The sequence below is a fragment of the Acinetobacter sp. AS5 genome, from assembly GCF_048957595.1.
Taxonomy (GTDB): domain Bacteria; phylum Pseudomonadota; class Gammaproteobacteria; order Pseudomonadales; family Moraxellaceae; genus Acinetobacter.
Genome location: NZ_JARDAL010000023.1, coordinates 1 through 57,671, shown reverse-complemented (window position 1 = coordinate 57,671; position 57,671 = coordinate 1). Strand labels below are relative to the sequence as shown.

Below are 57,671 nucleotides of genomic sequence, written 5' to 3'. Positions count from 1 at the left end.
CATGTCTTTTAGGTATCTTTTACCTAAATAGAACACTTCTCTTTATTTGAATAAGTCATTGATCAAGTTCTCAGTTTTTGAAGAAACAGTTAAATTTTCAAAAATCATGATATGATTTAATTATCGAAAAGTAATCTTATTTTGGAAAAAACTATGGAAAGTTCAGTAATTGAATTACTTAAACCGGTGACTCTACAAAAAGAAAACTGCGATCCTATTATTTTTGAAGCAGGTACTGTTTTGAAAGTAGTCATGCAGACTCCAACCAGTCTTCTGGTTAGTAATGATGATGACTTTAACTTTACCATTCCTTTAAAAGACGAAAATGAAGTGTGGCGAGAAATCTGAGTATTTTTCTCTCATGCAAATAGACGGGTTGTATCTGAGTTTGGTTTTTTAACTTACTTATATGATACGGCCCTTAGCTTCTCTCCACTTTGATTGCTCTTTCATTATTTTTTCAAAAAATTATTTCTTTCCTCTTCTCTCATCATTTACTGCTTTTAAACTGACTCATCCATTTGAGTAGAAAAATTTCTTTTAATTGAAACATCACTTAGTTTTTTGATCTATATGAGATCACTGATGATCTGTTTCTGGTCTTCTGTATCTGCTCTTTTATTACAATCATAGCTTTAAATCTCTCCTCTCTGTTTAGCTCAACTTCATCTAACACATACACTTCGATTCAAAAAAAAGAATATTCAAGTTATTTTCAGAGTTTAGTAATAGAACTGGCGTTCGTCTTTCTTCGATTTTTTATCCTCTGATAAAATTTACCAATAAGAATTAAAAAATTAATCTGAGACGCTAAATTAAGAGGCTGTTTAAATTGTATAGCTCTCCACTTGGTCCCAAGAAAATTTGATGATACGAAATTTTCCTCTAGACAATTTTAGTACTTTTCCTTTTAAGCCAGCTTAGCCAATTATAAAAATCATTAATTTTCATAAACTTAAGTTAAATATTTTAATTACATATGCCTAATTTATAATTTTTTTAGATTTTTATCTTTAAAAGGATCTCAAAATTAAATATCCCCATATATTTAAAAAATAAAATATAAATTAATAATAAATACTATTTCTTAAAAATTAATTACAAAAATACATATTAAAAAAATAAGGCTTAAATAATAAATCTTATTATCTAAAATCCTGAAAAACACTTAATCCAGGAAACCCTTAAAATATAAAATCTTCATAATTTATTTTTAAAATTTATTAACAATACTGGATTTCTACCAAAATATTTCTAAATTTTACAAAGTAACTGTACTTGTTAAAAGTGTTTCGTTTCTGCACTTAAAGCCAGCCTGTTAAATGAAATATGTTATAAATTTAATCAGATCAATGACCATTCAGGTAGTTTTAACTTTTAAATCAATTTAATTTCAGAGGCTTAGGTAGTATTTATGTCGACTCTCAAAGAAGATCAAGACCTAGAAGATTCACTTGCTACATCTTCTTATATATTACCTCAAGTGATTTTAAATCAGCTCAAACCTATTATTTATTCTCACAAAATTGTTTTATTTCTTGATATTGATGGAACCATTTCTGAATTCCACCCAGATCCAGCAAAAAGTATAATTAAGAGCGAAACCTTAAATACCTTAAAAGAGTTACAACAATATATTCAGCTAGTATTAGTGACCGGCCGCTCAATTGCACAAGCCAAAAATCTTATTTATCCATTTGAATGGAATATTGCCGGTTCTCACGGTCTGGAATTAAGCTATCAATCGCGTTTAAGCAAGTTAATTGAGTTAAATCCTGAACCGTTTGAATTATTAAAAAATTATATTACAGATCATAGTAATAATATTCCTCAGACTCGAATAGAAATTAAAGACTATTCAGTCGCCCTGCATTTTCGCGAATATCCCCATTTAGAGCATCAAGTGCATGCATTTGCCTTAGATTGTCTCGCCCATTTTCAGGATTTTGAACTTAAGGCTGGAAAGTTTGTATTTGAACTGGTGCCCAAAGGTGCAAATAAAGGTTCAGCCATCCAACAAATCATTCAGCAATATCACTTAAGTGATCATTACCCCATTTTTATCGGAGATGACCTGACCGACGAAGCCGGTTTTCAAGTCATCAACACATTCAAAGGCTGCTCTATCAAAGTCGGTACAGGCAACACCGTGGCACAACATCGCCTCGAAAACGTGACTCAAGTACAGGCTTTTCTAGCGGAATTCTTAGAAATATTGAAAGCACAACAACAATTATTATTGGAGAAATTACATGTCGAAACTCATAGTGTTATCAAATCGTGTAAATCTACCTAAGTCAGACAATACACAGGCAGGTGGATTAGCGGTGGCATTGCAGGATGCTTTGCAGGATATAGGCGGTATCTGGGTTGGCTGGAATGGATCCCGAGTTGACCAGACGAAAGAGCAGAAGTTTCAAATCCTGAAGCATCAAAATGTTGAATATCACACGAGTCCATTGACTGAATCCCAATATAAAGGCTTTTATTGTGGTTTTGCCAACAATGCATTGTGGCCGCTGATGCACGATCAGCATCAACTTGTAGATTATCAGCCGCAGGATTTTAAGATCTATCAAGATGTCAATTTACGCTTTGCCAAGCACCTGAAACAGGTAGCATCTCCACATGACATTATCTGGATCCATGATTATCATTTTTTAAGCGTGGCGCATTATTGCCGTAAACTGGGCATGCGTAACCGTATTGGCTTTTTCCTGCATATTCCCTTTCCTGAACTAAGGCTATGGCAGACTTTAGCCGCCCATCGCGATCTGGCACATCATTTGGCCAACTACGATGTACTGGGTTTACAGACCTCTCGCGATCAGGAAAATTGTCTAAATTTCCTTGAACAGACCTTAAAAGTGCAGCATCGTCACAATGAAATCCTGAATTATCAATCTCGAAAGATTCATGTGAAATGCTATCCGATTGGTGTGCATCCTGTGCAACTTCAGAATCAGGCCTCAGATAGTCATCTGGAAAAACTTCCCTTTGACCTGGATAAAGTGCAGCCTTATAAAACCATCATTTCAGTTGACCGGATTGATTATAGTAAAGGCTTATTGGAGAAAATCGGATCTTTGCAGAGCTTGTTGGAAGATCAACCAGAGTTTAAAAATCAATTCCAGCAATTACAAATTGCCTGCCCATGCCGACTGGATGTAAAGACCTATAAGAACCTGTATACGCAATTTAAATCTGCCGTGCATGAACTCAATAGCCAGCATGGCACAGCAGACTGGTTACCCTTCGATTGCAGCTATGACACCTTGGGTCATGAGGCCTTGATGCAACTGTATCGTAAGGCAGATATCTGCTGGGTAAATTCGATCCGGGATGGCATGAATCTGGTCGCCAAGGAATATATTGCAGCACAGGATCCTTTAGATCCGGGTGTCTTGATTCTATCTAAATATGCCGGTGCTGCTGAACAAATGAAAGAAGCCTTACTAGTCGATCCTTATGAGCATGACAGTATGGCTAAAGCTTTGAAGAAGGCGCTGCGCATGTCTAAATCAGAACGTTTAGAGCGCTATCGTTATTTAAGCCAAGGCTTGAAAAATTTCGATATTATTCGCTGGCGTGATCAGTTTATTACTGACCTGAAAAACTCACAAAGCTTGCGGATCTATCGTCCGGTGGCTGCAGGAGTTTCAAACCAGTTCAGTATGCATGCCTAAATTTTTAAGTAAAAAAAAACACCAGCATTAAGCTGGTGTTTCATTTTGAAGAGGAGCCACAATCTCTTCGCTTTGTTGTACTTCGCTTGGGTCTGCAGTGAAATGATTCAAAATCACAATACTCAATAGACCAATCGCAATCACGCTAAATACCAGACTCAATCCGATGATTTCACTACCAAAGCCGACCAATGCTGGCCCAATCAACGAACCTGTATAAGCAAATACCGATACATAAGACAATGCCACATGTGAAGCCAAAGTTTTCTGACGTCCTGCACGGGAAAACATCAGCGGTACAATGTTGGCACTACCTAAACCTAAAATCGCATAGCCGACCAACACCACTTGCCAGACTGGGGCAAAAACCACGGTTAATAAACCAGTTGCAGCCAAGAGTGCACTTAACAGAATCGTATTTTTTTCACCAAACTGCTGAATAATCAGGTGACCGCTAAAACGTCCTAGTACCATCAAACCCGCAAAGAAACTATAAGCCAGACCGGTTTGCGCCGCAGGCAGGCTGAACTCAGTAGCAAGATAAATACCACTCCAGTCCATGGCGGCACCTTCCGAAAGAAAAGCCACAAAACAGATCAGACCAATACCTAAAATTGCCCAGGTCGGTGCTGCTTTTTTTACCGGTTGTTCTGGTGATGTTTCTTCTACCGCTGTTTTTGGCTCAGCACCCAAACTTAAAGGAACAGCGAATAAGGCAATAAGCAGCAAAATTACACTGACAATCACCGCACCGGTTAAAGGCGCCAAGCCAAGTCCCATTAACATGGTCATGCCCAGTACGCCTGCCAGACCACCTAAACTACATACGCCATGAAAACCCGACATTAAACTTTTACCGAGTTTTTTCTCAATCTGTGCAGCCTGGATATTGACAGTCACGCCCAAAGCACCGGCACTGGCACCAAAGAAAAACAGGCTGATTGCCATCATTAAATGATTCGGACTATAAGCCAGAGCAGGCAAAATAAATAAAAATGCACTGAGAATTACGGCCAAAACAGCACGGCAACCCAAGGCATTGGCCAGTCGACCGGCCAGCGGCATCGCCAGCATTGAACCGATTCCGGCACACAGCAATAACAGGCCAAAATCAGCATGATTTAATAACAGGCGCTGCTGTGCATATGGAATTAAGGGTGCCCAAGCCGCAGTACTAAAGCCCAAGCTAAAGAAGCATAACGCAGTCGCTATTTTCTGCCATAGATATGGTGATGGAGACTGAATTCGAGAAAGCAGTGTTTGATTGAACATTGTATTACCAAAAAAGAAGGCTCAGGCATCCATTACCGTTCATCCATAGAAAAACCCCACAGACTTATAGCTAGAATGTATAAGTTTGCGGGGCTGAATTTGCGTGAATTATAAACAGAATAAATTTAAATGGAATAGTTTTTAGACACGAATTTTAAGATTTTTTACAAGTATCTGATTGTATAAAATTTATAGTTTTATGCTTTTATTTGCACAGGCTGATCGGTTTTTTCGCGGCCTGCTTAAGCTCAAGTTTTTGCAGAAAATGGGCAAAACCTGCAGCAATTTTTGAGCTAAGACGACTGCTGGTAGTGACTCTCAGCTGATTCGACCAAACAATCTGCGCGTCAGCTTTTTCTAAACGACGGATGAAATCGACATCTTCATGACAGTCCAGTTGCTGAAACCCATTGACCTGTATATAAGCCGAAGCTTTAAAACACAGGTTTGCGCCATGAACATGCCGATGTCCCATGCTGTCCTGATAATGTCGGAGATAAGCCTGACGGGTTTTCCGGCTTAAATGATCCCATTGATCCAGCTCGACCACACCACAAATCGCATCGGTGGGTTGATGCTGTAACATCACCTGAAACCAGTCACACTGTACGAATGAATCGGCATCGGTACAGCAAATCCAGTCACAGCCTTGCTTGATCATTTGCTGAATGCCCAAATGGCGTGCCTTACCGACATTTCGGAAGTCGCAACTGATAGCTGAAATGTTCATTTGCTGAACTTTAGCAGCGGTACTATCAGTACAATGATCCAAGACCACGAGAATATGAATTTCAGGAAGATTTTTTATTGTTTTAAAGTATTGAAAAAAATAAGTTTGTGCTGATTTTAACGCTAATAGGCAGCGTTCAATATAGGCTTCTTCATTACAGGCCGGAATCACCACACCGATTTTCTTCATCTCAAACCCTCCTGCTCTGCCACAGATTGCGCTGAATTCAGCCAGAGATCTACCAAAAAATCGGAGTCCTGCAAGCTTAAACAATGTTCATAGTTTAAATGCGCTTTGAGATACTGATGGACATCTTCACCATTTAAGCCAAATCCCGAGATCGGCGCGCGCCAATGACAACTCAAGATACATCCGCCCGGTTCCAGTGCAGTATGCAGCCATGTCAGCACCTGTTGCAGAGCAATCGGATTTAGATAATATAAAATCTCACTGACGACAATGAGCTGAAATTTTTGTTCGGGCAAATCATCTGGCACGATCCGCTGTAACACCTGTACATGCGGATAAGCTTGTAAACGCTGCTGCGCCAAATGGATCGCAGTATTATTGGCATCCAGACACATTAAGCTATTTGTCCGCCGCGCCAGTTCCTGACTAAAGACGCCATTACTGCAACCAATTTCAATCGCGGAGTCAAGCTGCAAGTGCGGCAAGACCGCCAGACAAATCTGCCGTTTGCGCTGTTCATACCAACGCTGTTCATATTGCCAGGGATCTCCCTGATTCAGGGCATATAAGGCATCGAAATATTCCTGATCATAGGCTGCTTTACTGTTCATACAGATACACCTCCCAGGGCTGTAAAATACGTTGTAATGCCTGCTCTGGCAGAATCGGTGATTGATCTATCGTCGGATCAAGCTCGATCTGGCTCTTGAAACACCGCGCAGCTCGAGACTTATATTGTAATTCTTCCTCAGTTAATTTGAGTTGATGAGCGACGGTCCAGGGAATTCTGGTATCTCCAGGTGTTGCCCAATGCCATGCCCAAATCAAGACCTGAATACAGGGCAAATGAAGTTCAGTGGCCAGCTGCTGTGTGACCTGCCCCGTAATTTCATGATCTGGATGTCCATCATGAACAAATGTGCTAATTAACACATCATTCGGTTGCAGATAAGATTGCAGATGCTGTTGCAACACATTCCGCTGTTCTGCAACTTTACCATCCTCAATGTCTAAAGCGATCCGCAGAATATTCTGTTTTAAAGGTAACGCTTCTAAAGCTGCTCGCGTTTCAGCAGGACGAATCTGGTTCAACTCTTCGGGAGTATACAGACTAGAGCCGGGATGACTGGCTGTCCCATTGGTAACGGCAAAAAGTACGATCTGATAGCCCAATTTGTCCAGACGCTGAATCAGGCCTCCACAGCCCAAAATTTCATCATCAGGATGAGGGGCAATGATGCAGACTCTGGCATCCGGTGGAATAACCTGAGGAATATCGAATTCCGGCATCTGTTGCAAAACTTCACAGGTACGCCATTCTTCCAGCCTTGTGCCTTCACCATGGATGACACGATCACCTACAATCTCATGTCTTATAATATCCATAGTTCTTTCTCCTGGGCGCTTAACTCACCAATTCGCTCCAAGTCAAATGCAGCATGACTTTGACGAATAAATACCGGAAGATCTGCTGCAAGCCGGGCGAAATGTGGCTGCTCGCAATATGGCGCAGCACCAAGAGCCTTACCTACATGAGTCAGTACATTTAAAGCCGTTGCTTCAACCTGAGCACGCAGACTGCGTATCTTTAATTCATGTGAGTATTGTGGCTGCTGATCAATTAATTCAGCAACTTGATGAAATAAAGACTGTGTCGCTAAAAGCTCCCGACTGATTTCACCGAGATACATGGCCTTATAGGCATGCGATTTTAACAATACTGCCTGTTTTAAATATTCAGCCAAACGGACAGTTGCGCCATACCAGCATGCGGCCACACCTGCGGCGCCGTGCCAGAATCCGGGCCGGTCCAGATAGGCATTTGAAGCTGCGACTTTTTCCACCTCAACCTGATCCAGTTCCAGCCGGGCAGTCAAGGTATGCTGCATGCCCACTGCATGCCAGGCATCCTGATGATGCTGAATGCCTTCTTGTGACAAATCTAGAATCAGTAATTGGGATTGTTGCTGCTCATCACGGTAAGTCAGCAGACCGTGTTGCACCCAGACCGATGCAGAACACCAGGGCTTAATTCCGCTTAGCTTTCCTGCTTGCAATGTTAAAGGTTTGGGACCGCCTTCTGCCGCCCATACTGCCCATAAGCCTTTTTGTTCTACCGGAATATTCAGTTCATGCAGAATAGCTAAAGCATCTAAATGCGATTCATACAGTTTGCCCAGGCTCAAATTGCTTGCCGAAACCTGACTAAGCATCTGCCAGCGTTTTAAGGTAGCTCCAGAAGCGGGATAAGGCACTTGAGCGGAAATCTCCACCAGCTCCATTAAAGTGTGGTGAATTTTTTCTTGTAGCTCCAGAGGAGAAGTTTCAAATCTTTGTAATATTGAACCGAGGTTCATGCATGCGGTTCCTCATAAAATTCGGAGAATATTTTTGTGTTTTTTTAAAGTCAGTTATTTCAGTTAGTGAGAAAGCTTACGCATTTGTTTCAAACGTGTAGTTAATCCTAATACCTTACGTCTTGCATTAATCTCCTCTTCATTGAAACAGAGTTGCTGCATGAGTTCAGCTAAAGGCAAATGATTATGCTCAATGAGATAAATGTCCTGTTCTCTGCTCCATTTGGCTTGCTGAACTTGTGCCAACAACTTTTTGACATCCGGTTTCACCATCTCTTCGTCCATATAAAAACCGGGAGGATAGAAGCCGGAGCCTCTACCCTCCAACATAATAGGAGGGGTGGTTTAAGCAGGAATTGCTTCCGCAATCGCTTCACGCGCCCAGACACGATGGTTCAAGATCAAAGTCTTGAAGCTATCTTGTACTGCTGCAAACTGCCCATTTGCCAAGGTTCCTTCATCGCTAACCAAGCGTAAATGTTCAATCAGCTTGCCTTTATCGCCCAAGAACACGATTGGTTTTAAATGTTTGTAGGCTTCCAGTAGATAATGAGTCGCTACACCATCTTTCATTACCACATCGTAATTGTCACCGTCAGCAATCACCACAGCATCATAGGCGATGGATGGCTCTGCTTTTTGCATACCATCGGAAGGAATCACCTCGCCTTGCTGACCCAGTACCGGACCCGGTTTTGGGGTCAGTACATCGACCACAGCACCTTCTGATTCTGCCCAGGCTTGAACAGCTTTGATACTGGCCTCATTGGCCTTGTCGTGCACCAGTAGCGCAATTTTGCGTGCCTTAATATCTTCAGGTTTAAATGCCTCGAAAGATAAGCGTGGTGAAATCTGCACATCTGGCAATATTGCTGCCTTTTTCTCTGCCGGAATTTCAATGCCCAATTGATCAGCAACTTGCTGAGCCAAGTCCAGATCGATATTGCAGAGCACTTCCAGAACTTCACGCTCACGAATATATTTACGTTCCACCTTGCTCAGCTCGAAGACATAGGCATCGACAATATGCTTTTGCTCATGAGGTGCCTGACTGCGATAGAAAAGGCGGGGCTGACTAAAGTGATCACTGAAAGATTCACTGCGCTGACGAATCTTGTGTCCATCAATACGCTCCTGATAGCTTTCAAAACCACCACCTTGTGCTGCGGACGGAGTTTCAGCCGGCCAGTTATTGTCAATCGAATTCGGCTCATAACTGGCTTGACCGGTATGCACAATACGCTGATGTAGACCGTCACGCTGGTTATTGTGGAATGGACAAACTGGCTTGTTGATTGGAATCTGGTGGAAGTTCGGGCCACCTAAACGGCTGAGCTGAGTATCGGTATAGGAGAACAGACGTGCCTGCAATAACGGATCATTGGTAAAATCCAGTCCCGGTACGATATGTCCCGGACAGAATGCCACCTGCTCGGTTTCACCGAAGAAATAATCGACATTACGGTTCAGTACCATTCTGCCAATCGGTGTCACTGGCACCAGTTCTTCCGGAATAATTTTGGTTGGATCCAGCAAGTCGAAGTCGTACTTCATCTCATCTTCTTCTGGAACGACCTGTACACCCAGTTCCCATTCCGGATAGTTACCGGATGCAATCGCTTCATATAAGTCACGACGATGGAAATCCGGATCCTTACCTGCCAGTTTTTGTGCTTCATCCCAGACCAGTTGGGCTAGACCCTGTTTTGGGGTCCAGTGGAATTTCACAAAAACCGCTTTATTCTCGGCATTGATAAAACGGAAAGTATGCACACCAAAGCCTTGAATGGCTCTTAAATTACGCGGAATACCCCGATCCGACATGGCCCACATCACCGCATGTGCAGATTCAGGGACTAAGGAAACAAAGTCCCAGAAAGTATCATGTGCAGATGCACCGGTAGGAATCTCGGTCTGAGGTTCAGGCTTGACTGCATGTACGAAATCCGGGAACTTGATCCCATCCTGAATAAAGAATACCGGCGCATCATTCGCTACCAGATCAAAGTTACCTTCATCAGTATAAAACTTGGTCGCAAAACCGCGAATATCACGTACCGTATCTGCTGAACCACGCGGGCCCTGTACGGTAGAAAAGCGCACAAATACTGGCGTTTGCACACTGGTGTTAGTCAAGAAGCCTGCCTTGGTCAGTTTTTCATTACCCGGATAAGCCTCAAAATAGCCATGTGCGCCGACACCGCGGGCATGCACAATACGTTCAGGAATTCGTTCATGGTCAAAATGGGTAATTTTTTCCCGAAGAATAAAATCTTCGATCAAGGTCGCCCCGCGAACGCCTGCCTTGAGACTGTTCTGGTTATCGGAAATTTTAACCCCTTGATTGGTGGTGAGTGCCTGCTCGGTCGCATCACTGCGATATGCGTCGAGCTGCTCACTTTTTTTATTGGTATTTTGTTTGTCTAAACCGTCTTTACCAGTCGCGGGGCTATTGGCCTTAATTTTCATGATGTATTCCTTGCTGAGCTTGAGTTTAGTTCAGATATTTTTGGTCTATCTCAAAGTCGCTTGAGCTGATATGTTGCATGGCTTGACCAATCAAACTCATCCCGCAAGTCAATCTGCTACAGCCGATCCTGTATCAGCCTCACATTTCTTCTGAATATGCTGACTCGAAGCATTTTTGCTTTTCTGGGATTATTGTTATTGGTTTCGCCTGTGTCCTAACATAACTGCATTTGAGAAAGAGATTTATTATTGTTTGTAGTGCCTTGTTTAATTAAGGCAGCATTGTGTTATTTTTTATAAATTTTGGGTTTATTGATGATTTAAATTTTCATCTAAATAATTAATTTAAAATAAAGTATTAAAATTTCGCAGAGATATTTCGAAATAAAGATTCAGTATGGTGATATGTGATCTTGCTCATAAATAGGCTTCATGACGCAACACGATGTTTCAATCTTGAAATGATTAGGACTTTTTAGAAGTTGAATTTGCCATAAGAAATTAACGTGCTACCGCTGAAGATGGCCAAAACTTGACAGATTTAAATAGTTACAATCCTGTGCCCTGCTTATACATAATGACTAAACTTCCTGCCCTTATATTGATCTAATATCTATAACTTATAACCACTTAAATCCATCAGCCTGTTCAGATCAAATACAAAGTTATAGAGATTATTTCATCTCTTGGCTCGGGCTTCGACTACATCCGACTTTATTTTAATACACAGTATCGCGTTAAGTTTGAAGGAGTAAGAGCATGGCCTCTTCTAAAAAAGAATCTAAAGCAATGAAAATTGATATCGGGATTTCGCATGATGATCGCGCCAAAATTGTCGACGGTTTATCCAGACTTTTAGCAGACAGTTATACCCTGTATTTGATGACCCATAATTTTCACTGGAATGTCACCGGCCCCCAGTTCAACAGTCTGCACAACATGTTTATGACCCAATACACCGAGCAGTGGAATGCGCTGGACATCATTGCTGAACGTATTCGGGCTTTGGGCTTTGCAGCACCCGGTACTTATAAACAGTTTGTAAAACTCACCTCCATTAAAGAGGTCGAAGGTGTGCCTAAAGCCGAAGAAATGATACGTTTACTGGTAGATGCACATGAAACTGTGGCACGTACCGCCAGAAGTATTTTTTCGATCATTGAAGAAGCCAATGATCAGCCGACTGCTGACATTCTCACGCAAAGACTGGAAGTACACGAAAAAACTGCCTGGATGTTGAGAAGTAATCTGGAACAATAAAACCTGATGGATGAAATTTGAGATCAGGCTCATGCAAGGATGAAGCGCAAACTTGTGGTAGTGCCACTAAGTTCGGTTTCATCCTGATGCTTTCAATAGGTATGATTTACCGGCGCTCAATGATTAGATCAAGCTAAAAGACAGAATCATTAGCATTCAACCGTCAAAATTTAAGGATGTAGGCAATCGCGTACATCCTTTTTTCATGCCGCGTTTATTTAAATCTCAGGCATGGAAATAATTTAAGGGCAGTTTTAAATAAGAAATTCCATTTTCTTCCGCTTCAGGAAATTGACCGGCACGCATATTGATCTGAATCGCCGGTAAAATCAGTTTGGGCATGCCCAATTTGGCATCCCGCTGCTGGCGCATTTCAATAAAATCAGCTTTGGCCGTGCCAGTGTGAATATGGACATTATGCTGCTTCTGGGTCTGAATATCAGTTTCACAGACAAAGTAGTCGCGATGTTCCGGTAAATAGTCATGACATAAAAATACCCGGTTGGCGTCTGGCAACTGATACAGCTTTTGAACCGAATCAAATAAAGTCGCGGCACTGCCTTTAGGAAAATCACAGCGCGCTGTGCCGTAATCCGGCATGAACAAGGTATCGCCGACAAAGACCGCATCCCCAATCACATAGCTGAGACAGGCCGGTGTGTGGCCCGGTGTCGGAATGTTATAGGCCTGCAATGAACCAATGCTGAATGCTTCATGATCAGCAAACAGATAATCAAATGGCTGAGCAAGATTAAACTGCTTGATGTCCAGATGATAGATCGCGCCAAAGGTCTCTTGAACCACAGAGATATGATGGCTCATGGCCATTTTGCCGCCCAACTGTGAATGCAGATATTGCGCTGCGGTCAAATGATCAGCATGCACATGAGTTTCAAGAATCCACTCAACTTCAAGTTCATGTTCTCGTACATAGGCGATGATGCGATCCGCGTGCGTGGTCGAGGTGCTGGCTGAGGCAGCATCATAATCCAGTACGCTATCAATTACCGCACATTTTCCAGTGGCCGGATCACTCACGATATAACTAAATGTATTGGTATCTTCATGAAAAAAATCCTGAACCACAGCGCTCTGACCCATGATGATGCTCCTGCCCATTGACGATGTAAGTAAATCCCTGCCAGCATGGCAAGAATAAAATAAACGGCCTGATAGTGACCTAAACCGATCAAGGTCAGACTGGATGCCGGACAAATACCGGCAATTCCCCAGCCGACACCAAATAAAAGACTGCCCGTCACCAGTCTAGAATCAATTTTCTGATTGGTCGGTAACTGGATCGGTTCATCAAATACAGTTTTCGTAGCCAGATTTCGACTGGCTTTTTGAAATGGAATAAAGGCAACCACTATCGCGCCCAACATCACAAAGGCCAGACTCGGATCCCAGTCGCCAAAAATATCCAGGAAATCCAGAACTTTTTCAGGATTGGCCATACCAGAAATCATCAAGCCTACCGAGTAACATTCAAATTTAACCCAGTCCGGAATGGTGACTGAACATGTTCATTCATTCTTCAGCATTCATCTTTCAACTGATCCAGAATGAAATAATTAACAATATTCCGGTCAACACGGTGAATAAATTTAACAAAACAGGATGCTGGGTCTGATAGTCAGAAATAAATTCTGCCGGGGTCAAAGATCTGAGGCCAGCCCGATATTGCAGGATAGAACCGATATTGATCAACATACCGAATAGAATGACTGCAATTCCCAGCCAGTGACTATAAACAATTTTATTCTGATATTTTTCCGGATCGACCAGTTGCGCCAGTAAATTTGATTTTTCAATCACAAAGCCAAAAGCAATCAAGGTCAGCCCACTACGATTCCAGGCTAATGCAGTTCTTTCTAAGGCAAATAAAACTCTTGGATCCTGTAAGTTGGACATTCTGGTTCCTTATAGTTTGGATTAATCTTGATGCGAATTGCTCGAATCGCTTTCAATCCGGCCATCGACCAGATTGATGGTACGGTCACAAGTGGCAGACAAGCGCGGATCATGCGTGACCAAAAGTACGGCGCAGTCGCGTTCACGATGCACTTTACGAAATAGTTCAAACATATCAGCCGCGGTCTGGGTATCCAGATTACCTGTCGGTTCATCGGCCAATAATAATGCTGGCTCAGTAACCAAGGCCCGGGCAATGGCCACCCGCTGCTGCTGCCCTCCAGACAGTTCATTCGGTTTACGTTCAGCAAATTTTTCCAGCCCCACTGCAGCGAGTAAATCACGTGCGCGTTGCATTGCCTGCTGATTGGGTTTGCCATGCACCATCATTAAAGGCATGAGAATATTATCCAGTGCACTAAAGGCCTGAATAAGATGGTGAAACTGAAATACAAACCCAATACTGTTGCCGCGCAGCGCCGTACGACCGGTGTCATCCATCGCACTGGTAGGTTGTCCCAACAAGTACAGCTCGCCGCTCGTTGGTTTATCTAGCAGTCCCAGAATATTCAATAAGGTACTTTTCCCAGAACCGGAAGGACCAATGAGGGCGGCAAAGTCGTTGCGATCAATGCGCAGGTCAATACCATGCAAGACCTCAACCTCATTGGGCTGGCCAATATTATAAGACTTGCGTAGCGCTTCCAGACGCAAGACTTCCTGAGATTGCTCAGACATGACGAATCGCCTCCACCGGATCGAGTGCCGCGGCCCGGCGTGATGGCACCGCTGCAGCCAGTACGCCTGTTAATGTCGCCAATAATAGCGCCAAAATCACCAGCTCAATCGAAATTGGAATATAGAATAATCCTGGCCCAAAATTATTAAATACCCACACCAGACCATAACTGACTATGCTGCCCAGCACCGAACCGAGCAAGCCAAAGATTGCGCCCTGAAACAGAAAAACTCTCAAGATTTGCGATTGGGTTGCACCTGTCGCCCGCAAAATACCAATTTCCCGGGTGCGCTGCACCACACTGACGGACATGACGCTGGCAATCCCGAAAGCCACTGAAATTGCGACAAATACAATAATCATATTGGTGGACAGGCTTTGTGCGGTAATGGCATTCATCAGTTGGGCATTGGTTTCAATCCAGCTTTCGGCTTTTAATGAGGTCAGGCGTCCGACTTGTGCGGCAACCTGGTCTGCCTCAAAAATATTGGCAATGGTCAGGTCAATCACCGTTACCCCGCCTGGCAGACCGAGTAAGGACTGCGCCTGCTTAAGATCCAGATAAACATAACGCGCATCCAGTTCGCGCACGCCCAGCTCAAAGATACCGGCAATATTCACCAAGGCACTGTTCTGTTGGCCAGTATCGAGTCGCAACTTGCTGCCGACCTGAACACCGAGGTCTTTGGCCAATTGACTGCCAATCAGTACATCATCCGCGCCGACCCGCAACTGGCCACTGATTAAATATTCTTTTAATGGAATGATCTGCTGATAACGTTCTAAATTCATCCCGACCAAGGCCACTGATTCGATCGCATCACCACGTTGTACAAAAGCTGGCCCCGACACCACCGGCGAGACGGAGGTCAGTACAGGCAACTGGTCTAGTGTTTCGGTAATCTGTTGCCAATTGTTAATCGAACGCAGGCGCTGTGCCCGTTTGTCTTCCTGCAATAATTGCACTGTTCCGGCGGGAGGTGACACAATCCGGTTGACTTCATCCGGTGACAGCAGACGAATATGAGCCTGTGTACCTAAGGTTCGTTCAACAATATTGGCTTGCAGCCCCTGAATCAACGCAGTGATAAAGACGATCACCGCTACGCCCACGGCAACCCCGATGGTGATCATGATGGACTGCGCGCGACCCTCGCGCAAAAAACTGACCGCGATTTTCCATTCGATCCAGAGCCGCCCGAATAAAGTTTTCAATCGAAGTTCACCGGTAATTCATTTTTACTATTGGCCATATCAGCAGAATTCTGTAATGAACTCTGGTGTGGTTTTAAGCGAACTCTGGTGCCATCCTCCAATGAAGATTCGGCATCTACCAACACCTGATCACCCTCGCTCAACCCGGATTTCACTTCTGACATGGCCAGGCCACGCAAGCCCAAAGTAATCTGCTGACGCTGTATTTTTCCATCACGTACCATTAAGACCACGGCTTTATCTCCCTTGATACTGCTTAAAGCATCATTCGGAATAGCCAGAGCCCGTGCTCGTTTGGCCGTCTCGACATTCACCGATACCGTCATGTCCTGACGCAGAAAATCTGGTACGGGATTGACAGTTAACCTGACTTCTACCGTACCTCGCTGTGGATCGATACTTGGTGCAATAAAGTTAATCCGGGCCGGGAAAGACTGATCCGGATAGGCATCGCTAATTACGGTGGCATTTTGCTGCAAGGCGAGTTGCGGTAAATTCCGCTCATCTAGCGGTACCCGGATTTCTGTATTCCCTGTTAACGCAATGGTAAATAAAGTTTGTCCCGGCTGAACCAGATCACCCGGCTCGACATCGCGTGTCAATACTGTACCGGCGACCGCCGCTCGAATCTTGGTTTTGGCCAGTTGCGCCTGTGCCACCGCCAGCTGTTCCCGAAGCGACGCTTCTTCGACTTGACCCGCAGCCAATGCGCCTGCTTTTACCCGGGCTGTCTCATAATTATTGCGCGCGACTCTTTCTGCTTCCACAGCCTGTTCGACTTCTTCCCTCGACAGGATGCCGGCTTCTGCATTACGTCTACGTGCTGCTTCTCGGCTGGCCTGTTCCAGCTGAGCTTTGGCACTGGCCAGTTCTGCTGCAGCCTGTGGCCGTCGGCTGCTTGCCAATTCGGTCAATACCAGCTCGGCCTGTCTGACTTGGGCCAGCAATTCATCCGATTTCAATACCACTAGCAGATCACCCGGTTTGACCTGATCGCCTTCCTGCACCAAACGTTGCAGAACCACACCACTAATTTCACTGCCTACCTGGGCACGTGAAACTGTCGCAACACGTCCGGTCGCAACAACATTTTGTACCAGCGGCATGGCACTCAGCGTATAACTAGGCACCACTGGCCCCTGCCACCAGCGAAATAGAGCAAACCCTACTGCCAGTAGCAATACGATAATGAGCAAAATTTTATAGCGGGCAGCGCGCAATGAGAATCTCCGGTTGATTCGTCTAATTTGAAATAAGAAAGTCAAAACTGTATTTGTTTTTTTCCTAAGGTTTAATTTACAACAAGTTTCTAATTGGAATTATAGGTATTTTGTTGAGTTTGAAAAGAATGTTGAGTTCCTGTCCACTTTTTTGAGCTAGCTTAAGTCGGTGTCAGTCAAGTTCATCTATGGCAGATCCAGACACGGAATCAAGTAACAGAAAATTGTATTAAGTTTAAGGAAATGGAGATGTGATCAAAAAACAGGCTAGATCATGATAGAGCTTGCCTGTTCAATCGTTTGGGTGTTAATTGAATATTAGTTAAATATTAGACCGTACGACGCAATGGCTGATCACGCTGCGCCAGACTTTCGCCCATTGGCACGAGTCGTCTATCAGGCTCAATCTTTTGCCAAGGCAGGTCATTCGGGTCTGCTTTCATGGCCCCAGGCGCTTTTGCGACTAAAATGGCAGCAGCCATGTCCTGAAAATCTGCACGAAAATGTACCGAGCTTTTCACTACAATAATTGATTTATCTTCAGGCACAACACCAAAAATTCTAAACATATTACGATCGAGCAACTGGGCTTTGTAAGAGCTGACTGCAATTTCAATACCGTCTATTTCCAGTAATATACTCGGGCCGATATCCGCCTCAACGCCATGCATCATGGGTCCGCCATAGCTGAATTTTCCATCGCTATAGGCTTTGATTTTAAATTCAGCGCTAAATGGGGCATCCCCGACAATACCCGATGTTCCACCCAGTTGCGCATAAAAATGCTGACCAAGCTCAAACTGATAGGCTTGTTGCACCACCGCGGGATCGACAATGAGGCCAATCAATGCATTTTTAACCGGATGTCGATATAGCGCCGATAACATCCCGGTCGTATTCGAATCACCACCGGCTCCCGGATTGTCCTGAGTATCGGCAATCACCACGGGTTTGGCCGAATAATGCTGTTGATAAAGTTGAAGTGCTTGCTGCACGGCATGATCTGGTGATAAGAAATCCATATTCCAATGCGCTTCTTGTTGCAGCACATGGTCGATATAGCGTTGCATGGCCTGATCTAACTGCTCAGCGTTTTCACTATAGCCCCAGATACAACCGCCACATTCCTCAAAATCTGCCGCCGGAAAACCCGGCGTAAAATTCATCTGGACAGGATTATTTTGTTCTAGCTGTTCGAGTAAATTCATACAAGACTGGGTAGGTTCCAGCTCGGTACATTGTGCATTCAACGCAATCAAAAACGGTAGCTTGTACATTTTCTTATACAGTTTTTTGCCCTCGAATATTTGATTCAGCAGTTGGGCACAGCGTTGTCCAGTTTGGGCCATATCTACATGCGGATAAGTCCGATAGCAAATCAATGCATCACTATGAGCAAACATCGCTTGCGTGACATTGGCATGGAAATCCAGACTGGCAATTACCGGAATGTCCGACCCGACTGCTTCACGAACCCGTCTTAACAATTCCCCTTCACCATCATCCACCTGTTCACTAACCATGGCACCATGCAGATCCAGATACACCGCATCTACCGGATGCTGCTGGATGCTTGCAATAATTTCATCACAGATCCGTTGGTAAGTGTCCTGCTCTACATGCGCTGAAGGTGAAGTGCCAGCCCAGATTACCGGCAAAAGTTGATAACCGAATTGTTCTGCTTGTTGAATAAAACCGCCAATCGGAATGTTCTGTTCCCGAAATTTCAGGACATCTGCGCCGCGGCTAAGCGGAGGAAATCCCCCGCCCTGGACAAAATCCACATATCTTGCTTTGGTCGGGGCAAAGGTATTGGTTTCATGTTGAAAGCCCGCAATGATGATTTTCTTCATATCTTGAATCCTTCCTATGCTGCATGATTGATTATTTATCGACGATTAAGGCAGCGCGTGTTACTTGCTGGGAAACAACTTGCTTTTTCAGTCTGAAGGCATAGATCAGGAAAGTGCCTCCGAGCATCATGATCACAGCAATCGTGAACCAGCCTGCCAGCATGGAACCGGTCATTGACTGCGCCATGCCCATAATATTTGGACTGACAAAACCACCGAGTAATCCGATACTGTTAATCAGGGCAATTCCGCCTGCTGCCGCACTACCGCTTAAGTATTTCGATGGAATCGACCAGAAAATGGTATAGGCACTAAACATAAAGGCCGTTGTGGTACAGATCGCAATAAAGGACAGCAGGAAATTCGCACTGATCACCGACAACATCAAGCTGACTCCGGCCAATACCGTAGGCACTACACAATGCCATTTCCGTTCCTGCCATTTGTCCGAGCTGCGGGCAAAAATGATCATGAAAATTGCACCGCATAAATATGGAATCGCCACCAGCCAGCCAATCATCTGCAAATTCTGGATACCGCCCGATTTCAATAAAGATGGCAGCCAGAAACCAATCGCATAGATCCCACAGATAATGGTGAAGTAGGCCAAGGCCATGAAATAGATCCAGGGATCCTTCAACACCGCTTTAAAATTGCTATGACCAGTTGCAGACTGATGCTGTGAAATTTCTTTTACCAATAAGGCTTTGTCCTCTTGAGACAGCCATTTTGCTTGTGAAGGATGATCGGTTAAATAAAAGTATGCTACGCAGCCCAACAGCACGGTTGGCACAGCTTCCAATAAAAATAACCATTGCCAGCCAGAAAGATTATAAATCTGATGAAAAGTACTCATGATTTGCGTGGATAATGGTGCACCTAACATACCAGCGAGTGGCCCGGCCAGCATGACGATCGCCATCACACGTGCCATGCGTGCACCGGAATACCAATAGGTCAGATAGAAAATCATGCCCGGGGCAAAAACGGCTTCGAATACACCTAGTAAAAAGCGCAAGACATAGAACATCTGCGGGGTGGTGACAAATAGCATCGACATGGAGGTCAGGCCCCACAAAATCATGATGCGGGTGATGGTTTTTCTGGCGCCGACTTTTCAAAATACAGGTTGGTTGGCACTTCAAACAGCACATAACCTAAAAAGAATATGCCGGCTGCCATGCCATAAATTGCATCGTTAAAACCCAATTCCTGCTGCATTTGCAACTTGGCAAATCCGATATTGATCCGGTCCAGATAAGCAAAGAAATAACATAGCAATAAAAATGGCAGCAGGCGCCAGCTCACTTTCTTGTAAATCTGGTCTAACCGTTGTTGACGGGAGGTCATTAAATCCATCTAAAACTCCTTTTTATCTAGATCTTCTTATTGTTCAAAAACAATGTAAGCATGCTCCTGACTTGATAACAATGTAATTTATTAGGCATACTGATGCTTTAAAAGCATCAGAGTTTTTATGGACAGAAACTTGCAATTCCTTGCGCCACTGAACGGAATCAATGAAAAGCGTTTGCGTTATTTCTATACGGTGATGATGTTTGGCTCGATGCGCAAAGCGGCAGATATCCTGAATATTGAACAGTCCGCCATGAGCCGACAAATTCAACTCTTTGAATCAGAATTAAAAATAAACCTGTTCAAACGTAAGGGACGGCATATTATTCCGACTGAAGCCGCCTATCTGGTACTTGAGTATTTTAAGGAAAATAAGAATCGTGAAAATGAATTATTTGACAGTTTATTTCAGCTGCAATCTTCTCAACTTGGCAAAGTGAACATTGTTTCAAGTGAAAGTTATATGCAACACATGATTTATGATGTACTTCGACATGTGCACCATAAATATCCAAATCTTGAAATCCAGTTAGAATTAATGAGTGCCCAGCATGTAGTACGACATATCGTGGACAGCCTAGCGCATATTGGACTTGCGTATAACCCCCCATTTCATACAGACATCAGCACCATTGCCCATAAAACAGAACCTTTTATTCTAGCTGTTCCTGCCGATCATCCTCTTGCCAAGCTCAAGCATCGCATTTGCCTATCTGAAATTTCAGCCTATAAATTTGCCTTAATGCCTGTGGGGCATGGTTTTCGTCAGCTACTCGACAGTGAAATGGTGCGCTTACAAGTGAACCTGAATATTAGCCTGACCACCAATTCTATTTATGCCTTAAAAAATTATGTGGTGGCTGGACATGGGATTTCCGCCATGCGCTATGCAGATATTGCAGATGCAGTAAAAGAAGGTCAGGCCGTTGCCTTAACTCTTGATTCCGAGCTGTGCAATACGGCTCAGACCCAATTGATGGTTCGTAAAAACACTCATTTGTCAGAGTCGAAGCATTTATTAATCGAGCGTATTCGTTCTAGTTTTGATTTGATCTTTTAAATCGCTTATAAAGTTTAGGTAATAAAAAAGCCACTTAGATAAGTGGCTGATTTATAACAAGAATTTTGGTGGAGGTGGCGTCAATTGAACTCAAAACCTAACTCTTTCATTTTAAAGCTCTTTTGTTGAATAAAAAAATTCATTGACCCAATTTTGACCCAAATTAGATTTAGTGCATTGAATCACTTTAAAATCTTGTTCAAATCCGAATTCAGGATTTGAAGTGGCGTACGGCATTATAGCAGCAAATTACACCTAGAAATAAATGCAATGTTATAACATTTCAATTAGCTCATTATGATATTAATAATCACATCAACTTCAGTACAGTTCAATTTTTTAATTTGTACTTTTGCTTAGGACTCTTAGGCTTATCAGGAAGGGTACGTTCAATCACACCTGCTTCTAATGCTGGAGTTAAATAATTTTTTTGGAATGTGGCTCGATGGGACAAGTCCAATAGAGCCATAAGCTCAGTTAAGCTATATTCTTTCTGCTCCATATTCTGGATGAGACGTTTAACTTGATCGCTAACTTGTACGCTAGCTTGAGCGGTATCTTGATCGCTGGCATCAGAACTAAGTATTGCATCTAGAATCATCTGCAAAATAAACTCAATAAAAGGTGCAGAATCTGAACGATCTGTGCTCGCTTGCAATGCATCGTAATAAGCTTTTTGGTTTTGATAAATCAAGCTTTCTACAGGGATGTTGAGAAAAATAGGATTCCACTGGCTTAAGATTAAAGTTTGCCATAAACGCCCCATCCGCCCATTGCCATCAGCAAATGGATGTATAAACTCAAATTCATAATGAAATACTGAACTCTGAATTAATGGGTGCTCATTACCTTCAGCCAACCACTGTAATAACTCTCTCATTAAACGCTGGACTTGATTTGCAGGCGGAGCCATATGCACGACTCGATCCCCTGACATCACACCAACACCGCCATGACGATACTGTCCAATTTCATCAATCAGTCCTGTCATCAATATTTGATGTGCTTTCAGCAAATGCGATTCTTGATCAGGATTCCAATCTTGAATTTCTTCATATGCCTTTAGGGCATTACGTACCTCTTGAACTTCTTTAGGTGGAGCGATAATGGTCTTGCCATTCAGGATCGCTGTGATTTGCTCTGTACTCAAGGTATTTCCTTCTATCGCTAAAGACCCTTGAATCGTTCGAATACGATTGGCTTTTCGCAATTTAAGGCTATCTTGGATTTGAGTTAATGCAGTCAAACGCCCTATTGCTTCACTAATTTGTGCAATCAAGTGAATAATTTTAGAGGTGATCGTATAAGGCGGTTGATATTTCATGCCATTCCTCATTGATGTAAAAACAAAGCACAGTTGATTAAACTCTAAAATATTAATATTTCATAGCTTAGTGAGTAATATCTGCTATCAACATGCTTATCTTTTCTGAAACAGTGAGCTCACTAATCGCTATTTCTTTTAAAATAAACCTGTGCATTCTCGTTAAAATACGTAGGTTTCTTCATTACAGGACAACATTATGTTTATTCATGCCGACTTCTCACAACCCGTCATCATCAAGCCAGAGGATTACCATTGGGTAAAATCTCCAGGAGGTGAAGTCGATAGAATGATGCTTGATCGTATTGGCGATGAGAAAGCACGTGCAACTAGTCTTGTGAAATACGCACCAGAATCTGCCTTTCCTGAACATCAACATCCTTTGGGTGAAGAAGTCCTCATATTGTCAGGCATTTTTACCGAGAATGCTGAAGATGATTATCCGGCAGGCTGGTATTTACGTAACCCCCATCATTCAACTCATCGGGTTTCCAGTAAAGCAGGTTGTTTAATCTTTGTGAAACTGATGCAAATGACTGAACATGAGATAGAACCCACCCGAATTAATACCAATGATCCAGCGAATTGGAAGCTTACCGAACATCGGATAATATGCCCGTTATTTCAATCGAAACATGAGCAGACCTATTTAGAAAAGCTAAAACCTGATCAAATTTTCGTAGAGAAATCAGAACAAGGGATTGAATTGTTCATTATTAAAGGTCAATTATTTTGCGGAACTGAAATATATCCAGCAGGTTCATGGGTCCGTCTTCCCATCAATAATAGTGCCGCTAAATTTCAGGCAGGTCCATCAGGTGCAACGCTTTATGTCAAAACGGGTCATCTACAACATGCCATAGATGTATGGGTGAAATGAACAATAATGTATCTTCAAAATGAGGCTGCCTCGTGTCTAGAATACTGAAAGCCATCCAATTACTACTTTTATAGTCAATACAAAATGTAATGATATATCACTACATTTCTGATATTTCTTTTTTCATGTATGATCGACTAAGATCAAATACAGGGATAAGGTTATGTTTGAAACCATTGATGATTTAAAGAAAAAATTAGATCAACATCGCCCTCTCTCTCCGTCAATTGTCAAAAATTTACAAGAAGATCTTATTGTCCGTTGGACGTATCATTCCAACGCTATTGAAGGTAATACACTCACCCTGTTAGAAACAAAAGTAGTACTGGAAGGTATTACTGTTGGTGGAAAGGCATTAAGAGAACACTTTGAAGCGATCAACCATAGAAATGCAATTTACTATGTTGAAGATATCATTCGGAAAGAGGAGCCTTTTTCTGAATGGCAAATTCGTAATATCCATCAACTCATTTTAAAAAATATTGATGATGATAATGCTGGCCGCTATCGTCAACAAAATGTCCTAATCTCTGGTGCTACGTCTACCCCACCTGATTACACTTTATTAAACGACAAGATGGCTCAATTAATCGACTGGTATAATAATGACGCACACAAATTTCATCCTATCGAACGTGCAGCCAAAGTACACGCTGATTTTGTTGGCATTCATCCATTCATTGATGGCAATGGTCGCACATCACGTCTTTTAATGAACCTAGAATTACTTAAAGCTGGCTATCCGCCTTGTGTGATTACCGTTGAAAATCGTTTGGCTTACTATGAGGCTCTTGATCAGTGGATGGCTTATGGTCAGACTGAAGCTTTCATTCAGTTGGTTGCCGATGCTGTACTAGAAGGATTTAAACCGTATCAAATTGTATTAAACATATAAGCTAGAGGGTTAGCCTTCTAGCTTATGATTATTTTATTGTGTGAATAGCCACAGATTTTGTAGATACTTTCTAGTTAGATAACAAAACTCTTTTTTGGATTAAGGTTTATGCAATTGACTTATACCTCTTAGCCCGTATGCTCTCATACAAGGAACAGATAATAAGATCAGTTGTAGGAACACTCAAATGACTCAAAATATACGTCTCAAGGATTGGGATAAGAGTTCACCAGGCATTTCTGAAATCTCATCAAGACTGCGCTTCTCTTTTGAAACAGGACAAATTTGGTTAGATGAAGAACGTATGATGTTAATGCATTCATCTGCATTAATAGCTTTAAGAAAGGAACTAATTGAAACTCTAGGCATTGAGCGTACTCGTGGAGTTCTGACTCGCATAGGTTATGCATCCGGCTTACGTGATGCAGAGATTGTAAAGGCCAGTTATCAAGGTTTATCTGATTTAGAACTATTGCATAAAGGGACGTTACTGCATGCCTTAGAAGGTATAGTAAAAGTTGAGTTAAAAGATACACATATAGATATTAAAAATGGGAAATATTATATCGATGCTATTTGGAGAAACTCCCTTGATCATTACCTCCATAAAAGCTTATTTGGTGCTAATCAATCCCCTATAGCATGGTGTGAATTAGGCCATGCGACAGGATATGTAAGCGGCATTATGAATCGCTTCATTCTACATAAACAAATAGAAACGACACCTTTAGGTCCACGTTTTGTTGGTAAACCACTTGAGGAATGGGGAAATATAGCTGAAGACCTCAAATACTATCAATCGGACTCAATTGTAGAGAATCTTCTGAGTTTACAAGATCAAGTTGAAGACTTAAGAAAAGCTTTGCCCCATCCTATTTTACCCAGTGATGTAATTGGAGATTCCTTGAATTTTCAAGAAGCTTGGGCTTTAGCAAAAAAAGCATCATCCAGTAGTGTGACCGTGCTTTTATTGGGAGAAACAGGAGTCGGAAAAGATGTATTTGCAAATGCAATTCATAATGCCAGCCCTCGAGCAAATCACCCCTTTGTAGCAGTCAATTGCGGTGCTCTACCCAACGACTTAATTGAATCCGAATTATTTGGTATAGAAAAAGGTGCCTATACAGGAGCCCAAAGTTCAAGAGCAGGACGATTTGAACGAGCTGATGGTGGGACTTTATTTTTAGATGAGTTGGGTGAGTTAAGCCTTCAAGCTCAAACTCGTTTACTTCGTGCGCTACAGTCAGGTGAAATTGATCGTTTAGGTGGTACTGAAACACGCAAAGTAAATGTAAGGGTGATTGCAGCAACGAATGTTGATTTAGCTGAAGCTGTGGCTAAAGGTACTTTTCGAAAAGATTTATATTATCGATTGAATGTTTTTCCAGTCCAGATTCCACCTTTAAGAGAGCGAAAAGATGATATCTTAGCTTTGGCACAAAACTTTATTGACAAGTTTTCAGCTAGAGAAGGCCTTCGTATAAAAGGATTAACAGATAAAGCTAAACATGCACTACAGTCTCATGATTGGCCTGGAAATATTCGAGAATTAGAAAATGTGATTGAAAGAGGAATTATCTTGGCATCTCAAGATAGTTTCATTGATGCCTCAATGCTTTTCCCTCCTTCTTATACAACCTTATTGGACGAAAATATATCCGTTTTAGATAAGGAAGGTAAAATTTCTCAAGCTATTCATCAACCCATGGAAGAGTTTATTAATGAGCTTCTCGATAAACAAGTATCTTTAGAAGAGTTAGAGAATCTAGTCGTGAAATCTGCGATTGAACGTTGTGAAGGAAATTTATGTGCAACGGCTCGTTTACTTGGGATTAGTCGAGCTCAGATCGGGTATAAACATAAAAAAATCCTCAATGAGACCGAGTCTGATAAAGATTGAGCCTGTTAATTAATTTTGAGTAATTGTTGTTTTCCAATTTTAGTACTAACTTTTTAAATTTTCTAATCAACCTGCTGGATGACTTTAAGTGATTCTAGCAGGCTGACTTCACAATTCATTGTTATTTTTACCAATATTTATGCTGAAACTCTATTTTCAATAAAACCAATGTTTTCTATTTCACATTTTACAATATCACCCTTTTGCAAAAATACCTGAGGATTCATTGCCACGCCAACACCCTCAGGAGTTCCTGTAGCGATAATATCACCAGGCTCTAAAGTAAATGCTGTTGATAAGTAAATGAGTTGATCATTAATACTATGGATCATTTCAGATGTGTTATTGGATTGTCGTAGTTCTCCATTAACATAACATCGTAACTCTAATTTTTGTGGGTCTTTTATTTCATCTGCAGTGACGATCCATGGACCAATTGGACCATGCGTATCAAAGGATTTACCCATGGTAAATGTTGGAGTATGAAACTGCCAATCTCTAGCAGACACATCGTTTACAACCAAGTAACCAAAAATGGAATCACGAACATTTTCCTGGGTTAAGTTCTTCGATTTTTTCCCAATAACTACCCCTAACTCTACCTCGTAATCAAGTTGTTGAGTCACACCCGGATCAATGATTCCAAATGGGTCATTTACACATGTAATTTGCTTATTAAACCAGGTTTGATAAGCACGCTTTTCTACTCCTAACCGATCTGCCTCTTCTTCGTGCTTTTTATAATTCATTCCTATTGCTAAAAACTTACCTGGACGAGGAACTGGGGCTAATAAGGTTATATCGGATAATTTATAATGAGCTGATTTACCGGCACAGAATTGGCTAATAACATCCAGAGCTTCTTTTCCATTTTGAATAATTTCTTGTAAGTCGCTATAGGGTAAATTAATTTTATTAAAATCAATCACACATTGACCTTGTATTAAACCAAATGAGATTTCATTATTAATTCGGAACCTAGCAAGTTTCACTTAAAAACGCCCTCTTTTTATTTAAAATTCATATATTTAATTTATTTTATAAATAATTAAAACTTGAATAATTCAATCAAATATTTTAATCCAAGCTTTAAAAAAGGACTCAACATAATTGAATCCTTTTTTATAAAGTTAGAGACTGACTTGTTTAGATTTGAGCATATTTAAAGCCACATCAACAATCATATCTTCCTGACCACCGACCATACGACGCTTACCTAATTCGACAAGAATATCAAAGGCAGATAGACCATATTTTTCAGCAGCTGTTTCAGTATGACGAAGGAAGCTCGAATAGACACCAGCATAACCCAGCGCCAGGGTTTCACGGTCTACACGTACTGGCCGTTCCTGTAATGGACGGACAATATCTTCAGCTGCATCAATCAGTTTTTTCACATCACAACCATGATTCAACCCCATGCGCTGGACAGCAGCAATAAAGACTTCCAGTGGTGCATTACCTGCACCTGCTCCCATACCGGTTAAGCTGGCATCAATACGGTTACAGCCATGCTCCAAAGCCACAATACTGTTGGCTACCCCTAAGCTCAGGTTATGATGAGCATGCATGCCCGTTTCTGTCTCAGGGTTTAACACATCTTTCATCGCTTTGAATCGATCAGCGATGTCATACATATTCATGGCACCCCCTGAATCCACCACATAGATACATTGTGCACCATAGCTTTCCATGAGCTTACCCTGCTCAGCTAAACCTTGTGGTGTATTCATGTGACTCATCATCAGGAATCCAACGGTATCCATGCCTAATGATCGAGCATATTCAATATGCTGTTTAGATACATCGGCTTCAGTACAATGGGTTGCCACGCGTACCACACGTGCACCAGCATCATAAGCCGCTTTCAGATCATGCACTGTCCCAATACCCGGAAGGAGCAAAGTTGCAACTTTAGCCTGTTTGACTTCGCTGGCCACTGCTTCAATCCATTCCAGATCAGTATGGGCGCCAAAGCCATAGTTAAAACTGGAACCTTGTAAACCATCTCCATGTGCAACTTCAATACTGTCCACACCAGCTTCATCCAGGGCACGAGCAATCTGACGGACCTGATCCAATGAATACTGATGACGAATGGCATGCATACCGTCACGCAAGGTCACATCTGATACATAGATTTTTCTTTCTTGATCAAACATTGCAATTCTCCTTACGCAGTCTCTGCTTGCAGTACGTTGTTTAAATGGGTTTCAGCAAAGCGCTCCGCCGCAGCCAAAGCTGCACTGGTCATAATGTCGAGATTACCTGCATAGGCCGGCAGATAATGTGCAGCACCTTCAACTTCCAGGAAAACTGAAACTTTTAAGCCTGGCAGTTGACCGAGACCTGGAATATTCAGAGGACGATCGGTATTGAATTCTTCGAACTGGACTTCCTGCTTGAGACGATAACCTGGTACATAGGCCTGTACTGCATCTGCCATTTGTTTAACAGATTGGCGAATCGCGTCCTGATCTGCACCGGCTTCAGCCAGACAATATACGGTGTCACGCATGATCAATGGTGGCTCAGCCGGATTCATGATAATAATGGCTTTACCTTTTTCTGCCCCACCAACTTCTTCAATCGCTTTGGAGGTGGTTTCGGTAAACTCATCAATATTGGCGCGGGTACCTGGACCGGCTGACTTACTCGCAATTGAGGCAATAATTTCAGCATAATGGACTTTGGCGACCCGAGACACGGCACGCACCATCGGAATGGTCGCCTGACCACCACAGGTGACCATATTTATATTAGCTGCATCCAGATGTTCATCGAGATTTACGACCGGTACCACATAAGGGCCTATTGCTGCCGGTGTCAGGTCAATTACCTGAATTCCATATTGCTGCAATACCTGATTGTGATGGGCATGAGCGCCTGCTGACGTAGCATCAAATACAATTTTAATGTCTTTAAACGAAGGTAGTTTTAACAACCCTTCGATGCTGTCCGCAGTAATTTCAAAACCGAAACGTGCAGCACGTGCTAATCCATCTGAATATGGGTCAGCTCCAACCATGGCCGCCATTTCTAGATATTTTGCATTACGCATGATTTTAATCATCAGGTCGGTGCCGATATTACCCGAACCAATGATGGCACACTTAATTTTTTCCATAATTTATATCCTTGTTGTTAGGCGCTGAAATGCACAGAGACTGAGCCTAAGCCTTCAATTTCAACCTTAAACTCATCACCTGCCTGTACAGCAACCATTGGACCTAATGCACCAGTCAAAACAATGTCACCCGCTTTTAAAGGCCGTCCACGACGTACCATTTCATCTGCCAGCCAGACTGCCGCATTGAGTGGATTACCCAGACAGGCTTTGCCTTGTCCCTCTGATACCACTTCATCTGAACGAGTCATTTGCATACGACAATTCACTAAATCAACATCAGCCAACTGTACTTTCTGAGTTCCAAGAACAAAGGCTGCACTGGAAGCATTGTCTGCTACTGTATCCAGTAAGGAAATTTTCCAGTTTTCAATACGGCTATCCACCACTTCAATTGCAGCCATGGCATAATCTGTAGCAGCAATAATGTCAGCCACACGATGTTGGCTATGGGTTAAACTGCTTTTCAATACCAAAGCAATTTCCGCCTCAACTTTAGGCTGAATTAGCTTTTGAAATGGAATAGTTTCACCATCTTGAAATGCCATATCTTCAAATAGCATGCCGAAATCGGGTGAATCCACGCCTAACTGTTTTTGTACTGCAAATGAGGTGAGGCCAATTTTTTTTCCGACCAGGCGGCGACCTTGACTCAGTGCACGTTGGGTATTGATATCCTGAATAGCATAGGCTGTATCAACAGTCGCTTCTCCCGGAAGCTGATCACGAATAGGCGCAATCGTTATCTGATTCTGTTCTGCTTGATACAGCTGATCCGCCCATTTTGATAAAGTACGATCCATCGTTATCCCCCCTTTTTTTCCTTAAAATGACCAGACAAATTTAAGCCAAGTAGCATCACCTTCGGGTCGGTTCTCTACTTCAGTTTCTTTTAAGTACTTCGCTTCCAGAGCCCAACCATCTTTCTGATAATGAATACCTGGGCCGTAAGCGAGAGCTTGTCCACGGAAACCTATATCAATATCTTCAACTTGATCAGATTCAGTTTGTTTAAAAACGTACCCCTGCAGAGCCAAGGTTAAATTTGGATTGAGCTTATAGCCCACGCTATAGTCAGCAGCAAAATATTCACCCGAGTGATAGTGAGTATCTTTATTTTCGGTGTTTAAGCTATATGACATTTTGGTTGAAATATCCCAACCTTCTGGCTGACTAAAGGTATAAGCAAGAATTGGTCTGAAGGTGTAATAATTTTTGCCTAAATTAGCTAAATCATTCTGATCGTAATCTCCGGTAGGAAAAATGGTTTCTACCGCAGCCGCCCAGTGATGATTGCCCTGATGCCAACCGAGCATCGGTGCAAAAATAAGATCACCTAATCCACTGTTATGATCGCGTTGCCCCGCAATTTTTAAGCGCAAATCGACTAAAGGCTGGGCTGCATAAAAACCTAATTGCCCACCAAGTAACTGCTGTTCCGTCATCCAGACCAAACGTGGCACTACAGCCTTGGCATCAATATCAAAATCTGGAATTAATGTATTACCATTAGAATCAACAAAATCAGATGCCGTATAATTTTGGTAATAACTCAATAAATATAAACCAGGTGGAGGAAGCGCACCTGCTAAAAGTCCTTCTGCACCTAAGGCAAAAGAATCTGAACCATTTTCAGTTGCATAGGTACTTGCAGAAAAGATGCACGCAAGTACCCCTGAAACTAAGCATAAAGTCTTAATTTTCATTTCAAATCCTTCTTAATATTTTGCTAGCCTGTATGCAACCTTGCTACAGGCTTGTAGAGTCCAGACTTATTCGTTGAAGAAATCTCTGAGTAATTTTGCAAAACGGGCACTATGTTCAATTTGTGCCCAATGACCACATTCACCAAATACGTGTAATTGGGCATGCTTGATTAATGAAAATAATTTGGTTGAGGTTTCCAGGGGAATCACTTTATCTTCACGACCATGAATGATGAGCGTGTCATGCGGCAATTGGCGAATCTGTTCCTCTGGGCTCACCAAAGCATCAACCCAACGTTGACGAGGTGCTGGGAACATGGCAGAAAAAGATTCCTGAAATCCTGGACGGATACTTGCTTGATACCGCAGTTCAGCGAGTTCATCTGTTACCAATTCACGGCTATATGCAAAGGTATCCATCAGCTTACGCATAGTTTCGAATGAAGGTTTATAACCCCAGACATTATCTAATCCCGGTGTAATATTAAAAGGCACACCAACACTACCCATCAACACTAAGCGGCGCACACGTTCTGGATAAGCAATTGCAAATGCTAAGGCAATACTGCCACCAAAAGAGTTGCCAACTAAATCGGCCTGCTCCACATTCAGTACATCAAATAAATCTTTGAGCTGTTGCACCCAATGTTCTTTGCTATACGTCACACCTTCCGGACGCTCGGTATAACCAAAACCCAACATATCAGGTGCAATTACACGACGATCTTTTGCCAGTTCTGGCATTACCAAGCGCCAATTTGCCCATGCTGTGACACCCGGACCTGAACCATGCACCATGACTACAGGAAAGCCTTCTCCTACATCATGATAATTAGTTAGAAAATTGCCGGTTTTAATTGAATTAACAATTTCTGGATTTACACTAATATTCATTTTTCATTCTCACAAATTTTGTATTATTGGTTTTTTGACAATTAGGTCATCACGTTAAAGAAAGTCTCACTGAGTTTTCGCTCAGTAAAGAAAATCGCACGAGGTAGTTCATCTGCAGTCCAAGTTAAAGTTGGACGGTCCGAATACCAGATATAACCGCCACTGAATACTTCATTACGGTTGCCTGATGGATCAAAGAAGTACAAAGTCTCTCCACGTGTAATCCCATGTCTTGTAGGTCCTATTTCGTGAGAAACTTCATTATTAGCAATCGTGTCTGCAGCTGTGAGTACTTGTGCCCAAGATTCGACAAAGAATGACATATGATGCAGCTTGCCTTTGTCTGGTGCGAAGATAAACGCTACGTCATGCGGTTTATTACTACATGTCAGGAAAGCAGCCATCATGGTTTCACCATCCAGCACTTGTTCTGCCAGATCAAAACCAAGCACATCTTTAAATAAACGGTAACTCTGTTCCACACCTTCGCCCATTAATGCACAATGATCGAAACGACTTGGGTGAATTCCTTTTAGATTTTGTGCCTTAACTCCAGGATTAGTCGTCGGCATGCCATTGCCATATAGGTCTTTATGGGCATAGAGCTCAAATACATGACCTGTTGGTGCAGTAAAGCGGATCCGTTCACCGGTAGCTAGGTTCTCTCCAGCAGGAATGGTTTCTACTGCGACTCCATATTCCTGCAGGGCTTTTTCCAGACGCTTTAACTCAGACTCGCTGACAACCTTAAATGCCATACAGTCCATACCAGGAGAGTCCGCTTCACGCAGAATCAGACAATGATGGTCATGCTCATCCCAGGCTTTTAAATAGACTCTTCCCTGTTCATCTCGTCCGGTTTCAATCAAGCCAATCACATTGACATAATGGTGAACAGATTCTTCTAAATCTAAAACGCGCAACGCGACATGCCCTGGACGTGATACTGGTTTATTATTCATTTCGACTCCATCCTTTAAGTAATCTGCAATTTCTTTTTGCAGTTTTTTAATCCTAAAACTTCGATATCTAAATCACTTTCAGGGTATAAGCGGCATGCCAATGCAACCCCTTCACTCAGTTCTTGCTCATCTACATGAGTTTGGCTCATTTTTTGGCAACGATAATTGCCTTGTGTGACACGAATTCTGCAGATGCCACAGCCTCCACCACGGCATCCGATTGGAATTCCTTTCTTTGCCAGCGACTGCATGCCTTGCAATAAGGTTTTTCCTACAGAACAATGAAAAGTTTCTTCAATATTTGACAATCGAATCAGGTACATCCTTCCACCCTCCTCAAACCGATTTTCTTAGTTATTCTTAAACTTAGATATTTTTAAACAACGGACTCCGTGTCGCTTGATTGGCTGCATCCGCTGCACTGAGGAATTTTTCCATATGGATATCACGTTCATACAGACGTCCACGCATCAGTCCTCGAATCGCGGCTTCAATCATTGGCGGTGGTCCACACAGATACGCTTTATGATCTCTAAAATTATTCTCATAAATACGAATCGCTGCTTCATGTACAAAGCCGCGCTCACCACACCATGAACTGTTCTCTGCCTCATCTGACAACACCGGGAAATAACGGAATTGCGGATATTGCTCTGCTAAATCTTCAAAGAAAGACTGGTAATACAACTCACTTGAATTACGGGCTCCCTGAAAGAGTGTAATTTGACGGGTATCGCCATTTTCAAGCAATTCTAGAATCATTGATTTTGGGCTCGATAATCCAGACCCTCCTGCAATAAAAATCACAGGGTTAGGGTCTGAATGTCGTGTATAAAAACGCCCTAATGGACCGCTAAATTTTAAGCTTTGTCCGACTGCTAAATCATCATGTAGCCAAGCTGTTGCAACCCCACCCGGAACTTTTCGAATGTTCAGTTCAATTAAATGACTTTGAGAAGGTGCACTTGCAATTGAAAAAGCACGTGGCTCGTCCAAACCTGGAATATACAAGTTGATATATTGTCCCGCCTGAAATTCAATATCGCCTTCAACTTTGAGAAAAATACCTTTAATGGTGGGTGTCAAATCTACAATCGAATCTACCGTCGCAACAAAATCTTTTAATGGAATAATCTTGGCATCCGGATCTTCATCAATTTCTACTTCAATCGTCAAATCGGACTGTGGCACGGCACAACATGCCAAAACCTTACCTTCTACACGCTCCATATCCATGAGTGCAAATGGTGAGGCATCACCTAAATCTGCTTCTCCATCTGTCACCTGAATTTTACAAGTGCCACATAAACCATGACCGCATGCATGTGGTAACCAAATACCCGCACGTAATGCGGCATCCAGAATACTTTGCCCATCTTCCACGTCAATGGTTTGTCCTAAGGGCTCAATGGTTACTTCATAAGTCATTAGCGTGCTCCTTAAAGTCCATTTAGATCCGGGGTATGAAAACGAAGATAAGATTTATGACCGATGTCTAAGCTATTGAAGCTTGAGCTTTCATCAAAGCTTAATGGCTGACGTGCATACGTCCATTCCACTTTTCCCCAGTCAATTTCAGCCCAATCGCTATGACTGGCAAATACACTTTGTGCTAATTGGGTTTCAATAAAGTCTTGGAATTTCTGCTCAGGATCAACCAATACGGCAATCGGTGCACTGATGGTGAGATGACCATGCCACTCTACAAATAAGACATGCTGACCATCAAATTGGTCTTTAGCATCTCGAACTTTTCCTTGATAATTCGGTTTTAGGGCGATAACAGACATAAGAATCTCCTAGGCAGTGTTTCGTCCTGAAAGCACTGCCGCAACATTGTTTTAGTTTTAAATCAAAATAAAGAACGTCGGTTTAAACCTGACCGTTTGGATTTTTCCATTTAGCCCAGTTCATTGCATCGGGTGAGGTCTCAAAAGCCCCCGTATCGACACCCGGTTCTAAGTATGACCAACGCACAATATCTTCAGGTGTTGGACCGCCAGCTTTACCTTTTAAGATTTGCTGTACCGGTAACCATGCCTGTACATACTTTTCAGGTTCATCATCAAAAATGTCCTTACAACCGTCTGAGCAGAATTGATACTTTTCATCTTTATAAACACTTTCACGTTGACGAATCGTGGTCGGATCACCGATCTCAGTAAAGATCATTGGAATCTGACAGGTCTGGCAAAGACATGGCAAACTGGTGTTATACCAACGCTTCCCTTCATCTTCTTGTTTTTTCCAATGTTCAAAACGTGGCTTATAGTGTTCATCGAAACTATTCGGATATTCTTTCGATAACCATTCCTGCTCTTCTGCAGTCGGCACCCAAGCATGTAAGCCCGTCCCCCAACAGTATTGATAGAACATAGACCAAGCCTGATGGGTAATGTGGTCTTTTTCTTTGACTGAATCTTCCCAGTACTTCGGCATACGAATACCGTAGCGCTCAAGATCAGCAAATAATGCACCACCGCTTTGTTCGAAGTAAATTTCCCAGCCTTCACGCCAAGACATGATTTTTTTCGGCAGCATATAATCCATCATCATGCCCACAAGCGTTAGCAAGCGATAACCGCGCCAGAACCATTTATCAATCCATTTTTGTACAATCGGTACGTTGTCTGGATCTTGCTCTAAAATAAACTTAATGGCTTCAAGACCTAAAGTCATATGACGTGCTTCGTCGGATTGTGCCGAGAAACCAAAGGTCACTGTCGCCATATCACCGTTATACGCTGCACCTGACATAAATGGCATGAACAATAAGTTAGTTAATACATATTCAAATGAGAATGAAATAGATACCAAATACTCAAATGGACCTGCCGTCATCGCATCATTGACGAATGATTTTGGAACTGATAAATACCAAAGACGATCAAAGTTTTGTGGCCAAGAGTGTAAACCATTGAAATACTTATTATAATGACTCAATGTATGCACTTGTGTTTGGCAATGACGAAGTTCATCAATCGCCTGCATTTGACAGGCAACACGTGAACCGACTCCACGCAATTGACGCCCAGCCATCGCAAAACCACGATGTGCGTTGTATTCAATGGGGGTAACCCCGGTTAAAAATAATTTAATGGCATTGATATAACGTGCATCGGTGACATTTAAATGACCATTATTTTGTGAAAATGCATCAATAATCGCGTATAGCTTGCGCTCTTTTTCTGATTGATATTTCCAGTAAGCATCCATGGTCAGACGAAACGGGTCTTCCCACTTGTCCCAGTCATGAATTTTAATGCCTTCGAATTTGTCGTACGGAAACACTTCATCCATCGGTACATAGCTAGTTTCCCAACCAAGACCACGTGTCATCAATCCATATTTATCTTTTAAACTTAATTTACGTGGCGCTGCAGCCGCCGCTTTTGCATGTATGTTCATGTCTATTCTCCGTAATCTTTATGTTGAACTTTCCATCAGTTCAGATTTTTAATTTATGATGTTGAATACTTAACGGAACCATCCCACCGTGAAGCTTTCATCAGTTTCATCAATATTTCCTGAAATACTGATTAGGTTGATGTGAATTTCTTGCAAATCCCAGCTGCGACCTAAAATCTCTTCAACTGAATCTTTGCGAATAATCAGTTGTCCTGGTGCATCAATTTTCACCATCGCTGGATAATATTCAATTTTCGCTTCAGGATTATCTTGTTCAATGGCTTCAATAATTGGGCGCGTGTCATCGTTGGTTTGGAAGGCCATAAATACATTTTTCATACGATGCTCTCCTTTGCTATCAAACCAATTTTGACCATTCGTTTCACAAAAATCCCTTCAATCAATTCCAAATCACTTTCATCACCATCAAGAGATTTTAAAAGTGAAAGAACCACGCTACGCACTTGTGGTTGCCATTTTTCAATCCATTGCATGATTTGCTGACGATTTTCATCAGATTCAAGCGCGGTGGTTTTAATGACTGAATTGACCCAAGGCTGGGTTTCTTCAAACCAGTCACTCATAAATCCGGTGAGTAAGCTAATCGCCGATGCACCCTGTGCGACTAAATCACGATCTACAATATGTTTCACGAGAGGATAAATATATCCATCAAATACTAAATTTTGAGCAACAAAGAGTTCATACCAATCTTTCAGCACCAGCATATTTTCGATGTTTTCACGTAGGGGTTGCCATGCTGGCTCATCCATCCATGCAGTTTTAGCACGCTCTAATGATGCCCCTTGATTGCCATCTAAAAGCAATCCAATCTTTGTGAGGTATTGTGCCGAGCCTAAACGATCCATGGTGGCAAACATGGTGGCATTGGTTAAAGTCGCACCATAGGCATAACCGGTAATGAAGCTATTGTTCATATTTGCGCCCCACTCGTAATGACGTAGCGGGATCAATAGTTTTTCGGCTTTTTTAAGCAATTCGAGTGAAATCGTGTTCAGGACATTATTTTTTTCAACAAAATTAAAATTGCTTTCCAATACATCCTGCTGACGGGCACGTGTTTGTGTATACGTGCCATAATAAAATTGGCGCGGATCTTTTAAAGCATACCAATCTTGCATTTTGATCACGGTGCGATCTGTGTCAAAAATTTCATGTTCAGGCTGCCAAAGCGGACGATAATGAAAATTAACTTCTTCTTGAATATCGTAGCTGGCTTCCTGATAACGTGAAGCAGGTTTATCGCCAAAGCGTTTTTCGACATAGGCATAGGTATTGCGAATAGGCTTTACACCTGATGTTTTAATATCAATTTGCATTTCAGATCTCCCTGATCTATTCAATATCTTGGTTTATTCTGTAATTCCGGGCTGTCCAAAGCGCCACTTCATCCGATCTAATTCAATCTTTGCAAAATCATCAGTACTTAAATGATGGACTTGATGATGACTACAAAATTCTTCAAAAGCCTTCACTGGCATAATCATTTCTACAGCGAGATCCGGATCACCCATCGAAAATTCAAATTCGATGTATTTACCACGTTGAGTCCCTGTAACATGAATAAAGCAAGTTGACGGCTGAGGATCAATTTGATGCATAGTGCAATCCTTCTGTACTTATAGTTGTATGATTGCAACGACCGTGCCAACTTTTTATATTGTTATTTTTCAAACACTTAATATTTTTCTCTTTTATTTTTTTATTTTTCCCTTTATAAAATTCTTAAGTCAAAATGTACGACTTGAGAATTTTATAAAGTTTTTGAAATTTCTCAGCTATAGAGTCACTTACTAGAGCATAAAAAAAAGAAGCTAAAGCTTCTTCTTGTTTTTTCAAATCACATTAGGAGCGCTTCTAATCCAAACAGCTGAATATTTTATTGATTTTTAATTATCTTCAGCCTGATACAACTCAATAAATTTCTAACAAAAAAATTGAGATGGTGACAGTTTAACTGACCAAAAATCCCCAATTAAATCTGTTTGTTAAAGAATTATAAGGTGTAGATTTTTACCCATAATTACCCCATCATCTATGCTATCCGCCATAAGAACAAAATCATCAATCATGTTCCAAACTCAAAATTATTACTATGTTGAATATTTAGGAGATGCAGGCATAACCCTGTCATGCCTTCAAAGTCTTTGCAAAACCCTTCAAACCCATTCTGATCTTACAACTGCTTTACTTCTTACAAATGACCAAGTGCATGCCTTTCTACTTAAAGATGATTCTGGAACCTATTATGTCATTCGCTCTGGCTTTACATCTGGTTATTCAGGTGAAGGACCAAAGGGTCTAGCAAAAGCATTAGCTCTTTTAAGCAAACATAGAATTGAAACTGAAGAAATTCTAATACCTACGAAGCTTCTCAATAGATTGAATAACTCATCATTAAATGATCAGGATATCGATTTTATTTATCAGCAAAAAATCATTCGTCCTATTCGTCTGCATGATTATATTTATCCTTTCGAAAATGAAGTAACTCAAACTACCAAGTCAAAGTGTTACTACCCTTTAGAACTACCCTACTCCATTATTGATGACAGAATTTTTGACCTTGCTCTACTCTTTAAACAAGATCCCGACTCTGCTTTAACAAAAGCATATAAGCGTCTTGAAGATATTATTCGCACACGTACAGGTATTCATGAGCATAGTACCAAGCTTTTTGCACAAGCCTTTCAAGGTGAAAATGCTCTGCTTACTTGGGATGTACCAGACAGTGCTGAGATCAAAGGTCGAGTAAATTTATTTACAGGTGCATATATGGCTTTTCGGAACGCTCGTGCACATCGAGAGAAAGATGAAAACTTAATTCATCAGTACCGGGAGTTTTTATTGATCAATGAGTTATACCTACTAGAAGCTGAAGCAATAACAATAGAATCAAAATAAGACAAGGCCATATGGCCTTGTCTTATATCACTATGCTAAATCTTTACCGTTACTTAAGATGAATTTTCGCAACATTGCATCCACTCGAATATTCACTTTGAAAGGAGGAATGGTTGCTCCATCCTTAGCTTCTAAATACTGTTTTGCTTTGACTTTATCTACCGTGGCTAAAAGTTCATCAAAACGTCCAAACTCATTAATATTATTTACAGTCACCTGCGTATTCATGAGTTGTCTTAACTTCGTTTCATCGAGTCCTAGTGCTTCTGCAAGATCATGAATTCCATCTTCTTGTGCTTGGAATTGATACTCAGTAATGTAATCCCTGAACGATTTACCAGCAACAAGAGTCACATCTCCACTCTGTACATCATGCAAGAAGATGTTAGCAAACTTCTGTTCTTCGGCACTGAGCATTGCAAAACTCTTATGCAATTCATTTAACGCATCTTCAATAGAAAGTTCTAAATCACCATTACGCAGTGCTTTCAGATATTTATCAAAACGACTGTTCATGTAGTCGGAATCGATTTTATCCGTATCGATTTCTGTTAAATAGCCTTCTACTTCAAAAGGTATGCTCCCACCACCTGAACCGCCACCACCGCCATTCGAGAACAGTTCTTTATAACGCAGTGCCAGAACTAAGAAAGTTTGCTCATCCAACTTTAATTGAATCGTAAATTTCTTTTTATGCTCATCAGTAAATTCATAACTCAATTTATCCCATTTAAAGCCCTGAATTTTAGCCGCTTCAAGATATTCGTTGAGTTGTTTAAACAGTTTTGCAAATAAAGCACAGGACTGATCATCTTCTGGTAACTTCTCAAAATTAGACACATGGGCACTTTTAAATACGCTATCAATTTTTTCGAAGATGTCATTAATGTTTTTTAAATTGCTTGGCAATTTATCAACAAATAAAGCCAATGGCTTATCACCCGAATATAATTTTACCGCAGCGTCGATATTACGCTTCATGGTGTGCGGACGACGATAATAACGAATGATGCCAAATGGCTTATCTTTGCCAAACAAGCGATTGGTACGTGAGAAGGCTTGAATCAGATTTGCATATCCCAATACCTTATCTAAATACAGCGTATTGACCCATTTTGAGTCAAAACCTGTCAGCATTTGATCTACTACAATTAAAAGATCAAGCTGTTTTTCAGGCGTATTTTCGATGCGTTTATAAGCTTCTTTGTGTGACAAGCGATCTGCAATGTCCCGCTTCATCTTGGCGTGATTGGCTAAGCTAAAGTCCATACCGTAAAGTGTATTGTAATCTGCAATAATATCTTCTAAACCTTTCTCTTTAAAAGCTGCATTGCCTGTATTATCAATATTCGGATCAAATAAGGCTGTGACTTTTAGCTCTGGCATCGCCTTTTTAATCAGTCGATAATACTCAATCGCTTCAGGGATACTACTGGTCGCAAACATGGCATGGAATTTATTATTTTGGCTGAACTGCACCCAATTTTCTTTAATATCTTCGACCACTTTGTTTTGATGTTCAGTACGATGATATTGTGACGTTGGCAGGTAATCCTCAATTCCTTTAATATATTTACCCGTCTTATCCGTATGTCCTGCCATTGCAACTTGCTTGCTATTCATGAAGTGTTGATAGACTGCTTTTTTGTCAGGATCATCGAAAGCTTCTTTTTCTGTATTGGCTTTTGCTTGATACAGTGCAACTTCTTTACGCAATTTAGAATCTTTATAGGTTGAAACTAAATAAGGGTCAAAGCCTAAAACGTTTTTATCTCGAATACCATCTGCAATGCTGTAACGGTGCAATTCATTCCCGAATACCGTAGCCGTGGTATTCATATTTTTTTCGTTTTCTTCTTGAATCGGCGTACCTGTAAAACCAAAGAATACAGCCTGTGGGAAGGTATCTTTAATGGTCATCAGCATTTCACCAAATGTAGAACGATGTGCTTCATCTACAATGATGACAATCCGTTTTTTATTAATCAGTTCAATGTCATGTGCATTTAAACCACCATCTTCATCTTTGATATTACTCATTTTTTGAATTGAGCTTACGATCAAGACTTCATTTGGGTTTTTACTTTTGAGTTTACTGACCAAGGCATGGGTATTTTCAGTGGCTTGAACAAAGTCTTCAATTTCAGCAAAGTTGTTATATTGCTCAAGTGACTGCACACCCAACTCAATACGATCCATCAAGAAGATCACTTTATCTGCATCTTTACTCAGGGCAATCAAATGTGCTGCTTTAAAGCTGGTCATGGTTTTACCAGATCCAGTGGTATGCCAAATGTAACCACCTAAACGATCTCGACCATCCCATTCAATACTTGCCACCCGATCCGTGACTTCATGTACAGCAAAACACTGATAACTGCGCATGACTTTGAGAACACCATCGGTTTTATCAGCAATGGTATAGAAACCAATCAGTTGATGTGCCATGGGTATAGAAAGCAAATTCCCTGCAATATCTTTCCAATAGTTCACTGGTTCGTTATTAAAATCTCCCCAATTGAAATAGAAGTCTGAATTAAATTTTGCATCAGGCCCTGGGTTGGCAAAGTACCATGTTTCATCTGGGTTCATTGCCACGAAGATTTGTACCAATGCAAACAAACCTGTGAAGATACCCGAACGTGCATAGTTTTCGATTTGATGCGCAGCCTGACTGACAGGCACGCCTGAACGTTTTAGCTCAATATGGAACACTGGCATACCATTAATGAGCAGCATCAAGTCGCCACGACGGTCATTTAAGATTTTAGATTTGGTTGGGAATTTCGGTTGTTGCGCAATTTGGTAACGGCTTTTACCTGCGGCAATCTCTTGACGGTCGTAAATGGTTAAGCTGACTTCTTTACCACAATGTATTTCGTCGTTTGTATTGTCACGTTTAATGGATACCGTTTTACCGTTAATAAATCCATTGAGTGCAAAAGGCGTGCGTAGTGTATTGATCTGTTCAATAATCTGAGCCATCTCCCCATCGGTGAGTGGCTGATTATTCAGTCGATCAATTTCTCGGTTATTTTGGAAAAGAATCTCTGCCCAGTTATCGATGAGATCCTGTTCTGTTGGGTTTTTAATGACATCTTGCCAACCTTTTTTTAAAAGAAGGCTGATAAGGGCTTGTTCAAATGCTGTTTCGCTTTTAAAAGTCATATTTGTTTGGTTTTATAAAGTTAGTATGTTGATTTTAAAAATCCCCCTTAGATAAAGGGGGATATACGTATTTAAGTTACTAAACAAACATTTTTTCTAACAATGCTTGTTTAAGATTTTTTAAGGTTTGGAGCTGTTGTTTTTGCAATTTAAGAGTTTCATCAACTTGTTTAAAGAAAGAACTAATCCGAACTTGTTCTTCTAGTGATGGCAATAAAACTTCTCTTTTCTTCCAATCATTCACATCAAAAAATAGTTTTTCAATATCAACACCGTAAGAGCTTAAGAAGAATTTTTGATACATTTCTGGTAATGTTGATAAAAGCGCAAAGAATTCAATATTTAATTGATCTGTGCCTTGTCCGATCAAATATTCATTAGAAACAACAGAACCATCTAGCTCTGGTGGAACCAACCCCGTAGCACCATGAACTACTTGACGTTTCGAAATAATATAATCACCAGCTTTCACTTCAAACTGCGATTTAACAAGAATATCTTTACCCTTTAAAATTGCTCGTTCTGCAATACCACCATTTCGTCTTTTAACCGTAACTAGACGATATTTAGTTTGATTATCTAAATTAATCGGACGAAAGACTTCTTTAAGTACATCTCCAATAGCTTCAATTTTCCAATTCCTACTAAACCCTTTTAAACGAATTTCAGGACGTTGAGTTCCCTGTTTTGGAAACATTTTTTCCAACATCGCTTTTTTAAAGTTTTGGGTTTGAGTAAGTTTCTTCTCATGTAAAGCAATGGATTGGTCTAGATTTTGGAAGAAGTTACCAATAGAACTCTGCTCTAACCTAGAAGGAACAAATGTTTCAATATTTGAAAACTGAGTTTTATTAACAATTTGCATTGTGCCCTTAGCTGCAAATTGTTGCATTACATTAGACCAAAAATATGATTGGCTTAATAAAAAATATGGATCGTTTCGTTCAAATGGAGTTAATGAGTTAATTTGCTGATTAAAACTTCCCTCTTCAAGAAGCAAGGCATTTTTTCCAATACTGGCAATACACGTAACTAGGATTGTATTTGGAGGTACAACTCTTGCTTTTTTTCGACCAAGAATAGAAAGTTTCTTGTCAGTATTTAAAATCAACTGTCCATTGATATCTGTTGGTGTTACCCACATTAATCCAGTTTTAGAGTAATAGGATTCATCAGATGTCGATGGTGTAGAGCCTGTCTGAATGGATCCTAAATCACTAAGCTTCTTGATGTTCCATACTTCAAAAAATCCATTAAATCTTAATTCAGGGCATTTTTGCTTTTCCACATTACACCCCTTTTAACAATGCTTGAAACCATGCCAAGCCTTTCATATCAAACTCATCACCTGTTAAGTCATCAATCAAGTCTGCAAGGCTATGCTCTGCTTCAGTCAGCTTTTGTGTGGTTTCCGTATAGGTCACTGCATACTTATCTGCTAAGGCCTGTACCGTATCAGTCAAATGTTCAATCACTTCATTCGGCAATGCCAAAATCGCAGACACAATTGGTTCAATCCACTTTGCTTCTAACAACGCTTTGACTTGATCTTCTTCTAAAGCTTCAATCGTGGTTTTGGTTAAAAGATGAAGTGTTTTAGCATCTTCATTGATCTGAGATTTTAACTCTTTTTCTAAAGTTAGTAATTCATCAACTCTTACTAATGTCGCTTCTAAGGTATTTTCATCAAAAGTAATTGAGGATTGTAAACTACGTAGATAGGCATTTACTTTTGCCTTAGCATATGTCCCATCTTTACTTGCTTCTATACTTGACCATTTAACTTCAGGATGCTCTTGAATATACTTAAGTTTAGCCGCTTTATTTGGAGCAGGCTTAGTTCCATTAAATGCTAAATAATCACGTAATGTAATAGTTTCAGGCGTTTCTACATCTGCATAAGCTTGGTTAAGGACTTTTGTGACTTGACCAGGAACAAATGTATCATTGGCTTCATTTAACAACTGCTCTTTATCTTCCTCAGATAAAGACTCCATCAAAGATTCAATCTCAGCACTCGCTTGTGCAAGTTCACGCTCTTTAGCTTTTAATGCTTCCAATTCTTCAGACAATAAACGTTGCTGTACAAGATCAAATGGCAATACATAGCCTACCCAACCTTCTTGTACTTCATGCTCTTTACCATCTTTCTTTTTAATCACGATATTAGGATTAACGATTTTAGCAGCATCCAAACCTTCAGATTGAATAATCTCTAAATCCCCTGCAATACCTTGCCATTGATCATCTAAAGCTTGGTACGCCTGATACTTATCCACCAGTGGAATATCTGCTAAACGCTTAAAGATGTCCTTACTTAAAACATTTTCTTGCTGGGCAATGTGCAAGCTTTGCATTTTGCCAATGAGCTCACCCTTTAAGTAATCCTTAAAATCAGCAAATGCAGTATTAAATTGACCAACAAACTTTTGAACATCTTGATGGGTGTTAATCGCTTGGCTAATTTCAGCCGTTGCTAAATTAACATAAGGCGTATCGCTTTCTGTAAATAAGTCTTGTCGTAACTGTGGGAATGCTGCCCAATACGCTGCATGTGCATCAATTTCTTTTTTCGGAATACCGCCAAACATAGTGGCATAAATATCCCATGTTTCAGCCGTTGCTGAAGAGTCTACATAACGAGGAATATTCAGGTTGTAGCCCTGATCCTGAATTTCTTTTTGCGTCACTACACGTGAGAACTGTTCAACGTCTTTACGCTCAATTACCGTATCGACAATTTTCTTAATATTCGATGCTTGTAGATGGTTGTTTTTACCGAGCTTCACAAAGCCTTTAGACGCATCAACGATCAACACGTCTGTGGTTGGACGTTGTTGTTTTAAAATAATAATGACCGTTGGAATACCTGTACCAAAGAAAATATTGGCAGGTAAACCAATAATCGCATCAATATGATTTTTCTTAATCAGATTGGTACGGATACGTTCTTCTTCACCACCACGGAACAAAACGCCATGCGGCAAGACAATTGCCATAATGCCGTTTGGTTTTAAATGATATAAATCATGCAACAAGAACGCATAATCCGCCTTAGTTTTAGGGGCTAAACCAAATTCTTTGTATCGAGGGTCTGCATCTTTATTTGCTGGATCCCATGCTTGCGAATATGGTGGATTCGATACCACTGCATCTACATAGAGTGGTTCGTAAGTATTGATTGGATCATTGTCTTCAAAAAATGGCCAGTCATCTTCTAAAGTATCGGCATTTCTCGCCACAATATTGGCAGGCAAAATACCACGCATCACCAAGTTCATACGGGTTAAGTTATAAGTATTCTCTTTTAACTCTTGTGCGTAGTATTTGATTTTATTGGCATCATTGACATGCTTAGCCACCGAGCTACCAATATTAATCAGCAATGACCCTGAGCCACTTGTTGGATCGTAAATTTTAATTTCAGGCTGGTCTTTTAAATGATGTGCAATGATTTCAGACATCAACACTGAAACTTCATGCGGTGTATAGAACTCACCCGCTTTTTTACCAGCATTCGCAGCAAATGAACCAATTAAGTATTCATAGATGAAGCCAAGCACGTCATAGTCTTGCTTGCTATTCATTGGAATGACTTTAATCAGTTGCAACAAATCACTGATCGCTTTGGTCTGGCTATTTGAGTTATCACCTAGCTTACTAAGACCTGTCTCTAACGTTTTAAAAATGCCATCAAAAACTTTCTTGTGAGAAGTATGAATATGGCGCGAGAAAGCTGAAAGTGCATCACGAACGTCAGCAACAGTAAAGTCTAGGCCTTTATTGAGCCATGTTGAGAACAAGTCATCATACGCGATGAAATAGCCAATACCATTTTTAATAAATTCTACGGTCTCAGCATCTTCTTCTGTCAGTGCTTCAATATCTTCTTGTGTAAAATCATTCGCCTCTAAAAAGCTTAATTCTTTATCAGAGAGGAATTTGTAGAACATGAACCCTAGGATATAGTCTTTATATTCATTTGCCTCAATCTTTGAGCGCATTTTATTTGCGGAATCCCAAATTTTGGAAGCGAGTTGTTGCTTATTCATAGGTAGTCTACAATTGGTATCAATTAATTTAAAGGCACGGACCATCTTTGCATTAGCAAAGAAATGAGTGTTAAGCATTCTCTACAATTCTTAGAATGTTCTCAACAAAATACTTCCCATATTTTGATCAAAGAATACTGACTATAGTCTTTCTAAATTGTATGTTTACTTCGAAAATAAGCTTAAATCTAAAATGAAGATTGTTATTGATTGATTATTTTTATATTATTTTCAACAATATAAAAACTCAACCAAATACTTACATTATGACCAAAAGTTCACGCAAAGTAGTGCATGACATAGCATGTACATTTTATAGACTTAGCTTTAAAAATGAGAAATTAGCAAACCAACCTCGTGGTAAATTTAGCTATTTCTTTAGTGTTGAACAGGTTTTTGATTTTATTGCCAAACACAATAATAAAAATTTGACAGTCTCCTCAATAAGAGGACGCTATGTTTATTCGATAGCTGAAATAACAAAAAAATCTGACACATTGTATTTATTGATTGAACGATCAGATACCAAGAGTGAAGATGTGCGAATCTATAACCGACCTAAATCAGAAACCAAATTAGTTCCATTCGAGGATGGAGATGAACTGCAAAAATTTTTCCATGTCGTGGTAAAACTTAATCCTAAAAATAAGAACTCTGCAACAATCCTTGTTGAACAATATGCTGGAGGCACTGGTTTCACTTTCGCATATATACTCACAAAAATGTTGCATGAACTCCGAGAGTTACAAGTTCAACCTGACTTTTTTAAAGCACCTTATGAAGGTGGCGGAACCAACGAAGATGGTTCACCTCGAATTGTTGAATTTGCTACTAAAGCAGAAGTTGATAATGTATGTGGTTTATCTCTCCTTGATAGGGCAGCTCAAGGCAATTTACTCAATGTCAGTGTAATTGAAGAAAAGACAAAGAAACAAATTGAAAACGATCCTATGCTAGTTATAGCAAAGAAAGAGTGTAAATATTTACCTGATCCTGCAACTTTTTTAGATCAAAATGGCCAACCCCTTGAAAAAAGCTTGCTGAGTAGTACCTTCGGTAAGGTTTTGGCTAAAATCAAAAAAGATGCAGCTTTGGGTGACAACATATTCTATCGAGTACGCTGTCAAGAAAAATCGCGTTTAATGAGTATTGATATCAAAGGTGATTTTATAGAATCGGACTTAGGTGTCAAAATTGAATTCATTGAAAACTTTGAACGTCAATCTGTGACTCAAGATGTTGTAGCTGATCGCAAACTTTTCGACAGAATGACTACAATACTATCTCATCACAATCGCTCGGAGATATTAGCTAATGATGGAACTAATACTTAAGCCATTAGCATATTTATCTATTAAGTGGGCTATTGATGATGTAAATGGTAAAAATAAAAAACCAATTTTTGATTGGTTTTTACCTTTTACTTTCGCAATCCTTGCGACCTCTTTTCTATATCTGACTTTGGATTTAGAGTCTGCAAGTTTCAAAATTTTTTTTGAATCAAAAGGATTTGAAGTACTCGGTAATTTTATATTGGCTTTACCTGGATTTTTATTCGCAGCACTAACAGCTGTTGTTTCTTTTGGCAATAAAGAACTCGACATTACTGCAAAAGTTAATCCTCCGACCAACAAAGATGGCCATGAAATTTCCAGACGGAGATATTTATCTAATGCTTTCTCGTATCTAACATTTTTAAGTTTAGTACTTCTGATAACTACTGTTTTTATCAATTATGCATATAGTTCCAATATACTTAAATTTGGCCTATCTTGGTATAAATTTGGATATCTAAGTACAGCTTTAGTATATTTTACATTTGTCTTTCAAATGCTGTTTGTTTTAATTATCACGCTTTATTACATAGGTGATAAAGTTCATCAACCATCTCACTATCAAAATGGATTTAAAGATAAAAAGGAATCTTAAAGTCCAATTTAAATCTATCCCACCCACAATGAATAGTTATTATTTTTTGCCTGAACGTACGCCCACTCCGCTACCTTATGCGACCTTACCTTATCCGTTAAAAATCCAAGCACAGAAATTCGATCAACAATGACCAAATCCTGTTCTTCATTCCGTTCCTGCCACTTATGCAAAAACTCATCTGATGCAAGTAAATTACTTTTCTTAGAGTTACAACTGGAATCTGCCAATACAAAATTGTGACCTGTATCTGAGGGATACATCGACCAAGGGATAAAATGATCGGCTGCATAATTGCCTTTTCGCATCGGCTTATTGCAATAGAAGCATTTGCAATCTTGTAGCTCAACTAAAACATTTGCTACAGCATTTAACTGATTTCGACTCGGCTCAAACATGAATTGCTCAAGATTTGGGAGCTTATTTAAAATTGGGGCATTAGTGCTGTTCTTACGAATGTAATCAATCCAACGTTTCTGACAAAGCTCTTCAATAATCTCGCTGAATTGGCGTAAGCAATACATCACTTGAGGCAAAAGAATAAGTTTCTTTCCACACTGATTAAGCTGATATAAAAACTCAAAATTCTGACCATTGATATTTTGCAGGTAACGGACAGGCATCTCTTTGACAGTTCGGGTGACATCTTTAACTAACTTTAACCATATCAGAGAGTCTCGTCTTAACAGCCCAATAGATGAGTAACTCTGCCGAAGTTCAATAATTCGATTCACAATGGCTGCTTGCTTACCATTGTTCTGATTTAAGATCAGTTGTCCATCATCGTTAAATACATACGGTACAGCCTGTTTCCAATACAGCTCAATAAACTTCTCAGCAATATCGGTATATTCAAGGGCTAAGCTTTCGCCTGTGTCTTCGCCTTTCTCAATCGCCAAACGGCTCAGGCTAATGAGTAAGGCAAACTTATAGGTACTGCTAAAACTACCTGATTGTAAAATTAGCTGAATATTTTTAAGAAACTTGAGTTGTTCTTGTGCCGTAGGAATAAAGTCAGGCATATTTTTTCCAAAGCAGATTAAGCCATTTTTCCTGACGATCTGGCCTTTGATCAATAGTAATCCATTGCTGGATCTGTTGAACATTATCAAACTGTCCAAGTAAAGCATCTGCCTGAACCTCATCTAAATCAGTAAACTGCCGTCCCTCCTTCTGTCTATCGCCGTTGCCATATTTGAAAGACATATAAAGCACAGCATTTGGCTTTAGCGCACTCACCAGTTTTCCTATCCCTTCTTTTAAATGATTACGCTCACAATGCAACAACGATGCACATGCCCAAATCCCATCATAAGCTTCATAGTCATCAATCTCATAAAAGCTCTTCAACTTAATAGGAATACCTGTAAGTCGAGATGCTTTTTTAACGAGTTCTTCTGAATAGTCTATTGCATCGACCTGATAGCCTTTATTTTTAAAAGCCAGAGTATCTCGTCCTGGACCACAGCCAACGTCAAGAATCCGAGCACCTTCCTGCAGCTCAACTAGAAATGGCTGATATAGGCTTTCCATATCAACTTCAAACGTTGAAGCTGTAAATTCTTCTGCATGTTTATTGTAGTAGTCTATTGTTTTCATTACGGACACTTAGGCTAAAAGACATTTTCAGTCTACAAGAAAACAAAAAAATAAGGGAGCTAAGAGCATCCCTTATTCTCGACTCGCCAACTTACTTTCAATCCATTGATGGATCTCATAAGCTGACCAGCCGATACGATTTTGAGTAATTTTAACTTTCTTTGGAAAGGTTGGATCATAGTAAGGTGAGTCCTCATCCATCATCTCGTAGATGGTAGAACGCCCCACACCGACAAATTCTACGACCTGCTTAATGCTGATGAGTTGATTCATTTGAAATGTTTGACCGATAAACGCATTCATGAGGCTAGCTCCTAATCATTGATGCGAGCGGCTATTCGCTCAAATAATAGAGCTGGTCTGTAAAATTTAACGTTAGCTATCTTCTCTCCTCTCGCTTAATTCACAGCTCGTACACTTTGCTGTAACCCCTGCTGAATATCCTGTACAAACTCTTCAGGCGAAGCTTGTTGCTCCACCACCCGGTTTTGTTCTTGTTCAGGGTAATATTCTTCCAGCACATCCAATCCTTCCTCTATATCCGTTTCAAATCGCGCATTCGCAAAACCTCGTCTGGCAATATGATCTACAGCTTCTTGATAGAATCCGGCCTGCTTACTCTGTTCATCAATCTGCTTAGCTTGGGTAATCGCATCATTCAGACTAATGCCCTCCCGTAAAGTCAGATCCACGTAATACACCGGCTGACGATAGCTTTGTGTGGTGCTTTTGCCTCTTAAAGTCAGTTGCAAAGGCAAGCAAGATAATAAGCCTCCTGAAGCTGCATGGTAATAACTCAATCGTGCTGCCAAAGTCCGAATACTGTTAAAGCCGGTGGTTCTAAAGATGAAGGTGCCAAATTCATCCGAATCATCCAAATTCACATGTAAACGTCCATAAGGTTTGCAGTTGCCGCCTTGTGCCAGAGGACATAAATCTGGCGATGGACAAGGATGCTGCTCTACGCCTTGATTGGTTAAGCGCTGGCAGGTTTCACCGTTGCCGACACAAACTGGCCGTCCAGTCTGGCGGTCAAATAGGCTGTATTCTGCACGTAGGTTTAAGTCAGGATCATTGAAGATCATTCGGACGGGTATAGTTCTGAGTTTTTGATTAGGTGTATTGGCTCGAAGCTGTTCATCCAGTGGATGTTTCACCCATCCTTCTTTGCTTTGGATTTGGGACGTAATGGTGAATTGATCATCTTTTTCAGGTAGGCGTTTTCCATTCTTTTCTACTACCCGACCAATACTGATACGCCCCAGAGCCGGTGGTGTAATCGCTAAACCTTTAATCATTTTATTTTCCTCAATTTGATTTTGTACAGATCATCCAGCTTTATGCAGATCACCTGATTCAAGAAATATGTATATAGCTCGCTACAAAAGCCGCGACCGTTTGCCCTCTATTCCTAGCGAATGGAGGGCGGGGAGCGGTTTTTGTGTATCGCTATTTGAATGGGCTGAAACAGACTTAGTCGGTATAGATATTGAATCGACGACTACCCTGCTTTTGAAGTGGATAAAGCTCAATGAGTTCAGGCTGATGCTGAAGTAATGCTTTGGTATTCAGACTGATGGAGTCCTTGGCTTTCTTCCAGACCACCGAGCCATGAGCAAAGGTGGCTCGTTCAGCATCTTTCATCAGCATTTGGATGTGATGCTTGAGCTGGTCAAAACGTTCCTGCTTGTGTTGAATTTCTTCTTTCATTTTGATGAGCTGATCGAACATCAAATTGGCATTTTCATTTTGCGAGAGATCTTCAACAGTCAAGGGTACATGCGCTGGATAGAGTTGCAGAATGGCTTTGGCTGCGGATTCACTGGCATCGACTGATGGCGGTGTATCGTTTTCTACACACTCCCAGAAATAACGCTCTGCCTGAATGATGTGTTGAATGACTGATTCAGAACGGCTGACTTTAAAGATCTTGGTTTCATGTCCACAAATCAGAACACAGACATGCGCTGCCTGCTTGCCTGTCACTGCAAGTTGGTGTTGCACCTGACACAGCACGTACAACGGCACACCATCTCGCCATAGCCTGGCACCATGCTCTCCGGCAGTTTTACACTCCAGGATCTGGACGTCATCACTCCCCACCACCGCATAATCCAGATTTGCCAACATAAAAGCTTTGTCTGGGTCGGGATGCTGAAGCACGGCATTGACCCGACGGACTTTATTATTGGTGTGCAGACTATAGTACTCAGCCACCAGCGGCTCTAACTGTTTGCCCCAATACAACGGTGCAATGCCTGAGCTGTCATCATCAACATTCTGCTGAGTTCGACCAGTCTTGATCATCCAAAGTTCCAGCATCGACATGTAAGGGTTGAGGCCGCAGGCGGTTGCGGCATCACTACTGCCAATACCTTGCTTACGTACTTCCAGCCATTCCTGGTAATCCATATTTTTAGTATTGGCTAAACGCTTGGCAGTCGTTGTTCTTTTAGCGGCTGTATTTGATTCATTGCTCTCATTCTGAATTGGGAAATGAGTTCGTTGAGGGATATTTATCGGTGCAATCTGATTCATGCTCTGATCCTTATAAAGAGTGAGGTCTGTAAAAATTTTCGGCATAAAAAAAGCCACATCTGGAGATGTGGCAAAAGGGGATTTTCACTGGAGAAGGATCATCTACATGACCCTTGACCATTATTGTAATAGCACTAGCTTAAATGAAACTTAAACCACTAAGCGAAGTGCTTGTTCCAGTCCACGCTGCTTTAATGCAGCACCTGCACCAAACCAAGCAGAATCGAGACGATGATCGGTACTCATGGCACGACGTTCATGATCGGCAAACTCTGTAATACTGCACAGTAGACCATACGCAGTATCTTTGGCTGAGCTGAGTTCTGCACCACGACCTTGTCCATTAAACATGTCCATGACTTTAGCCATGGCACGTCCGTTCGGTTCAGGCTTTTCTTTGGCTGGAGTTGGAGTAGCGATATTGCGATAGAATTGAATGATGTTCTCCTCCTGATCGGCAACACTCATGCTGGTATTGTTAAACACTGCATCAAAATAGGCAGCTGCTTCTCCTTGAGTGACTTTACGTTGACTCAGCTGTTTCATCTCATACATATGCTCATCCCAGGCACGAACTGAAATGCCCAATTGCTGTTTGACCTTGTCCGCATCAAACTTAGTACTGTGTGGCACTTTCACCACACCAGCATTGCTACTCTGTCCACGCAGGGCAATGGCTAAGGTGTTATTACACACCACACGGATATTGGTGAACTGTGCTGTTGTCGCCAGTGTCCCATCACAGGCAGTTGCCAATAAAATATAACCATTGCTGACATCCTTGCCCTTCAATGCCGTAGATTGTCCGGTACGTGCCAATGCCCAGAACTTCTTCCCGCCTTTGAGTACACCCGCAGTTTCTAATTCAAAGCCGGATTGCTCAGTCAGATCCCGGTAGAACTCCAGAATCTCCATCGGTTGCACTTCCTGATAGCGCTGACTGACCACAGACAGAGGCGCATGAGTATCGGAACGATACAGCACCCGCTGTTCTTCATAGGGCATGATGATGCTTTGGCCGCGTTCATTCTTTGCCATGTAGCTAACATCGGAGGATTCAATCCGCCAATCCATGCCTGCTTGCTGGGCCCAGACTTCAATCGGCTGATTTTGAGTCAGTTGATTTCCTAGACCATGCCAAGGGGTTTCTCCGACATAAGCCATTTGTTCAAGTTGATGTGCCATACATAGTCTCCTTTTAATATCCGTTATAGACTTGAGGGGATTGACGTAAATTGACATTAAAATGGTTTTTACATGCATGGCAGTAGTACATAGGCTGATTAGTCTCATCATTCATTAACACCATAAACACCCCGCTAATAACGATCCCTGCAATTGCACCAATAACTGGGGGTAAATTGGTTGAACGAATTAGGTTTACCCCTAATGCTGACATTGTGGCAGGAGAAGTCAGTAAAGTTGGAACATCGGATACTGCTGGCACTCGTGACTTAATCTCAATCAAGCCGATCTGACTAGAATTACAAGATGGGCATTGTTTCATAATATATAGCTCCAAATAACGAAAAAGCCTGCTTTTGAAGGCAGGCTTAAAACTCATTGATCTAATAGCTCAAAGTAAAAGAGCCATGACGTTCATAGTGATGTTATATATTTGAAATAATTTAGCTTTAGATTCCTCTTCTCCAGCCAACATTAAATTGACCTCTCCCAAATGTTTTCATTTTCGGCAATTTGACTTTTAAAAATTGATCGGTCTTCTCAGGATTCACGAGATACATTGCTACACTGATTGCCTTACTAACTTCCTCAAGATTGTTACGATGAATCATACCCACCCCTAAAGAATCAGAAGCTTTAAATTTAGCCTTAGATTTAGAATGGTTGGATGTATAACAATCACCCCCCTCATTGACAAGATTTTTCCAACAGTCACCTACCTGTGAAGCCAAGTAATAATCACTTTGACGCTTGTGGCCATCGTAGATCAGTAATAAATGACAATGATATCCTCGGCGCTCCCCCTGCTCTACCGCCCAAGCATATCCCTGTAGACCAGAAAAACAACCATCCTGATTTGATATTCTACTTCTCAAGGTTTTCATATGTTGAGCAAATTCAATCATTGATACGTCTCTTGCTCCCTCCTCATCAAAATAAAGATCAACTCTCACAAAAAGTAATTTTGCATAATGCTGTATAAGTTGATTTATATATTCTTTTAAAGACTCACGGTTTGAGATTTCCTGTCTTTCTAACTTTTCTGTATCTGCCTTCAGAGCAGATGTTTGGTCCTTTATGCCCCCAATAAGAGCTTTAGTTAAATTATCATCTAAGTACATAATTGTATTATAATTTATACCAAATCCATCTAGTTCCAACTTTCTATCAATTAAAACAACTATATCCGAAAATAGTCTGATAGATAGGCAATAAGATAGTCCTAACTTATAATGAAATTTAAAGGGTACAATTAATTCAGATAGAGTTTTCCTGAACTCTTTCAACAAAATCCCGTGGTAAGGGATTTTTCTTATAAAAAGATCAATTTGAGTCATCACATAGGACTCATTGTAAAATAATGAAGTATCAAACATGCTCATCACGCTTAGGTTATTAATCATACCTAAGCATGCTATGTATTTTTTTATGAGCTTCTTATCTATCACTGCTAGCCATAAGCAGTGAGACCAGTTCAATGGTAAAGCTCTATGTAAGAAAATGAATAGATTAGATATTTTTAAATTCTTATTAAATTAAATATATAATTATAAAAACCCATTAAGAGAATAGCTTAAGAACACGGGGTGGCCAACGATCAAAAGAAAGGCAACCCAGCTCATCCTTGTCATTCATAATTTTTTTGAAGCTAAAGTTAACTTTTTAAGACAAGCGTTTGGTAAACCTCATGTGGTGTCAAAATAGTTGCCAATCATGTGTACGCAACCTTTTCAACGCATCACTTAAATAGACATAGGGACTTAGCCCATTCAGTTTTACTGACTGAATCAAGGTCATGATATTCGCCACTAGCTGACCACTTTGTAGTGAGCAACAAACAACTAGTTCTACGCCCCATGAGCTGCAGTTAATGCAGAGCAACAGGGACGTATCTGATCGTTAGATCATCAGACGTAATTACCTACGCAAACCTAGGAACCATGCATATGAGCTTTCCAGCACACAGCCTAATCCTCTACGAAGGCGCATTTCAGCACCCGGTTATACCCTCCTTAATATTCAAAAATTACGTACTCCTTTGCGTAGTACAAGTAGTAGATCTAAATATTAGCGGACGCTTCCATACCCGATGACTTAGCTTCAGAATATAGCGGCTGTGCCATTTCTTTGATGACCGATTTAAGGCAGACCCAGTAGTGACCGCATTGTTTGGCAGATAGAAGGTTTGGAGGACGGCTGAATAGACTGATTTAGAGCATATTCACCCTCCGCTGTAATACGATTCTCTGCCAGAGCAACCCCTGGATCAAGGGTTGTAACTGTTCCGAGCTAATCGCCACTATTTCAATCTGGTGAACTTTAGCCCAGTGAAATTTACTTTATTCTAGTAACTAGTAACTAGCAGCCAGGCACACAGCCAGCCCCCTGTCCATCATGCACCAACACTTTCGCGATGACCATGCTTATTACAGAACAAGGTAGGCGCAATGTGGTTTGATATAGCTAAAGACTTTCACCTGAGCCGTGGCAGTATCCATCCCTGCACACATATCTAGGGACTCTTGGTAGAGAGAACCAGATTTCATTGATACGGATCATGTTGGCAGCGCCTTGAGTAATTCTGCCAAGGCGGGTATTTCTGATGCCTGCCATTTTATCTGGATCGCGTTATTGGTATGAGGCACAGTTATTTGCAGTGTGATTATCACATCAATAAGTTAACTGATTGCAGCCGTATAAGGCAAAGCAATAAATGCGAGCTTAACATGAGCAGGATCATGTACGACACCTATCATGTTGATGAAAGTTCCTGATCCAAAGACTGACGAGGTTGGCAAGAAGACCGTGCCTCAGGGCGACCGAGATATTAGGATCTTTGCAGGCATTTTCAATGCTGAGTTTGTGTTCTTTACTGTATGTTGTACATTTTTAGCAACTGAGTTATTGCAGAATATATATCTATGATCATGGACCAAGTCCACCATTTATTTTTAAGTTAGAACCGAACTAAGGATTATGAGATAGTCTGCCAAGATTAGTTCTCTGTATGTTCATACCCCTAACTACAAGATACACTTGTAAAAATCCTTAAAAAATAAATAAAAAATTCACAAGTGATTGATTTTGAAAAACACAAATAAAAAATTAAATAAAAAATATCACTAAAATATCACTAAAATAATATTTAAATATTCCTTAAATATCTTTATTTTTTTTAAAAAAAAGGATAAAAGTCTCATTACCAACAAGGATTTTGTATCATGACAGTACACCGTAATTATTCAGACATACTTGAAAAAACATTATATGAATACTCAAATAGGCAACTTAACTTCTTATGCTATAATTTAAATATTTATAACAATAGTGAATTTATATATATCAATCACTTAAACAAAAGCGTAAAAATATCTCAATTAAGGACTCAAATTGATTATTCTCAAATTGATCTGAATGAATTAAATACAAGACTAATGGAAAACCTGATTGATGAAGAATACTTTAGCTGTCTTCATTCTAATGATTTAAGACAAATAATCTATTTATTGTATAAGCACTTACCCAAGGAAATGAGAGGATTACCAAGCACGAATTTATACGAGTATTTACAATTTACGATAGATACCACTAACAAATCAATTAGAGAGAAAGCAACTTTTTTATCATTTCACATGTGGAAATACCAAAACCACGCCACCCCTGAAAATGATCTTAAATGGATAGATTTTAAAAATTCACACCAGACAAGTTGGATCATTAAATATCTCGAATCAAAAAACTTGCTACTAAGTTTATTTTTGGGAAATTTTAGCTTAAGGGATGTAAGCGTCCGCTGAATCCCATGCCTATTTTTTAATTTTGGTCGGATTTCCAGCGGTGTGGCAGTAATTCTTCTATT

The 57,671-nt window shown here is 40.9% G+C and carries 53 protein-coding genes and 2 pseudogenes; 12 read left to right on the top strand and 43 right to left on the bottom strand.

What is annotated here, in order from left to right; translation table 11 throughout:
• Positions 1-153: 153 nt before the first annotated feature.
• The 3 genes from PV763_RS09155 (at position 154) to PV763_RS09145 (ending at position 3,686) form a co-directional block, all read left to right on the top strand.
• Positions 154-348: a hypothetical protein gene (locus PV763_RS09155; RefSeq protein WP_004730396.1), complete on the top strand. Its 195-nt coding sequence runs from the start codon at positions 154-156 to the stop codon at positions 346-348.
• Between the two features lie 1,066 nt (positions 349-1,414).
• Positions 1,415-2,296 carry a trehalose-phosphatase gene (gene otsB / locus PV763_RS09150; RefSeq protein ID WP_420937718.1) on the top strand — a complete coding sequence of 294 codons (882 nt, stop codon included), beginning with the start codon at positions 1,415-1,417 and terminating at the stop codon, positions 2,294-2,296.
• The gene (locus tag PV763_RS09145; RefSeq protein WP_420937717.1) at positions 2,253-3,686 is read left to right on the top strand and encodes an alpha,alpha-trehalose-phosphate synthase (UDP-forming); all 1,434 of its coding nucleotides are present in this window, start codon (positions 2,253-2,255) and stop codon (positions 3,684-3,686) included. Before otsB ends, PV763_RS09145 begins: the two co-directional genes overlap by 44 nt.
• Before the next feature lie 27 nt (positions 3,687-3,713).
• Here the strand turns inward: PV763_RS09145 and PV763_RS09140 are convergent, their stop codons facing one another.
• From PV763_RS09140 to katE, 7 genes are all read right to left on the bottom strand, one after another.
• Positions 3,714-4,958 carry an MFS transporter gene (locus tag PV763_RS09140; RefSeq protein WP_004646206.1) on the bottom strand — a complete coding sequence of 415 codons (1,245 nt, stop codon included), beginning with the start codon at positions 4,956-4,958 and terminating at the stop codon, positions 3,714-3,716.
• A gap of 205 nt (positions 4,959-5,163) precedes the next feature.
• The gene (locus PV763_RS09135) at positions 5,164-5,877 is read right to left on the bottom strand and encodes a glycosyltransferase (protein ID WP_420937716.1); all 714 of its coding nucleotides are present in this window, start codon (positions 5,875-5,877) and stop codon (positions 5,164-5,166) included.
• Complete coding sequence (locus PV763_RS09130; protein WP_253172494.1) at positions 5,874-6,488, bottom strand: class I SAM-dependent DNA methyltransferase; 615 nt, start codon at positions 6,486-6,488, stop codon at positions 5,874-5,876. Before PV763_RS09130 ends, PV763_RS09135 begins: the two co-directional genes overlap by 4 nt.
• Positions 6,478-7,263 carry a PIG-L deacetylase family protein gene (locus PV763_RS09125; protein ID WP_420937715.1) on the bottom strand — a complete coding sequence of 262 codons (786 nt, stop codon included), beginning with the start codon at positions 7,261-7,263 and terminating at the stop codon, positions 6,478-6,480. Before PV763_RS09125 ends, PV763_RS09130 begins: the two co-directional genes overlap by 11 nt.
• A complete protein-coding gene (locus PV763_RS09120) occupies positions 7,251-8,234 on the bottom strand; it encodes an acyl-CoA dehydrogenase (RefSeq protein WP_420937714.1) in 984 nt (327 codons plus the stop codon). Before PV763_RS09120 ends, PV763_RS09125 begins: the two co-directional genes overlap by 13 nt.
• Positions 8,235-8,297: 63 nt before the next feature.
• Complete coding sequence (locus tag PV763_RS09115; protein ID WP_278357435.1) at positions 8,298-8,507, bottom strand: hypothetical protein; 210 nt, start codon at positions 8,505-8,507, stop codon at positions 8,298-8,300.
• A gap of 72 nt (positions 8,508-8,579) precedes the next feature.
• A complete protein-coding gene (katE, locus tag PV763_RS09110; protein WP_420937713.1) occupies positions 8,580-10,703 on the bottom strand; it encodes a catalase HPII in 2,124 nt (707 codons plus the stop codon).
• Between the two features lie 759 nt (positions 10,704-11,462).
• On the opposite strand from katE, the gene PV763_RS09105 reads away from it, so the two are divergent.
• The gene (locus PV763_RS09105; RefSeq protein ID WP_004646199.1) at positions 11,463-11,963 is read left to right on the top strand and encodes a Dps family protein; all 501 of its coding nucleotides are present in this window, start codon (positions 11,463-11,465) and stop codon (positions 11,961-11,963) included.
• Positions 11,964-12,188: 225 nt separating this feature from the next.
• Here the strand turns inward: PV763_RS09105 and PV763_RS09100 are convergent, their stop codons facing one another.
• From PV763_RS09100 to PV763_RS09060, 9 genes and pseudogenes are all read right to left on the bottom strand, one after another.
• Positions 12,189-13,064 (bottom strand): MBL fold metallo-hydrolase, encoded by an 876-nt coding sequence (locus PV763_RS09100; protein WP_420937712.1) that lies wholly within the window; start codon positions 13,062-13,064, stop codon positions 12,189-12,191.
• Between the two features lie 5 nt (positions 13,065-13,069).
• Positions 13,070-13,474, bottom strand: a pseudogene (locus PV763_RS09095) (DUF6691 family protein); the annotation flags it as partial.
• A 40-nt stretch (positions 13,475-13,514) separates the two neighbouring features.
• Positions 13,515-13,877 (bottom strand): YidH family protein, encoded by a 363-nt coding sequence (locus PV763_RS09090; protein ID WP_253174452.1) that lies wholly within the window; start codon positions 13,875-13,877, stop codon positions 13,515-13,517.
• A gap of 21 nt (positions 13,878-13,898) precedes the next feature.
• Positions 13,899-14,615: an ABC transporter ATP-binding protein gene (locus tag PV763_RS09085; RefSeq protein WP_420937711.1), complete on the bottom strand. Its 717-nt coding sequence runs from the start codon at positions 14,613-14,615 to the stop codon at positions 13,899-13,901.
• Positions 14,608-15,831 carry an ABC transporter permease gene (locus PV763_RS09080; RefSeq protein WP_420937710.1) on the bottom strand — a complete coding sequence of 408 codons (1,224 nt, stop codon included), beginning with the start codon at positions 15,829-15,831 and terminating at the stop codon, positions 14,608-14,610. Before PV763_RS09080 ends, PV763_RS09085 begins: the two co-directional genes overlap by 8 nt.
• Positions 15,828-17,051 (bottom strand): efflux RND transporter periplasmic adaptor subunit, encoded by a 1,224-nt coding sequence (locus PV763_RS09075; protein WP_420937709.1) that lies wholly within the window; start codon positions 17,049-17,051, stop codon positions 15,828-15,830. The genes PV763_RS09080 and PV763_RS09075 overlap by 4 nt, the downstream gene beginning before the upstream one ends.
• A 329-nt stretch (positions 17,052-17,380) precedes the next feature.
• Positions 17,381-18,904: a M81 family metallopeptidase gene (locus tag PV763_RS09070; protein ID WP_420937708.1), complete on the bottom strand. Its 1,524-nt coding sequence runs from the start codon at positions 18,902-18,904 to the stop codon at positions 17,381-17,383.
• 31 nt (positions 18,905-18,935) lie between these two features.
• Positions 18,936-19,964, bottom strand: a complete 1,029-nt coding sequence (locus PV763_RS09065; protein WP_420937707.1) for an MFS transporter — start codon at positions 19,962-19,964, stop codon at positions 18,936-18,938.
• A 20-nt stretch (positions 19,965-19,984) separates the two neighbouring features.
• A complete protein-coding gene (locus tag PV763_RS09060) occupies positions 19,985-20,263 on the bottom strand; it encodes a hypothetical protein (RefSeq protein WP_420937706.1) in 279 nt (92 codons plus the stop codon).
• Between the two features lie 118 nt (positions 20,264-20,381).
• Between PV763_RS09060 and PV763_RS09055 the strand changes: the two genes are divergently transcribed.
• Entirely contained in the window at positions 20,382-21,320 is a 939-nt protein-coding gene (locus PV763_RS09055) for a LysR family transcriptional regulator (RefSeq protein ID WP_396469824.1), read from the top strand.
• Between the two features lie 331 nt (positions 21,321-21,651).
• On the opposite strand, the gene PV763_RS09050 is transcribed toward PV763_RS09055, so the two are convergent.
• Complete coding sequence (locus PV763_RS09050) at positions 21,652-22,644, bottom strand: Fic family protein (protein ID WP_420937705.1); 993 nt, start codon at positions 22,642-22,644, stop codon at positions 21,652-21,654.
• Positions 22,645-22,843: 199 nt separating this feature from the next.
• Between PV763_RS09050 and PV763_RS09045 the strand changes: the two genes are divergently transcribed.
• The 3 genes from PV763_RS09045 (at position 22,844) to PV763_RS09035 (ending at position 26,319) form a co-directional block, all read left to right on the top strand.
• A complete protein-coding gene (locus PV763_RS09045; RefSeq protein ID WP_420937704.1) occupies positions 22,844-23,524 on the top strand; it encodes a cupin domain-containing protein in 681 nt (226 codons plus the stop codon).
• 163 nt (positions 23,525-23,687) lie between these two features.
• Positions 23,688-24,419 carry a Fic family protein gene (locus PV763_RS09040; protein WP_420937703.1) on the top strand — a complete coding sequence of 244 codons (732 nt, stop codon included), beginning with the start codon at positions 23,688-23,690 and terminating at the stop codon, positions 24,417-24,419.
• 187 nt (positions 24,420-24,606) lie between these two features.
• Entirely contained in the window at positions 24,607-26,319 is a 1,713-nt protein-coding gene (locus PV763_RS09035) for a sigma 54-interacting transcriptional regulator (protein ID WP_100328882.1), read from the top strand.
• Positions 26,320-26,456: 137 nt separating this feature from the next.
• On the opposite strand, the gene PV763_RS09030 is transcribed toward PV763_RS09035, so the two are convergent.
• From PV763_RS09030 to PV763_RS08965, 14 genes are all read right to left on the bottom strand, one after another.
• Positions 26,457-27,311, bottom strand: coding sequence for a fumarylacetoacetate hydrolase family protein (locus tag PV763_RS09030; RefSeq protein WP_005172202.1), 855 nt, complete (start codon positions 27,309-27,311; stop codon positions 26,457-26,459).
• A 138-nt stretch (positions 27,312-27,449) separates the two neighbouring features.
• Entirely contained in the window at positions 27,450-28,481 is a 1,032-nt protein-coding gene (dmpG, locus tag PV763_RS09025) for a 4-hydroxy-2-oxovalerate aldolase (RefSeq protein WP_180083484.1), read from the bottom strand.
• Positions 28,482-28,492: 11 nt separating this feature from the next.
• Positions 28,493-29,446, bottom strand: a complete 954-nt coding sequence (locus tag PV763_RS09020) for an acetaldehyde dehydrogenase (acetylating) (RefSeq protein ID WP_420937702.1) — start codon at positions 29,444-29,446, stop codon at positions 28,493-28,495.
• 17 nt (positions 29,447-29,463) lie between these two features.
• Positions 29,464-30,249, bottom strand: a complete 786-nt coding sequence (locus PV763_RS09015) for a 2-keto-4-pentenoate hydratase (RefSeq protein ID WP_420937701.1) — start codon at positions 30,247-30,249, stop codon at positions 29,464-29,466.
• Between the two features lie 21 nt (positions 30,250-30,270).
• A complete protein-coding gene (locus PV763_RS09010) occupies positions 30,271-31,152 on the bottom strand; it encodes a SphA family protein (RefSeq protein ID WP_420937700.1) in 882 nt (293 codons plus the stop codon).
• Between the two features lie 66 nt (positions 31,153-31,218).
• Complete coding sequence (locus PV763_RS09005) at positions 31,219-32,046, bottom strand: alpha/beta fold hydrolase (RefSeq protein ID WP_420937699.1); 828 nt, start codon at positions 32,044-32,046, stop codon at positions 31,219-31,221.
• Between the two features lie 41 nt (positions 32,047-32,087).
• Complete coding sequence (locus tag PV763_RS09000; RefSeq protein WP_420937698.1) at positions 32,088-33,008, bottom strand: catechol 2,3-dioxygenase; 921 nt, start codon at positions 33,006-33,008, stop codon at positions 32,088-32,090.
• 14 nt (positions 33,009-33,022) lie between these two features.
• Positions 33,023-33,331 (bottom strand): 2Fe-2S iron-sulfur cluster-binding protein, encoded by a 309-nt coding sequence (locus PV763_RS08995; RefSeq protein ID WP_100328889.1) that lies wholly within the window; start codon positions 33,329-33,331, stop codon positions 33,023-33,025.
• Between the two features lie 43 nt (positions 33,332-33,374).
• Complete coding sequence (locus PV763_RS08990; RefSeq protein WP_100328890.1) at positions 33,375-34,436, bottom strand: NADH:ubiquinone reductase (Na(+)-transporting) subunit F; 1,062 nt, start codon at positions 34,434-34,436, stop codon at positions 33,375-33,377.
• Positions 34,437-34,447: 11 nt separating this feature from the next.
• On the bottom strand, positions 34,448-34,798 hold the full coding sequence (locus PV763_RS08985; protein ID WP_100328891.1) for a phenol hydroxylase subunit P4: 351 nt from the start codon (positions 34,796-34,798) through the stop codon (positions 34,448-34,450).
• Positions 34,799-34,880: 82 nt separating this feature from the next.
• Complete coding sequence (locus PV763_RS08980; protein ID WP_100328892.1) at positions 34,881-36,416, bottom strand: aromatic/alkene/methane monooxygenase hydroxylase/oxygenase subunit alpha; 1,536 nt, start codon at positions 36,414-36,416, stop codon at positions 34,881-34,883.
• A 69-nt stretch (positions 36,417-36,485) separates the two neighbouring features.
• On the bottom strand, positions 36,486-36,755 hold the full coding sequence (locus tag PV763_RS08975) for an MmoB/DmpM family protein (RefSeq protein ID WP_005172223.1): 270 nt from the start codon (positions 36,753-36,755) through the stop codon (positions 36,486-36,488).
• Complete coding sequence (locus PV763_RS08970) at positions 36,752-37,756, bottom strand: aromatic/alkene monooxygenase hydroxylase subunit beta (RefSeq protein WP_100328893.1); 1,005 nt, start codon at positions 37,754-37,756, stop codon at positions 36,752-36,754. Before PV763_RS08970 ends, PV763_RS08975 begins: the two co-directional genes overlap by 4 nt.
• Before the next feature lie 33 nt (positions 37,757-37,789).
• Positions 37,790-38,038 carry a phenol hydroxylase subunit gene (locus PV763_RS08965; protein WP_100328894.1) on the bottom strand — a complete coding sequence of 83 codons (249 nt, stop codon included), beginning with the start codon at positions 38,036-38,038 and terminating at the stop codon, positions 37,790-37,792.
• A gap of 469 nt (positions 38,039-38,507) precedes the next feature.
• Between PV763_RS08965 and PV763_RS08960 the strand changes: the two genes are divergently transcribed.
• A complete protein-coding gene (locus PV763_RS08960; RefSeq protein WP_104472743.1) occupies positions 38,508-39,341 on the top strand; it encodes a TIGR02391 family protein in 834 nt (277 codons plus the stop codon).
• A 30-nt stretch (positions 39,342-39,371) separates the two neighbouring features.
• Here PV763_RS08960 and PV763_RS08955 read toward each other — a convergent pair whose 3' ends face one another.
• From PV763_RS08955 to PV763_RS08945, 3 genes are all read right to left on the bottom strand, one after another.
• Complete coding sequence (locus PV763_RS08955) at positions 39,372-42,509, bottom strand: type I restriction endonuclease subunit R, EcoR124 family (RefSeq protein ID WP_278357419.1); 3,138 nt, start codon at positions 42,507-42,509, stop codon at positions 39,372-39,374.
• A 79-nt stretch (positions 42,510-42,588) separates the two neighbouring features.
• Positions 42,589-43,797 (bottom strand): restriction endonuclease subunit S, encoded by a 1,209-nt coding sequence (locus PV763_RS08950; protein ID WP_278357418.1) that lies wholly within the window; start codon positions 43,795-43,797, stop codon positions 42,589-42,591.
• Between the two features lies 1 nt (position 43,798).
• Complete coding sequence (locus tag PV763_RS08945) at positions 43,799-46,561, bottom strand: type I restriction-modification system subunit M (protein WP_420937697.1); 2,763 nt, start codon at positions 46,559-46,561, stop codon at positions 43,799-43,801.
• A gap of 206 nt (positions 46,562-46,767) precedes the next feature.
• Between PV763_RS08945 and PV763_RS08940 the strand changes: the two genes are divergently transcribed.
• Both PV763_RS08940 and PV763_RS08935 read left to right on the top strand, forming a co-directional pair.
• Positions 46,768-47,895 carry a hypothetical protein gene (locus PV763_RS08940; protein ID WP_278357416.1) on the top strand — a complete coding sequence of 376 codons (1,128 nt, stop codon included), beginning with the start codon at positions 46,768-46,770 and terminating at the stop codon, positions 47,893-47,895.
• On the top strand, positions 47,876-48,490 hold the full coding sequence (locus tag PV763_RS08935) for a hypothetical protein (protein ID WP_278357415.1): 615 nt from the start codon (positions 47,876-47,878) through the stop codon (positions 48,488-48,490). The genes PV763_RS08940 and PV763_RS08935 overlap by 20 nt, the downstream gene beginning before the upstream one ends.
• A 14-nt stretch (positions 48,491-48,504) precedes the next feature.
• On the opposite strand, the gene PV763_RS08930 is transcribed toward PV763_RS08935, so the two are convergent.
• The 9 genes and pseudogenes from PV763_RS08930 to PV763_RS08890 all read right to left on the bottom strand — a co-directional run.
• Complete coding sequence (locus PV763_RS08930) at positions 48,505-49,512, bottom strand: HNH endonuclease signature motif containing protein (RefSeq protein ID WP_278357414.1); 1,008 nt, start codon at positions 49,510-49,512, stop codon at positions 48,505-48,507.
• Positions 49,505-50,089 carry a class I SAM-dependent methyltransferase gene (locus PV763_RS08925; protein WP_278357413.1) on the bottom strand — a complete coding sequence of 195 codons (585 nt, stop codon included), beginning with the start codon at positions 50,087-50,089 and terminating at the stop codon, positions 49,505-49,507. Before PV763_RS08925 ends, PV763_RS08930 begins: the two co-directional genes overlap by 8 nt.
• Before the next feature lie 72 nt (positions 50,090-50,161).
• Entirely contained in the window at positions 50,162-50,392 is a 231-nt protein-coding gene (locus tag PV763_RS08920; protein WP_005096077.1) for a helix-turn-helix transcriptional regulator, read from the bottom strand.
• 95 nt (positions 50,393-50,487) lie between these two features.
• Positions 50,488-51,387 carry a hydrolase or metal-binding protein gene (locus PV763_RS08915; protein WP_420937696.1) on the bottom strand — a complete coding sequence of 300 codons (900 nt, stop codon included), beginning with the start codon at positions 51,385-51,387 and terminating at the stop codon, positions 50,488-50,490.
• A gap of 175 nt (positions 51,388-51,562) precedes the next feature.
• Entirely contained in the window at positions 51,563-52,627 is a 1,065-nt protein-coding gene (locus tag PV763_RS08910) for a lambda-exonuclease family protein (RefSeq protein ID WP_278357411.1), read from the bottom strand.
• Between the two features lie 150 nt (positions 52,628-52,777).
• Complete coding sequence (locus tag PV763_RS08905; protein WP_278357410.1) at positions 52,778-53,812, bottom strand: DUF932 domain-containing protein; 1,035 nt, start codon at positions 53,810-53,812, stop codon at positions 52,778-52,780.
• A gap of 13 nt (positions 53,813-53,825) precedes the next feature.
• The gene (locus PV763_RS08900; RefSeq protein ID WP_278357409.1) at positions 53,826-54,074 is read right to left on the bottom strand and encodes a hypothetical protein; all 249 of its coding nucleotides are present in this window, start codon (positions 54,072-54,074) and stop codon (positions 53,826-53,828) included.
• Between the two features lie 187 nt (positions 54,075-54,261).
• Positions 54,262-55,149: a YagK/YfjJ domain-containing protein gene (locus PV763_RS08895; protein WP_278357408.1), complete on the bottom strand. Its 888-nt coding sequence runs from the start codon at positions 55,147-55,149 to the stop codon at positions 54,262-54,264.
• A gap of 358 nt (positions 55,150-55,507) precedes the next feature.
• A pseudogene (locus PV763_RS08890) lies at positions 55,508-55,642 on the bottom strand (transposase domain-containing protein); the annotation flags it as partial.
• 1,391 nt (positions 55,643-57,033) lie between these two features.
• Between PV763_RS08890 and PV763_RS08885 the strand changes: the two are divergent.
• Positions 57,034-57,609, top strand: coding sequence for a hypothetical protein (locus PV763_RS08885; protein ID WP_420937695.1), 576 nt, complete (start codon positions 57,034-57,036; stop codon positions 57,607-57,609).
• Positions 57,610-57,671: the final 62 nt, after the last annotated feature.

Excerpts from the sequence above, each read along its gene's own strand:
- PV763_RS08990 (WP_100328890.1), bottom strand. The coding sequence starts at position 34,436 with ATGACTTATGAAGTAACCATTGAGCCCTTAGGACAAACCATTGACGTG.
- PV763_RS08995 (WP_100328889.1), bottom strand. The coding sequence starts at position 33,331 with ATGTACCTGATTCGATTGTCAAATATTGAAGAAACTTTTCATTGTTCT.
- PV763_RS09145 (WP_420937717.1), top strand. The coding sequence starts at position 2,253 with ATGTCGAAACTCATAGTGTTATCAAATCGTGTAAATCTACCTAAGTCA.
- PV763_RS08925 (WP_278357413.1), bottom strand. The coding sequence starts at position 50,089 with ATGAAAACAATAGACTACTACAATAAACATGCAGAAGAATTTACAGCT.
- PV763_RS08915 (WP_420937696.1), bottom strand. The coding sequence starts at position 51,387 with ATGATTAAAGGTTTAGCGATTACACCACCGGCTCTGGGGCGTATCAGT.
- dmpG (WP_180083484.1), bottom strand. The coding sequence starts at position 28,481 with ATGTTTGATCAAGAAAGAAAAATCTATGTATCAGATGTGACCTTGCGT.
- PV763_RS08945 (WP_420937697.1), bottom strand. The coding sequence starts at position 46,561 with ATGAATAAGCAACAACTCGCTTCCAAAATTTGGGATTCCGCAAATAAA.
- PV763_RS09050 (WP_420937705.1), bottom strand. The coding sequence starts at position 22,644 with ATGAAATATCAACCGCCTTATACGATCACCTCTAAAATTATTCACTTG.
- PV763_RS08960 (WP_104472743.1), top strand. The coding sequence starts at position 38,508 with ATGTTCCAAACTCAAAATTATTACTATGTTGAATATTTAGGAGATGCA.
- PV763_RS08935 (WP_278357415.1), top strand. The coding sequence starts at position 47,876 with ATGATGGAACTAATACTTAAGCCATTAGCATATTTATCTATTAAGTGG.
- PV763_RS09115 (WP_278357435.1), bottom strand. The coding sequence starts at position 8,507 with ATGGTGAAACCGGATGTCAAAAAGTTGTTGGCACAAGTTCAGCAAGCC.
- PV763_RS09060 (WP_420937706.1), bottom strand. The coding sequence starts at position 20,263 with ATGGATTTAATGACCTCCCGTCAACAACGGTTAGACCAGATTTACAAG.
- PV763_RS08985 (WP_100328891.1), bottom strand. The coding sequence starts at position 34,798 with ATGTCTGTTATCGCCCTAAAACCGAATTATCAAGGAAAAGTTCGAGAT.
- PV763_RS09020 (WP_420937702.1), bottom strand. The coding sequence starts at position 29,446 with ATGGAAAAAATTAAGTGTGCCATCATTGGTTCGGGTAATATCGGCACC.
- PV763_RS09140 (WP_004646206.1), bottom strand. The coding sequence starts at position 4,958 with ATGTTCAATCAAACACTGCTTTCTCGAATTCAGTCTCCATCACCATAT.
- PV763_RS09065 (WP_420937707.1), bottom strand. The coding sequence starts at position 19,964 with ATGTCGATGCTATTTGTCACCACCCCGCAGATGTTCTATGTCTTGCGC.
- PV763_RS08920 (WP_005096077.1), bottom strand. The coding sequence starts at position 50,392 with ATGAATGCGTTTATCGGTCAAACATTTCAAATGAATCAACTCATCAGC.
- katE (WP_420937713.1), bottom strand. The coding sequence starts at position 10,703 with ATGAAAATTAAGGCCAATAGCCCCGCGACTGGTAAAGACGGTTTAGAC.
- PV763_RS08905 (WP_278357410.1), bottom strand. The coding sequence starts at position 53,812 with ATGGCACATCAACTTGAACAAATGGCTTATGTCGGAGAAACCCCTTGG.
- PV763_RS09100 (WP_420937712.1), bottom strand. The coding sequence starts at position 13,064 with ATGGGTCAGAGCGCTGTGGTTCAGGATTTTTTTCATGAAGATACCAAT.
- PV763_RS09155 (WP_004730396.1), top strand. The coding sequence starts at position 154 with ATGGAAAGTTCAGTAATTGAATTACTTAAACCGGTGACTCTACAAAAA.
- PV763_RS09015 (WP_420937701.1), bottom strand. The coding sequence starts at position 30,249 with ATGGATCGTACTTTATCAAAATGGGCGGATCAGCTGTATCAAGCAGAA.
- PV763_RS08980 (WP_100328892.1), bottom strand. The coding sequence starts at position 36,416 with ATGAACATACATGCAAAAGCGGCGGCTGCAGCGCCACGTAAATTAAGT.
- PV763_RS08965 (WP_100328894.1), bottom strand. The coding sequence starts at position 38,038 with ATGCATCAAATTGATCCTCAGCCGTCAACTTGCTTTATTCATGTTACA.
- PV763_RS09045 (WP_420937704.1), top strand. The coding sequence starts at position 22,844 with ATGTTTATTCATGCCGACTTCTCACAACCCGTCATCATCAAGCCAGAG.
- otsB (WP_420937718.1), top strand. The coding sequence starts at position 1,415 with ATGTCGACTCTCAAAGAAGATCAAGACCTAGAAGATTCACTTGCTACA.
- PV763_RS08955 (WP_278357419.1), bottom strand. The coding sequence starts at position 42,509 with ATGACTTTTAAAAGCGAAACAGCATTTGAACAAGCCCTTATCAGCCTT.
- PV763_RS08895 (WP_278357408.1), bottom strand. The coding sequence starts at position 55,149 with ATGACTCAAATTGATCTTTTTATAAGAAAAATCCCTTACCACGGGATT.
- PV763_RS09000 (WP_420937698.1), bottom strand. The coding sequence starts at position 33,008 with ATGAATAATAAACCAGTATCACGTCCAGGGCATGTCGCGTTGCGCGTT.
- PV763_RS09035 (WP_100328882.1), top strand. The coding sequence starts at position 24,607 with ATGACTCAAAATATACGTCTCAAGGATTGGGATAAGAGTTCACCAGGC.
- PV763_RS09130 (WP_253172494.1), bottom strand. The coding sequence starts at position 6,488 with ATGAACAGTAAAGCAGCCTATGATCAGGAATATTTCGATGCCTTATAT.
- PV763_RS09070 (WP_420937708.1), bottom strand. The coding sequence starts at position 18,904 with ATGAAGAAAATCATCATTGCGGGCTTTCAACATGAAACCAATACCTTT.
- PV763_RS09120 (WP_420937714.1), bottom strand. The coding sequence starts at position 8,234 with ATGAACCTCGGTTCAATATTACAAAGATTTGAAACTTCTCCTCTGGAG.
- PV763_RS09010 (WP_420937700.1), bottom strand. The coding sequence starts at position 31,152 with ATGAAAATTAAGACTTTATGCTTAGTTTCAGGGGTACTTGCGTGCATC.
- PV763_RS09090 (WP_253174452.1), bottom strand. The coding sequence starts at position 13,877 with ATGTCCAACTTACAGGATCCAAGAGTTTTATTTGCCTTAGAAAGAACT.
- PV763_RS09055 (WP_396469824.1), top strand. The coding sequence starts at position 20,382 with ATGGACAGAAACTTGCAATTCCTTGCGCCACTGAACGGAATCAATGAA.
- PV763_RS09040 (WP_420937703.1), top strand. The coding sequence starts at position 23,688 with ATGTTTGAAACCATTGATGATTTAAAGAAAAAATTAGATCAACATCGC.
- PV763_RS09005 (WP_420937699.1), bottom strand. The coding sequence starts at position 32,046 with ATGAATATTAGTGTAAATCCAGAAATTGTTAATTCAATTAAAACCGGC.
- PV763_RS08885 (WP_420937695.1), top strand. The coding sequence starts at position 57,034 with ATGACAGTACACCGTAATTATTCAGACATACTTGAAAAAACATTATAT.
- PV763_RS09125 (WP_420937715.1), bottom strand. The coding sequence starts at position 7,263 with ATGGATATTATAAGACATGAGATTGTAGGTGATCGTGTCATCCATGGT.
- PV763_RS09085 (WP_420937711.1), bottom strand. The coding sequence starts at position 14,615 with ATGTCTGAGCAATCTCAGGAAGTCTTGCGTCTGGAAGCGCTACGCAAG.
- PV763_RS09105 (WP_004646199.1), top strand. The coding sequence starts at position 11,463 with ATGGCCTCTTCTAAAAAAGAATCTAAAGCAATGAAAATTGATATCGGG.
- PV763_RS08970 (WP_100328893.1), bottom strand. The coding sequence starts at position 37,756 with ATGCAAATTGATATTAAAACATCAGGTGTAAAGCCTATTCGCAATACC.
- PV763_RS09135 (WP_420937716.1), bottom strand. The coding sequence starts at position 5,877 with ATGAAGAAAATCGGTGTGGTGATTCCGGCCTGTAATGAAGAAGCCTAT.
- PV763_RS08930 (WP_278357414.1), bottom strand. The coding sequence starts at position 49,512 with ATGCCTGACTTTATTCCTACGGCACAAGAACAACTCAAGTTTCTTAAA.
- PV763_RS08910 (WP_278357411.1), bottom strand. The coding sequence starts at position 52,627 with ATGAATCAGATTGCACCGATAAATATCCCTCAACGAACTCATTTCCCA.
- PV763_RS08975 (WP_005172223.1), bottom strand. The coding sequence starts at position 36,755 with ATGAAAAATGTATTTATGGCCTTCCAAACCAACGATGACACGCGCCCA.